We start from the raw sequence: 57671 nt of genomic DNA, 5'->3' as shown, positions 1-57671 counted from the left end.
ACGTCACCGCGACGTTTAACAGCCATGCTGTCGATCTGCGGGGAGTAGGTCTGGAAAGTACGTTCTACGCCAACACCGTTGGAGATTTTACGAACGGTGAACGCACTGTTCACGCCGCGGTTACGCTTGGCGATTACAACGCCTTCGAACGCTTGCAGACGGGAACGATCACCTTCCTTCACTTTCACCTGAACGACAATAGTGTCGCCTGGGGCGAAGGTAGGGATTTCTTTGGTCATCTGCTCTGCTTCGAGTGCAAGGATGATTTTGTTGGTCATGCTGTGCTCCTAAGGTAAATCGTTCGATCTACCATCGATACGTTGTTAACTATCGTCCCGCTCGCGGATGTATTCCTCGAGCAGCTTCTTCTCTTCTCCAGAAAGCGAGCGGCTTTCCAGAAGATCGGCGCGTCGTTCATAGGTCCGACCAAGGGACTGCTGTAAACGCCAACGCCGGATATGCGCGTGATTGCCACTCAGCAACACGTCGGGAACACGCTGATCCGCATACACCTCCGGTCGGGTGTAGTGCGGGCAATCCAGCAGACCATCCGTAAAGGAATCCTCCTCAGCGGAATCCGCATGCCCTAAAGCTCCAGGCAGCAGTCGTGTAACCGCATCGATCAGGACCATGGCCGGCAGCTCGCCGCCAGACAGTACATAGTCGCCAATCGACCACTCTTCATCGACATGAGCCTCAATAAAGCGCTCGTCAATGCCTTCGTAGCGGCCGGCAATCAGGATCAATGCATCCGATTGTGCCAGCTCGCGTACCGCCGACTGAGTCAGTTGACGGCCTTGGGGGGACAGGTAAATCACCTTCGCCGCCTCCCCGGCTGCTGCCTTGGCCTGAGCCAGCGCATCTTCCAGGGGCTTGATCTTCATCACCATGCCCGGACCACCGCCAAACGGGCGATCGTCCACAGTGTGATGCCGATCCGTCGTGTAATCTCGCGGATTCCAACAGGTCAGCTGCAAGAGCCCCTGTTTGACCGCACGACTGGTGATGCCGTAATCGCCAATGGCGGAAAACATCTCGGGAAACAAACTGATCACTTCTACGCGCAAGTTAGCCACGTTCAGAAGTCCGCGTCCCAATCCACCTTCATCTCGCCCGCTTCCAGGTCGACGGCCAACACGCATTGCTCCGTATAGGGCAACAGGCGTTCGCGATCATCCAGGCTGCCAGCGCAAGGCTTGACGACCATTACATCATTGGCGCCGGTTTCCAGAAGATGATCGATTTTCCCGAGCAGTTGCCCGAGGGTGTCGATGACCTTCAGACCTTCCAGCTGGTACCAGTAGTACTCGCCTTCGATCAATTCAGCGAACAGGTTGCGCGGCACGCAGATCTCATAACCGGCCAGAAGACGAGCTTCTTCACGATCATCGAGACCCTTGAGCTTGGCGACCAGGAACTTGTCGCTCCCGCGTCCACTGACCAGCTCGACCTGTTTGACATTGCCTTCGCGCTTTAGCGTCCAGGTTTTGTACTGCAACAGGTTTTCAGTCGGATCAGTAAAGGAATAAACCTTCACTTCGCCGCGAACGCCATGAACAGAATAAATTTTGCCAATAACGATCAAATCATCGGCAGGGGCTGGCGTCGCGTTCATATTGCTCAGGCCGCAGCCTTGGCAGATTCCTTCAACAACTGAGCAACGCGCTCAGAAGGTTGTGCACCAACGCTCAGCCAGTAGGCAACGCGCTCTTGGTTCACGGACAGACGGATTTCCTGACCACGGGCAACAGGGTTGAAGAAACCAACCTGTTCTTTGTGGGAGCCGTCACGCGGGTTACGCGAGTCGGTTACGGTCAGGTGGTAAAACGGGCGCTTTTTGGAGCCGCCAAGGGCAAGACGGATTGTTAGCATGTGAACATCGTTCCTGTAGTCGGTGCTGCAAATCTAAATGCACAGCGGGCATGGGTGCCCGAAAGGCCGCATATTCTAAGGAATATCCGGACTTTTGCAAATGACTTTTTCCGGCGCCCATGGCATGCCGTGCAGATTTGCATAGAGAGCCGTCGTTAAAAACGGCCAGTCAGCTCCCGCCGAGTGCGGGTTTGCTGTTGATCCTGCGTCCTTGCAGGGTCTGCGCCGGTGCGACGACCGGCGAAGTCTTTACATTTTCGGCATGCCGCCGCCGGGCAACATACCGCCCATGCCGCGCATCATTTTCGCCATACCGCCCTTGGCGGTGAATTTCTTCATCATCTTCTGCATCTGCTTGTGCTGCTTGATCAAGCGGCCGATGTCCTGCACCTGCGTGCCGGAACCCATGGCGATCCGACGCTTGCGCGAACCGCTGATCAGCTCAGGGTCGCGGCGCTCGGCCGGGGTCATGGAATTGATGATGGCTTCCATCTGTTTGAATTGCTTTTCTGCGGCGTTCTGGGCATTGCCCATCTGCGACAGGTTGACGCCGCCGATGCTCGGCAGTTTGTCCATGAGGCCGCCGAGGCCGCCCATGTTCTTCATCTGTTGCAGCTGATCGCGGAAGTCTTCGAGGTCGAAGCCCTTGCCCTTTTTCAGCTTCTTGGCCAGTTTGTCGGCCTTGTCCTTGTCGAGGGTCGCTTCGGCCTGTTCGATCAGGCTGAGCACGTCGCCCATGCCAAGGATCCGCGAGGCGATACGCTCAGGGTGGAACGGATCGAGCGCTTCGCTCTTCTCGCCCATACCGATGAACTTGATCGGCTTGCCGGTGATGGCGCGCACCGACAGCGCGGCACCGCCACGGGCGTCGCCGTCGACCTTGGTCAGGATCACACCGGTCAGCGGCAGCGCATCGCCGAACGCCTTGGCGGTGTTGGCGGCGTCCTGACCGGTCATCGCGTCGACCACGAACAGGGTTTCAACCGGGTTGATCGCGGCGTGCAGCGCTTTGATCTCGCCCATCATCTCTTCGTCGATGTGCAGACGACCGGCGGTGTCGACGATGACCACGTCGATGAATTTCAGTTTGGCTTCTTTAATAGCCGCATTGGCGATGTCGACCGGCTTCTGGCTCAGGTCGGACGGGAAGAATGTCACGCCAATGTCGTTGGCCAGGGTTTCCAGCTGCTTGATCGCGGCCGGACGGTAAATGTCCGCAGACACGACCATGACCGACTTCTTCTTGCGCTCTTTAAGGAAGCGCGCCAGCTTACCGGCAGTGGTGGTTTTACCCGCGCCCTGCAGACCGGCCATCAGAATCACGGCTGGCGGAACGGCACTCAGGTTGAGGTCTTCGTTGGCCGCGCCCATCAGGCTTTCGAGTTCGGCCTGGACGATCTTCACGAACGCTTGGCCCGGCGTCAGGCTGCGCGACACCTCGGTGCCGACAGCGCGCTCCTTGACCGAATTGACGAAGTCCTTGACCACCGGCAATGCGACGTCAGCTTCGAGCAACGCCATGCGCACTTCACGCAGGGTGTCTTTGATATTGTCCTCGGTCAGCTTGGCCTTGCCGGTGACATGGCGCAGCGTCTGCGAGAGACGGTCGGTTAAGTTTTCAAACATTGCGCGATCCTTTCAGGCCCTGTACGAACCGGGATAATGGCGGCCCAGACCGGAATCAACATGTGCTCGGCGAGCCTGCGGCGTGGGCAGGTCGCGGATTATAGCGAAGACTGCGGCCGGCGGACACCTCGCCGTCAGCTTGCGGAGTCTTTCGTGCTGTGGCGGTTCTATGCCAAACTCAGCGCCTTTCGGGCTCGCCTAACAGGATTTATGCTCCCCTTGTCACCCAGTTTGCTGACCACCCTCGCCGCCGCCCTGCTCTATGCCGCTGCGACCGTCTATCAAAGTACCCGCCTGGCCACCGGCGCCAAGGCGAACAAGCGCCTGCTGGTCAGCCTCGGCGTATTCGCCGTGCTCGCCCACGGCGCCAGCCTGCTTACACATCTATTGACCCCGATCGGCCTCGGTCTGGACTTCTTCAGCGCGTCCAGCCTGATTGCCGCTGCGGTGATTGCCCTGACTCTGCTGGCCTGTTCGCGGATCCCGGTGGAAAACCTGCTGGTGCTCCTGTTCCCGCTCGGTGCGATCACGGTATTGCTGGCGCAGTTCGCGCCGACCGGCACAGTGCAGATCATCGACGAAGAGCCGGGCATTCTCGCGCACATTCTATTGTCGATCCTCGCCTACGGCATGTTCACCATCGCCGTGTTCCAGGCGTTGCTGCTGCTGGTTCAGGACCATCAGCTCAAACACAAGCACCCGTCCGGGCTGATCAAGAACTTCCCGCCCCTGCAAACCATGGAAAGCCTGCTGTTCGGCTTTCTCTGGGCCGGCTGGACGCTGCTGTCGCTGTCGCTGATTTCCGGTTGGCTGTTCGTTGAGAATCTGTTCGCCCAGCATCTGGTGCACAAGACCCTGCTGGCCTGTCTGGCATGGATCGTCTTCAGCGTGCTGCTGTGGGGTCGCAACCGACTGGGCTGGCGCGGCCACAAGGCGATTCGCTGGACCCTCGCTGGTTTCTGCCTGCTGATGCTGGCGTACTTCGGCAGCAAACTGGTTCGTGAATACATACTGCACATCTGACGGGCGGCATAAATGGACGGTTTGCCCATAGGGCCGATGCTCGCGGTATTTGTCCTGCTGATCTTATGGTCAGGGCTGTTTACCGCCGTCGAAATCGCGCAGCAGCACCTGCTCGCGCAACGGATCGCCTCGCGCGCCAGCGACAAGCCGCTGGCGAAGCTGAGCTTCCCGCTCGACAGCCTGATCCTCTGCAACACCCTGTGCCGCGCCCTCGCGGTGATCCTCGCGACGCTGCTGGCGATTTTTCTCTGCGAAGAAAATGGCCCGTGGGCGGCCTGCCTGGGCGCCGGTGGCATCCTGTTGGTGTTCGCCGATTATTTCCCGCGCACCGTGGCCAGGCGCTATCCCGACGCCGTGCTGGCGTTCGGCAATGCCCTGCTGGCGGTGCCGATGAAAATCGTCTACCCGTTCGCGTGGCTGTTCAGCCGGGTCAGCGCTTTGCTGCTGAGCCCGTTCACGCGCAAGGCTCAGGTGGTGCAACAGAGCGAGGACGAGTTGCCGGCCGATCACGATGATGATCCCGAACATCCGGTCCGCGCCCACCCGGTGTCGGGCATTCATGCGCTGGACAACATCACGGTCAACGACATTCTGGTGCCGCGCAGTGACGTCGACGGCATCAACCTCGACGATTCGATCGAAGAGATCATCGAGCAACTGCGCGAGAACAAGCGCACGCGTCTGCCGGTGTTTCACAGTGACATCAATCAGGTCGAAGCGGTGCTCAACACCCGCCAGATCGGCCATTTGCTGAGCAACGGCGGATTGACCCGCGAGGCGCTGCTGGCCGCCAGCTACGAGCCCTACTTCGTCCCGGAAAGCACGCCGCTGCAACTGCAACTGCTGAACTTCCACAAGCAGCAACGCCGTCTCGGCATGGTCGTCGATGAGTACGGCGAAGTGCTGGGCATCGTCACGCTTGAAGACATTCTCGAAGAAATCGTCGGCGAATTCGAAAGCGAGCACAGCCTCGACAACCCGCACATCCATCCCCAGGCCGACGGGCGTATGGTGATCGATGGTGCCGCGTCGATCCGCGACCTGAACAAGTGCCTGGGCTGGCATCTGCCGAGCGACGGGCCGAAGACCCTGAACGGTCTGGTCACCGAAGCGCTGGAAACCATTCCGGAAAGCGCGGTGTGCCTGAAGATCGGGCGTTATCGACTGGAAATCCTCGAGACCGAGGAGAACCGGGTGAGCAAGGTGTTGATCTGGCTGACCTCATCGGTGCCTGCTCTGGTGCCTGCCCGATAGAAGATCAAAAGATCGCAGCCTTCGGCAGCTCCTACCCTGCGATCTTTTGCGCTTGTTTGATCGTTAGCCCCCTTCCTATAATCGAGGCGCTTACCCAAGCGCCGTCGATCCCTGTGCCTACCCGGCACTGCCCGGATCCTGACTGTTTCCGCTGCAAACCGACGACTGTTCCTACTCGAAACAGCGCTCGCGCCCTACCCCACATCCCTGGGTGTTCGACCATAATAATTCGCTCCACTGGAGCTCATGACTGTCAGGGATCACCGCATGACGACCCATACCGCTTACAGCGAAACCGCGCCTGCCCAGCCGACCAATTCCGCCACCCGCGTGGCCACGGCAAGCTTCATCGGCACCGCCATCGAGTTCTACGACTTCTACGTTTATGCCACTGCTGCGGCGCTGGTGATCGGGCCGGTGTTCTTTCCGCAGACCTCCGGCACGGCGCAGATGCTTTCGGCGTTTCTCACTTTCGGCATTGCCTTCCTCGCCCGACCACTGGGTTCGGCACTGTTTGGCCACTTCGGCGACCGCATCGGGCGCAAGTCGACGCTGGTCGCCTCGCTGCTATTGATGGGCGTGTGCACCACCTTGATTGGCGTGTTGCCGGGCTACGACAGCATTGGTGCCTGGGCGCCGATTCTGCTGTGCGTGCTGCGTTTCGGTCAGGGCCTGGGCCTTGGCGGCGAATGGGGCGGCGCGGCGCTGCTGGCCACGGAAAACGCGCCGAAGGGCAAACGCGCCTGGTTCGGCATGTTCCCGCAGCTCGGCCCATCGATTGGTTTTCTTGCGGCCAACGGCCTGTTCCTGACCTTGGCCATGACCTTGGATGACGAACAGTTCCGCAGCTGGGGCTGGCGCATTCCGTTTCTGCTCAGCGCGGCGCTGGTGATGGTCGGCCTGTATGTGCGCCTGAAATTGCATGAAACGCCAGTGTTCGCCAATGCGATCGCCCGTCAGGAGCGAGTGAAAGTGCCGCTGGTCGAGTTGTTCAGCCAATACTGGGCGCCGACCCTGCTCGGTGCGGCGGCGATGGTGGTGTGCTATGCGCTGTTCTACATTTCGACGGTGTTTTCCCTGAGCTACGGCGTGGCCACGCTGGGTTATAGCCGCGAAACGTTCCTGGGCCTGCTGTGCTTTGCCGTGTTGTTCATGGCCGCAGCGACGCCATTATCCGCTTGGGCCAGCGACCGTTACGGGCGCAAACCGGTGCTGATTATCGGTGGCGTGCTGGCGATTCTGTCCGGATTCCTGATGGAACCGTTGCTGACGCAGGGCTCGACCTGGGGCGTGGCGCTGTTTCTGTGCATCGAGTTGTTTTTGATGGGCGTGACATTCGCACCGATGGGCGCGCTCTTGCCTGAGCTGTTTCCGACCCACGTGCGTTATACCGGCGCTTCAGCGGCGTACAACCTGGGCGGCATCGTCGGGGCCTCGGCGGCGCCGTTCTTTGCGCAGAAACTGGTAGCGATGGGCGGGTTGAGCTATGTCGGCGGGTATGTGTCGGCGGCAGCGGTGTTGAGCCTGATTGCGGTGTTGTGCTTGAAGGAGACGCGCAATAACGATCTGAATCAGGTTGCCTGACAGAAGATCAAGAGCTTCGCGAGCAGGCTCGCTCCCACAGGTTTTTGGGGCTGGTCACAGATTCTGTGTTCACCCAATCCCATGTGGGAGCGAGCCTGCTCGCGAATGGATGCCGCGACCTGGTTTACAGCTCGACAACAACCGCCTGCGACGCACGGGTCGCCTTGGCGCGAGCAGCCTCGATCGACTCATCCCGCGCCAGCGCCACGCCCATGCGGCGCTGACCGTTCACTTCCGGCTTGCCGAACAGACGCAGCGCGGTATCCGGCTCGCTCAACGCAGCGCCCAGATTGGCGAATGCGGTCTGGGTCGACTGGCCTTCAACCAGAATCACTGCCGACGCCGATGGGCCGAACTGACGGATCAGTGGTACCGGCAGGCCGAGAATGGCGCGGGCATGCAGGGCAAACTGCGACAGGTCCTGAGAAATCAGCGTCACCAGCCCGGTGTCATGCGGCCGTGGCGAGACTTCGCTGAACCACACCTGGTCGCCCTTGATGAACAGCTCGACGCCGAACAGACCACGACCTCCCAGCGCCTCAGTCACAGCTTTGGCAACACGCTCGGATTCAGCCAGAGCAATCGGGCTCATGGCCTGTGGCTGCCAGGATTCCTGATAGTCGCCCTTCTCCTGACGGTGACCGACCGGTGCACAGAACGTGGTGCCGCCAATGTGGCGCACGGTCAGCAGGGTGATTTCGTAATCGAAATCGATGAAGCCTTCGATGATCACCCGACCTTTGCCGGCGCGACCGCCCTCTTGCGCGTAATCCCAGGCTTTTTGCACATCATCGGCGCTGCGCAGCAGGCTCTGACCCTTGCCCGACGAACTCATTACCGGCTTGACCACGCAGGGGAAACCCAGGTCCTGAACGGCTTTGCTGTAGTCCTCGAAGGTGTCGGCAAAGTGGTACGGCGAGGTCGGCAGGTCCAGCTCTTCGGCAGCCAGACGACGAATACCTTCGCGGTTCATGGTCAGTTGCGCCGCACGCGCGGTCGGAATCACGGTGAAGCCTTCGGCTTCCAGCTCGACCAGCGTGGCGGTGGCGATGGCTTCGATTTCCGGCACGATGAAGTGCGGCTTCTCGGCTTCGATGACTGCACGCAGGGCGGCGCCGTCGAGCATGTTGATCACGTGGCTGCGATGGGCGACTTGCATGGCCGGCGCGTTGGCGTAGCGGTCGACGGCAATCACTTCAACGCCCAGGCGCTGCAGTTCGATTACCACTTCCTTGCCCAACTCACCACAGCCACACAGCAATACGCGGGTCGCGGTTGGCGACAATGGAGTTCCGATACGGGTCATCTCAGGTCCTCAAAGGAAGCGGATCATCGAGGAAAGCCACGCAAGTGCGCTTTCCATGGGGAGAAAGCGCGGCATTTTACATGAACCCGAGGGTTTGGCTTCAGCTGGCGACAGCCTGTTTGCGATCACGCCAGGCCATGATCAGCCAGACGGCGGTAACGCCGGCGAACTTCGAGGCCAGCGCGGTGATGATCACCGGCGGCGTCAAGGCGTCGATCATGCCGAAAAAGATGAAGGTATCCAGCGGAATGCTCAGCGCCGAACTGATCCATAAACGGTCGCGCAATGGCCGCTTGGTGATGCTGAACACCAGCCAGTCGATGCACTCGGAGACCGCGAACGCCGTGGCGCTGGCCAGCGCGATGGAAGGGTCGGACGTGATGTAGGAAAGCACCAGCGCCGCCAGCATCGCCACGATCGCGCCGTGACCGAAGCGCGTTTGCACCATGTCGCGCAGCACGAACACCAGCCCGCCCCAGGCCGACCAGATGATGTCCAGGTGCGGAGCGGTGGAAAAGGCGAAGTTGATCAGCACGACGCTGCTGATGTAGGCGATGAGGAAGATCATGGGGGCGGCCTGTCAATTTGGCGCACAGGTTACTTGAGCGCTGGTATTGCGCCAATAGGTGCGGTGACAGGACCGACGTCTTCGCGAGCAGGCTCGCTCCCACATTTGAATGCATTTCAAAGTGGGAGCGAGCCTGCTCGCGAAAGCGGTGGTTCAGACGCCTGACTTCGCGGGAATCATCCAGACCAATCCACTCGCTTTCGCCCGTTCATGACACAACCCCAGCACCACGCGGCGCTCGTCATTGTTCATGCGGCCCCAGCGGGTGATCTCCGCGACCGTGCGCTGGCACCCGGTACAAACGTCATCTTCATCCAGCGCGCAGATATTCACACACGGAGACGCGACTGGTCGTTCAACAGTCGTCATTGTTCCTGCTCGACCAGATCGCGGGCGTAACGCTGCGAGTTATGCACATAGTGCGCGGCGCTGGCTTCGAGCATCTTCTTTTGCGCCTCGGTCAGTTCACGCACGACCTTGCCCGGCGAGCCCATCACCAGCGAACCGTCGGGAATTTCCTTGCCTTCGCCGATCAGGGAATTGGCGCCGATGATGCAGTTCTTGCCGATCTTCGCGCCGTTGAGAATCACCGCGTTGATACCGATCAGGCTGTAATCGCCGACCGTGCAGCCGTGGAGCATGGCGTTGTGGCCGATGGTCACGCCGGTACCGATGGTCAGTGGATAGCCCATGTCGGTGTGCATCACCGTGCCATCCTGCACGTTGCTGTTCTTGCCGATGAGGATCAGTTCGTTGTCGCCGCGCAATACGGCGTTGAACCAGACGTTGGCGCCCTCTTCCAGGCGGACCTTGCCCACCAGTACGGCATTGGGCGCGACCCAGCTCTGTGGATGGGTTTCGACACGGGCGTCGCCCAGGCGGTATTTCATTTTGTTTTCCTCGGGCTCACGGCCGTTCGAACGACGGCTCAGGTATCGATAAAACTTTTCGGCGGTCGGTGCAGGCTGATTTTGGCGTCATAGAGCAGGTTGATCAACTCGACGATCATGATCGCCGTCAGGCCCCAGATCTTGTACTCGCCGAAACGATAGCTCGGCACGTACCAGCTGCGGCCCTGATAGTCGATGCGATGGGTATGCTCGCGCGGGTCCTTGCGGAAGAATTCCAGCGGTACGCTGAAGACGGCGGCGATCTCGGCATCGTTGGGCTGGTATTCGACAAAGTCGGGAATCACCCCGACATACGGCGTTACCTTGATGCCGTGCAGGGAAATCAGCGGACTCAGCGGGCCGATGACTTCGACCAGACCCGGCGGCAGGCCGATTTCTTCTTCGGCTTCGCGCAGCGCGGTGAAGATCAGGTCCGGGTCTTCCGGGTCGCGGCGTCCACCAGGGAAGGCGACCTCGCCGCCGTGGGTCGAAAGCCCGCTGGCGCGCAGGGTCAGGACCAGTTCCGGTTCGTCACTGCGGGTGATCGGCACCAGCACGGCGGCTTCGGGAAAACGTGCGTCGGTCTCCAGCGTGCGCGGTGTGTGGTTGCTTACCCTATGCAGTAGCTCGTCCAGCATGAGTGTTCTCGATCGGTGCCTTGCTCCGCATCATGCACCAATCAAAGCGAGCGCCCAAGCCCCCGAAACCCGTCGTGTCGCGAAACGACAACTTGCCGACCGGCCCCGCTGCACGCCAAGATAGGCGCAGCATTCAGGAACCCGAGCATGAAATTTTGCAGCCACTGCGGTAACCCGGTCACCCAGCGCATTCCCGAAGGCGACTCGCGGCTGCGATTTGTCTGCGACAGCTGTCAGACCATTCACTACCAGAATCCCAATATCGTCGCCGGGTGCGTACCGACCTGGGGGACGAAAGTGCTGCTCTGCCGCCGCGCCATCGAGCCGCGTCTCGGTTACTGGACGCTGCCCGCCGGTTTCATGGAAAACGGCGAGACCATCGAGCAGGCCGCCATCCGCGAAACCGCCGAGGAAGCCTGCGCCCGGGTACGCAACCTGAGCATCTACACGCTGATCGATGTGCCGCACATCAGCCAGGTGCATGTGTTCTTCCGCGCCGAACTGGCCGATCTGCAATACGCGGCCGGGCCGGAAAGCCTTGAAGTGCAGCTGTTCGAAGAAGCCGACATTCCCTGGGACGAGCTGGCTTTCCGCACGGTCGGGCGTACCTTAGAATGCTTCTTCGCTGATCGGCGCGTCGAGAAGTATCCGGTTCGTTCGGAATCGATTCCGCCATTGGTTCAGCCGGTGATTGTTGGCTAGAAGATCAAAAGATCGCAGCCTTCGGCAACTCCTACCTAAAACCTGATTGCGTCACTCCCTGGGGAATCGTTTCAATGCGTTGGTTGCTTGCCCTGTTGTGCCTGTCGTTCGTCAGCGTTTCGCAAGCGTCATTCGTGACCACCGTGACGCCCTCGAACACTCCACTGATCGAAAAAGTCCTGGTACTGAAATCGGCCCACCAACTGCAGTTGATTGCCGACGGCAAGCCCCTGAAGACCTATCGCATTTCCTTGGGCAAGGGCGCGAAGAAAGGCCCGAAACTGATCGAGGGCGACAAACGCACACCTGAAGGTTTCTATTGGATCGACTGGCGCAAGACCAGCGACAAATTCAACCTGTCGATGCACATTTCCTACCCGAACATCAGCGATGCCGCCCGCGCGCGTCGTGAAGGCGTTGAGCCTGGCGGGATGATCATGATCCACGGCACCCCGGACTCGGCAGACAATCCGGAACAGCTGTTCCATACCCTCGACTGGACCGACGGCTGCATCGCCATGCGCAACGTCGACATGCGTGAAGTTTGGAATCTGGTACCGGACGGCACGATGATCGAGATTCGTCCGTAACCTCGACCGCTGGTCACCGCAAAAAAAATAAATCAAAAGATCGCAGCCTGCGACGGCGCCTACAGGGGTGATACCACTCTCAACTGTAGAAGCTGTCGCAGGCTGCGATCTTTTGCTTTTTATAGGCCATCACTAATACCACTTTAAACACTGCCCCCTGAAAACCGCCACTCCAATGGGTCAGACGCCAGTTCATCGCGTTGACATGGTATTCAAGTGGTATTAGCTTCCGTCGCACAAGCGAGCCACAACAATCCTATACTCGCGGCGGAAACGACCTACATGAACGACCTCCAGTCCCTACGTCCTGACGATTCCCAGCCGACGCCGCTGTACTTGCAACTGGCGCGCAATCTGGAAGCGGCGATTCATGCCGGGCAGTGGAAGGCCGAACAGGCGATGCCGTCCGAGCGCAATCTCAGCGACCAGCTCGGCATCTCCCGGGTCACCGCACGCAAGGCGCTGGAAGTCTTGCTCGAGCAAGGCCTGATCCGCCGCCTGCAAGGCTCGGGCACGTTCATCACCCCACGCCTGGAACAACCACTGTCGCGTCTTTCCGGCTTCAGCGAGATGCTGCGCCTGAAAGGTTTCGTGCCGAGTTCGAAATGGCTGGAGCGGGAGATCACCCTCCCAACCCACGAAGAACTGATCCGCCTCAGCCTGTCGCCGAATGACAAGGTGGCGCGCATGAAGCGCCTGCGCAAAGCCGATGACACGGTCATGGCGATCGAGATGAGCACCCTGCCCGCGTCGATCATGCCCAGGCCGCAAGCGGTGGGCGATTCGCTGTACGAATACCTCGACGGCATCGGCAAACCGATCGTCCGCGCCCTTCAGCACATCCAGGCAATCAACGCCTCGGACGAATTCGCCGCACTGGTCGGTATCGCCCCCGGCACCGCCATGCTGCTGATGACCCGGGTCGGCTATCTGGAAGACAACACACCGATCGAAGTCACCGACACCTATTGCCGCAACGACTACTACGACTTTGTTGCAGAGCTTCGTAGATAAAGAGCCGCGTCGCTGAGCGCGGCCCCAAGCGAGAACGAAAATGTCCGAAGACAACATCCTCACCGCCAGCGGCTGGGTTCGCGGCCGGCTGATTCACGAACACGGCAAGATCATGTCGATCGAAGGCGTGCCCTGCGATCCGGCAGCTAACGATCTGCCCTATCTGCTGCCGGGTTTCATCGACCTGCATGTGCACGGCGGCGGCGGCAAAGACATCATGGAAGGCGCCGACGCCTTCGAAACCATCAGCAAAACCCACGTGCGTTTCGGCACCACCTCGCTGTTGGCCACCACCATGACCGCGCCGAGTGCGGAAATCTCAAATGTCCTGAAAGAGGTAGGACAATTCTGCGAACAGCGTCCGAAAGGCGCCGCGCGTGTTCTCGGAGTGCACCTTGAAGGCCCGTACATCAACCCGGGAAAACTCGGCGCTCAACCGAACTTCGCCCACACCGCGTTGATGGCAGAAGTCGAAGAATATCTGGCGCTGGCGCCGATCCGCGTCATCACCATTGCCCCGGAAATCGCCGGTCACGACGGGTTGATTCGCGAACTCAGCAGCCGTGGCATCCGCATGCAGATCGGCCACACCCTCGGCAGCTACGAGGAAGGCGTCGCCGCATTGGCTGCCGGTGCCAGCAGTTTCACCCACCTCTACAACGCGATGAGCCCGCTGCATCACCGCGAGCCGGGCATCGTCGGCGCCGCACTGGCGCACGCCAAATACGCCGAGCTGATTCCCGATCTGCTGCACGTACACCCCGGCGCCATTCGCGTGGCCCTGCGTTCGATCCCGTGCCTGTACTGCGTCACCGATTCGACCGCCGCCGCCGGCATGCCCGACGGTGAATACAAGCTCGGCAGCCACACCGTGACCAAATGCCTGGGCGGCGTGCGTCTGCCCGACGGCACGCTGGCCGGCAGCACCCTGACCATGGATCAGGCCCTGCGCAATCTGGTGAAGATCGGTTTGCCGATCGCCGAAGCCTCGCAGCGTCTGTCGCAATTTCCCGCCGACTACCTCGGCATCACCGAACGCGGGCGCCTTGCCCCCGGCGCCTGGGCCGACTGCGTGCGGCTCGATCGCTCACTCACACTGACCGCCGTCATGGTCGAAGGAGAAGACATTGACTTCAAAAATGCTTGAAGAGGCGCTGTCCTCGTTCGAGGCCGTGCAAGCCCAACTGCAACAACTCGACGCGCCGATGATCGAGATCGCCGGGCGCCTGCGCCGCCAGCCACCGCAAGTGGCGATGACCGTCGCCCGTGGCAGCTCCGACCACGCGGCGAGCTACTTCGCCTACCTGACCATGCAGCAACTGGGCGTGCCGGTGGCCTCGTTGCCGATGTCGGTGGTGACCATGCAGCAGGCGCCACTGAAAGTCAGCGGTCAGGTCGCCTTTGCGTTTTCGCAGTCGGGGCAGAGCCCGGATCTGGTCAACAGCCTGCGCCTGTTGCGCAAGCGTGGCGCGCTAAGTGTGTCGATGGTTAACGCTGCCGATTCGCCCCTGGAGGCAGCTTGTGAATTCAGCCTGCCGCTGCTTGCCGGGACTGAAAGCAGCGTCGCTGCGACCAAAAGCTTTATCGCCACCCTCAGCGCCAGCGCGCGTTTGATCGCGCACTGGAAAGAGGACAGCGAATTGCTGCAAGCCCACGATGCGCTGCCAGAAGGCCTGCGCGAAGCGGCGAAACAGGACTGGAGCGTGGCCATCGAAGCCCTGCGCGATTGCGAGCGCCTGATGGTGATCGGCCGTGGCGCCGGTTTCGCGATTGCTCAGGAAGCGGCGCTGAAATTCAAGGAAACCTCGGCGATTCAGGCCGAAGCGTTCAGCAGTGCCGAAGTCCGTCACGGCCCGATGGCACTGATCGACGAACACTATCCGCTGCTGGTTTTCGCCCCGCGCGGCGCCGAGCAGGCCGGCCTGCTGAGCCTCGCGGCAGAGATGCGTCAACGCGGCGCCCGGGTCTTGCTCGCCGCGCCAGATGACGTGAACGAGCGCGACCTGACCTTGACACGCGCCGAACACCCGGCCCTCGACCCGATTCTGGCGATCCAGAGCTTTTACGTGATGGCCGCAGGCCTGGCCGTGGCGCGGGGCATGGACCCGGATCAGCCGCGCCATTTGAGCAAAGTGACCCGCACGCACTGATAGCCGTTGACGGATGTACTCCGTGTAGGAGCTGCCGAAGGCTGCGATCTTTTGTTTTTTTCACGTAGCGAAAAAACAAGATCAAAAGATCGCAGCCTTCGGCAGCTCCTACAGGGGGCATCGAACCGAGATTCAACTGATGAGACCCAGCCATGCCCGACAACAATAAAGAGCTGACCCTCAGCGCCCCGCTCAGCGGCCCGGTACTGACGCTCGCCAACGTCCCGGACGCGGTGTTCGCCAGTGGCGCGATGGGCGACGGCATCGCCATCGACCCGCTCAACGACACGCTGTATTCGCCCTGCGCCGGCGTGGTCATCCACGTTGCGCGCAGCAGCCATGCGGTAACCGTTCGCGCCGACAACGGTGCGGAAATCCTCCTGCATCTGGGTCTCGACACCGTTGAATTGAACGGTGAAGGTTTCGCCATGCTGGTCAAGGAAAGCGATCGCGTCAGCCTCGGTCAGCCGCTGCTGCGCTATGACCTGGACAAGGTCGGCCAGCAGTGCAAAAGCCTGGTCAGCCTGTTGATCCTGACCAACAGCGCGGATTTTCAGGTGCGGCCGATCACCCTCAAAGCGGTGAAAGTTGGCGAGCCTTTGCTGCACATCATCGCGCGCAATGTGGTGGCGGCGAATACCGATACAAGCGGCGGGCCAGAGGTTCGTGGTCAAGTGCGGGTCGCTCATCGCGGCGGCTTGCATGCGCGCCCGGCTGCGCTGATCCGCCAGACCGCCCAAGGTTTCAGCAGCCACTCACAGCTGCACTTCAACGGCAAATCGGCGCCGTGCAACAGCCTGATCGGTTTGATGGGGCTGGCGATTGGTGAGCAGGATGAGGTGCAGGTCAGTTGTCAGGGACCGGACGCCGATGCCGCATTGCAAGCTCTGCTCAGCGCATTGGCCACGGCGCTGCCGGACGATCATCACGCGCAAGCGCCGACCACCACAGCCGCGCTGAAACGCCCGGCCGAGGCTGGCGTGTTGCACGGTGTCTGCGCGGCGCCGGGGCTGGTCGCCGGGCCGCTGTTTCGCTTGAACGCGATCACCTTGCCGGCGGATGCGGGCAACCACGATCCGGTGCAACAGCAGCCGATTCTTGAAGCGGCATTGAACGCGGTGCGCAGCGAAATCGCTGCCACCCTCGCCCAAGCGAAAAAGCACAGGAACGCCGACGAAGAAGCGATCTTCGCCGCACACATGGCGCTGCTCGAAGACCCGGCCCTGCTCGACGCCGCGCAGCAATTCATCGCGCAAGGCACCGCAGCGACGCACGCCTGGAGTCAGTCGATCGACACCCAGTGCGACATGCTGCAAGGCACCGGCAGTCCGCTGCTGGCCGAACGTGCCAACGATTTGCGCGACCTCAAGCAACGCGTCCTGCGCGCTCTGCTTGGCGAGGCCTGGGGATACCAGGTGCAGGCCGGCGCCATCGTTGCCGCCCATGAACTGACGCCGTCGGATCTGCTGCAACTCAGCGCGCAAGGTGTCGCCGGGTTGTGCATGGCCGAAGGTGGCGCGACCTCGCACGTCGCGATACTGGCACGCGGCAAAGGTCTGCCGTGCCTCGTCGCTTTGGGCGCGCAATTACTTGAGCAGCCGCAGGATCAGGCCGTGGTGCTCGACGCCGACGGCGGGCGCCTCGAATTGACGCCAAACGCCGAGCGCCTGAGCGAAGTGCAACAGGCACAAATCGAGCGCCGGCAGCGTCGCGACAGCCAACAGGCCAAAGCCCATTTGCCCGCTGAAACGCGCAATGGCGTGCACATCGAAGTGGTCGCCAACGTCGCCTCAAGCAGCGAAGCGGCAGACGCATTTGCCAACGGTGCTGATGGTGTAGGCCTGTTGCGCACCGAGTTTCTCTTCGTCGATCGCCAGACGGCACCCGACGTCGAAGAACAGCGCAGCGCCTATCAAGCGGTGATTGATGCCATGGGCGACAAGTCGGTGATCATCCGCACCATCGACGTCGGTGGCGACAAGCAACTCGACTACCTGCCACTGCCCGCCGAGGCCAACCCGGTGCTCGGATTGCGCGGCATTCGTCTGGCGCAGGCGCGCCCGGAAATTCTCGATCAGCAACTGCGCGCGCTGTTGCAGGTCAAGCCGTTGCCGCGTTGCCGGATTCTGTTGCCGATGGTCACCGAGGTCGACGAGCTGCTGCACATCCGCCAGCGCGTCGATGCCTTGTGTCTTGAGCTGGGGATTACCGAGCGCCCGGAAATCGGCGTGATGATCGAAGTCCCCGCCGCCGCGCTGCAAGCCGAACAACTGGCCGAACACGCCGACTTCCTCTCGATCGGCACCAACGATCTGTCGCAATACACCCTGGCCATGGACCGCGACCACGCCGGGCTGGCGGCGCGGGTCGATGCCCTGCACCCGGCGTTGCTGCGCCTGATCGCCATGACCTGCGAGGGTGCGGCGGTACACAAGCGCTGGGTCGGCGTCTGCGGCGCCCTCGCCTCCGACCCGCTGGCGACGCCGGTGCTGATCGGCCTGGGCGTCACTGAACTGTCGGTGAGCCCGGTGCAGATCGGTGAAATCAAGGAACGCGTGCGTCAGCTGCATGAAGCCGAATGTCAGCGCCTGAGCCGCGACTTGCTCAAGCTGTCCAGCGCCGCCGCCGTTCGCCACGCCTGTCATCAACATTGGCCTCTGCGCTAACAAAAACAAAAAGGACAAACGCCATGTACCAACTCTTCATCGAAGGCCTGCAACGCCTGGGCCGCGCGCTGATGCTGCCGATCGCGATCCTGCCGATTGCCGGCCTGCTGCTGCGCCTGGGCGACACGGATCTGTTGAACATCGCGATCATTCACGATGCCGGGCAAGTGATCTTCGCCAACCTGGCGATGATCTTTGCCATCGGCATCGCCGTCGGTTTCGCCAAAGACAACAACGGCACCGCCGGCCTGGCCGGGGTGATCGGTTATCTGGTGATGATCTCCACGCTCAAGGTGCTCGATGCGAGCATCAACATGGGCATGCTCGCCGGGATCGTCAGCGGCCTGATGGCCGGTGCGCTGTACAACCGCTTCAAGGACATCAAGCTGCCGGAGTACCTGGCGTTCTTCGGTGGCCGCCGTTTCGTGCCGATTGTCACCGGTTTTGCAGCGGTGGGGCTGGGCGTGCTGTTCGGCTATATCTGGCCGCCGATCCAGCAGGGCATCAACGCGTTCGGCGCGCTGATGATGGAAAGCGGCAGCATCGGCGCCTTCGTCTTCGGCGTGTTCAACCGCCTGCTGATCGTCACTGGCCTGCACCACATCCTTAACAACATGGCGTGGTTCGTCTTCGGCAACTTCACCGACCCGACCACTGGGGCATTGGTGACCGGCGATCTGTCGCGTTATTTCGCCGGCGATCCGAAGGGTGGGCAGTTCATGACCGGCATGTTCCCGATGATGATCTTCGGCCTGCCCGCCGCGTGCCTGGCGATGTATCGCAACGCGTTGCCGGAGCGGCGCAAGGTGATGGGCGGGATCTTCCTGTCGATGGCGCTGACCTCGTTTCTGACCGGTGTGACCGAGCCGATCGAATTCGCCTTCATGTTTCTCGCGCCGTTGCTGTTCCTTCTGCACGCGCTGCTGACCGGGCTGTCGATGGCGATCACCAACGCCCTGAACATTCATCTGGGCTTCACCTTTTCCGGTGGTTTCATCGACATGATTCTCGGCTGGGGCAAGTCGACCAATGGCTGGCTGGTGGTGCCGGTCGGGCTGGCTTACGCGGTTATTTATTATCTGGTTTTCGACTTCTGTATTCGCCGCTTCAACCTGAAGACGCCGGGGCGCGAAGACGTCGCCAGCGCCGAAAAAGCCGTGCTCTCGGAAACCGAACGCGCCAGTGCGTATATCAAAGCCTTGGGCGGCGCCGAGAATCTGCTCACCGTCGGCGCCTGCACGACCCGACTGCGCCTGGAGATGGTCGATCGCAACAAGGCCTCGGATGCCGAGCTGAAAGCGCTGGGCGCGATGGCGGTGGTGCGCCCGGGCAAGGGCGGCAGCTTGCAGGTCGTGGTCGGGCCGTTGGCTGACAGCATTGCCGATGAGATTCGCTTGGCCATGCCTGCGCTGGGCCGTACAACTTTGGCAGAAACCGTAGTAGTTGCCGATGTGCCGACGACTGTTGCGCTTACCCGCAACGAGGCGCAGCAATGGCTGAATGCACTGGGCGGTCGCGACAATGTGCTGCAACTCGATTGCATCGCCATGACCCGTATTCGCCTGCAACTGGCCGATGCCAAGGCGCCGTCCGAGGCGCAGCTCAAAGCGCTCGGCTGCCTGGGTGTCAGCCGGTTGGACGGTGGCGTCTGGCATTTGCTGGTGGGGGACAAGGCCGCGAGTTTGAGTGGCGCGATCGAGGCGTTGCTGAGTCGCGGGGAGGTCAGCGCGCAGGTTTGATCTGCGCGGGTGGCGGGAGGGCTGGAGCGGGCGCCGAAAATACGGCACGCGCACGATACATGAATACCACCCTCCTCCACGCCCTGCTCGCCATGCTGGCCCTTCATCCCCAGCATGGAAATCGTGCCCATGAGCACCCCCAACGCACCCACACCCGATGAGCTCAAAAACGATCTCAACCAGATCGGTCGTCTTCTCTTCAACACCGAAACCCCGCTGTTGCCCGAGCACAAACCGAGTACCGAGCAGGCTCATCTCAAACGCCTCGAAGAGCAGCTGAAAACCTATCGCGACGGCTATCTGCAACGCAGCCGCGCGCTCTATCAGGCGCTGGCAACCACCGACCTGCAGAGCGAGGCAGGCAAGCAACTGATCGCCATGCTGAAGGTGCGCCTCAACACGCAACTGATCAACATGGATCTGCGTGATCAGATCGACGGCAAATCGGCAAAAACCTTCCTCAAATACGACGCCGGTTTCACTGCGCTTGAGTACGAGGCGAAACAGGCCGTCACCGATCGCCTGCTGCACCCACAGGCCGGCGAGCTGATGCAGAAACTGGCCCTCGGCCCGCTGTTGCGTCCGGCGATGTATGCGTTGCAGTTCACTTATCAGCAAACCACTGTCGAGCTGGCCGGGGCCTTTGTTGTGACGCAAAAAGACACCCCGAAAGTCAGCGATCTGTTGACCGACCAGAGCGCGGGCTTCGTCGTGTTGTTCACACCGGCCAGGGGCCTGGAGCTGTTCAGTTCCCTGGCTGATCTCGATGCCCATCTGCTCAAGACCATGCAGCACAGCATCAGCCGTGGCGAATTGATGCAGCTGCTGCCCAGCCGCTACCACGATGTCGGTACAGCGGGAATCTGGCCATTGCAGCTGGCGCCCATCGACAGCAAACCGCTGTTCGAACACATCTACGATGCCTTGATCGAAAAGCGCACCCTGGATATCGAACATGCATTGAGTTTCGCCGCCAATCCGCAGCAGGATGGCGCTGTACTGATCGCCGAGCTGGGGCGCGCCATCGACGCTGCGCTGCCGGATCTCACCCCGCGCCTGGCACTTCAGGCACAAACCCTGTTCGAGCGGCATTTGCGCAACAGCGCCCCGGACTGGTACCGCAGCGCCGACGCCGCCAAGCGGGCCGAACTGGCGTTGCACCTGGGCAACTACAACCATGCCCGGCAAAACCTGCTTGACCTGATGGGTCCGGCGGTCAGCCTGATGGCCGTCGCCCGCCACCAATGGCTGGAACGGCTGAGTGATGATTTGCAAATCGACGACCTGGAACCGGACAAGCTGCAGATCACGACGAATCGGCAGGTCCCCGGATTCGGCGCTTATGTGCACAAGAGCAATCTGCTCGAGCTGACCTTGCGCGGCCCGCACACTGGCGATGAGTTGCCGGGCTCGGCGTTTCTCAGTAACACCCGGCTGACTTACAACGACCTGCCGTTATCCGACGAGTACGCGGACGTAACGCCCGCCTGGGTGATCAAGCAGGCACTGGAGCTGGAACCGCGCGTCGACTTCGCACGCTTGCAAACGCAGATGCAGGCGAGATCCGCGATCAAACCTGCGATCGAGCAGATGCTCGATCAGCGCATCGTCGCGCTCGCCCATGCCGCAGCGCTGCAAGGGCACCTGCTCGACGGCGATCTGCAAATGCTCCAGCGCCTGCGTAACGGCAGCGATCCACAGCTGCGCGCCGCCACCCTGTCTTTGCACGGCGCCCAGCTGCAGGATCTGTGGGTGCTGCGTCAGACCGACGAATCCGGTGCGGTCCGCCGCCTGCTGCTTTGCACACCGCAGGCGCCCCGTGAACGCCAGTTCGAGGCGTTCGACAGCGAGCGCCAATTGCAGACCCATCTACTGGGTTGGGCCAAGCAGAATGACGCCGTCGAAAGCATGGCCGGCTATCTGATCAGCCGCGCACCGATGCGCTTTCGTTCGACCCTGCGCAAGGTATTGTCGGGGCTGAGCCTCAAGCCGGAAGCAGCAGAGCACCAGAAAGTCGCCTTCGACCACCTGGGCAACCATCTCGATTGCCTCAAAGCGATGGCTGAACACATGCTCGCCACACGCATCGACGACTACGATTTCAGCACCCCGGTGTGGTATCGCTCGACCACTGCGGCCAATCGCCGAAAACTCTCGACCCTGAGCGACGACGCCGAGGGGGCTTTGCGCGCGTTCAATCAGCATCCGCTGTCGGGCGGACGTTTTCAGGCGTTTGACGATTACGTGCATGCGCAAGCGAAGATCAGCCTGAACCGCTTGCTCAGGCGCCCTGCCAATGACGTCGATCCCGACACCGTCTGGGCCTATTCGCCAAAGTCGATCGTGCCCTCATGGACGCCGAAACCGCTGACCTATACCCGGCTGTATCGCGACGGCTATGCCGACGGCGTCGGTTTTCTCGACCAGAAATTCTCACGCTCGGCGCGCTTCAAAGGTCCGCAAGGCGTCGATATCAGTAGCCTGACCGCGCAGAACGTAGCCCGCTCGGTCACGGGTGTCTGGATCGGCAAACGCTATACCGACAAAGTCAAAAACGAGCTGCAGGACTCTAAAAGCGAAGGCTACGCGTTCCGACGCAACGCGACGCTGGCCATCACTCAGCGCCAGATGCAAAGCGCCGCGCTGGAATGCCAGCTGCAAGGACATATCGCCAGCAGCGACCTGCAATGGCTGCAGCAAAGCATCAGCAGCATGGATCAAACGTCGGGGCAGACCCGGACGAAATACCCGATCCACCGGTTGATGATCGACGGCGAATGGGTGATCGATGCCTGGTTGTTCAGCCATGGCGGCGATCCGGTCCTGCTGTATACGCCGGACGCACCGGACGGCGTGCGTTTTCGCGAAGCGCGCCTGTTCAATTACCTGCTGCTGCAGTCCGGCATGATCGAGTACCTGACCCAGCGGGTGGGTGTCAGTGCCCAGACCCGAGTGCGCACGTACCTGGAAAACATCCGCAAGAAACTGCCCAAAGATCTCAACAGAACCAGCCCCAGCCCCGCCCGTTATGACTCGATGCGCCCGGCCGACGCCGTCAGCGACCTGCGTACCGCGCTCTACGACATGAAGTTGCAACGGCGGATCGACAACGTCCATGCCACGACCACCAGTCGCGCCGAAATGATTGCCGGCCTGATCTGGACGAGCGTCGAATGGGTCGCTGCCATCGCCACCGCGCCGTTCCCGCTGTTGAGCCTGAGCACCGGCCTGTTGCTGGCCTTCAAGGACGCGATGCTCGCTCTGCATGCCTATCGTCAGGGAAATAACAACGAAGCGTTCCGGCACTTGCTCGGTTATCTGTTCAACAGTGCTGGCGCGGTGCTGACGGATCTGCGTCCGGCGCTGCGTTCACTCAAGCCCGTCCGGCGCCCGTTGCATCGGGCTGTCACCACCGTTGGCGACGAGCAAGAGGATCTTCTGCCATTGATCGACCAAATGGCGACCGAACCGGTCCGCGACGATATGCATGCCGTCGTTTTCAGAGGGCAGTCGTATTACGCCAGCACGACTCCGGACGCACTCGGCCGTTATTTGCTCTACCGCCCGGATCCGAATGGCTCCGGACTGCTTTCGACCGGCATTCTGACCGTGCGCAACTCCGACGGAGTGATGGTGCGCAGCGGCCTGTCCGGCGGTGCACCAAAATACGAAGCCGTGCCCGAGACACCCGGCCCGCATAAAGATTATGGAGTGGCGATCAAGTACCGGGATCTCGTTGAAGAGTTGCTGGACCCGCAATCGCGACGACGAATGCTCCAGGAGGGCGAGCATTACATGGGCTTCTCACCCCAGGTCATCCTGGTCAACGTGGTCGACAAAATGGCCAGCATGCGCCAAGCCTATCTGCAACAGGTGGAAAAACTCACCACGGACGCCACGCGCCATTTTGCCCAACTCGCACCGCTGCCCGCTCGCGCCGAAGTGCCGGCGGTTGCCGCCAACACCTCATTCGCACAGTTGATTGCCAGCGATGCATTCGCCGCAAAGAATCTGGTCATCGGTGCACAGCCGGGCTCTATCGCCAGCAAACAGGCACTGATCGAAAATCTCGACGTGCTTTTGGAGAACGGCTACAAGCACCTCTTCCTCGAATACCTGCCGGGAGACGTATTTCATCTCAAACTGGAAAAATTCAACAGGGGAGAATCCTGGCGCCATATCAAGAAACATCTGAAAGCGCTCGATAAAGCCATGGGCCATGAGCCAGACGCGCCTTTCTCTTACCTGGCGCTGGTGCGCAAGGCACGGGAAAAAGGCATGAGCATTCATGCGCTGGACGGCTCGACCAGTTATCAACTCGAAGGGATCATGGTGATGTCCAGGCTCTCGCCTTTGACCCCGCGAAACAACCGCATCAGAAACTTTTATTCGCACAAGGCGCTTGCCACCGATATGGCCGAGATCGGCGAAGAGCGCTGGATTGCCCTGACCGAGCAGTCGCGCATGACCACGTTCGACAACACCCCGGGCCTGGCCGACCTCCACGAGGCCGTTGCCGTGCGTATTGAAGACATCGACTTGTACCAACCCGCACGCATAAGCAGGGACGCGCCCGGTGCCATCGCGGGAGACGCGACAGCGCAAGGTGATTACCTCGTACAGATGCCGAGTGCCTACAAGGCACCTCTACCTGTCTCCAAGCCGCCCGCCGCAGCTAGCGCGGTTGAACATTTCAGCGAGTTCGATATTGCTTCGCCACTGCGCGACGATATTGCTGAAATGTTGCATCATCCCAACTCCATGCACTCGAGTTACACCCCGACAATACCCAGTGAAAGAACGGCCTACGAGGCTTTCATAGCCCAGCGCAACCGCCTGGAAAAAACCGCCAGGGACGCTTTTACCGACTACGTCCCACCCGATGCGCCGATCCTGCCGGTGCTCGCCTCCGACTGCACATTCGAAGCTTTTTTACGGCAATTGACCGACGGACGTCTGAATCTGCTGATCGGCGAAGCCCACGTCGATGTAGCGAGCAAAGCGCTGCTGAAAAAGCACATGAAAGCCCTTAAGCAAGCCGGTTATGACACGTTGTACGTCGAGCACCTGCTCACCGACCTGCACCAGGCCGATCTCGACATTTTTCTGCGTACCCAGCGCATGCCCGACAGGCTCAAGGCTTATCTGCATCGTCAGGATCAAGGGCAGATGCCGAATTACACAGGGAACGATACGTACACTGCGGTCTGTCAGGCGGCGGCCAAATACAACATTCGCATCAGAGCCCTAGATTGCACGGCGTCCTATCACCTCAAGGGCGTGTATGACGAACACGTCTCGCGAAACGAGATGTTCAGCTATTTTGCAACCCAAGTGATCGAGGCTGATCAATTGGCCAACGGGCCGCATAAATGGGTGGCCTTCATCGGCAGTGCGCATACCAATTACAACCTCGGTGTGCCAGGTCTGGCCGATACACTGTCCGCCGTCAGCCTGCACGTGCGCGACACAGCCCCTGAACTGGCCCGGGATATTCACCGTGGGTCGTGGGAATTTGTCAGCGGCAAGCACGAGGCCAACGTCAGGGCTTTGAGCAGCGATTTTGTGATGGAGGTGGCCGTCCCCGGAACGAAAAAGCCTGCTGCGACGCCTTCTGTCAGTCGCAGCAAACTGACCGAACCCGGAAACTTCCTTATAGAAAATGCAGACACCCGCAACGCCAGCGTGGTGCATAAATCCAGGTCCGGCGAGATCGTTGAGACGCCGATTCAGATCAATGACAAGGGTCTGTTCTTCGTTGATCGCTGGGAGAAAAAAGATCAGACCTTCACCTACCTGCGCACGTTGATCGACATGCTCGTCACAGACGTGAAGCTGACACAGGTGACGTGACGCCCGGGCGATTGCACGTTGTGGAAAACCACTGGGCTTGACGGCCCAGTGGTTTTTTCATGCCTGAGGATCCACCCGATCCAGCGCACGGTTCACCGCCAGCTCAGCGAGCATGATGATCTGCTGAATCGCCAGCGCCGTATTGCGCTGCGGTCGCCCCAACTGATCAGCGAAATCACTGGCCAGAGTGTTGGCTGAAGCGAGCGATTCACAGGCCGGGCGAGCAGGGTTTCGGTGTCGATTTCCGGCTGGATGAGGAACATGGTGCTGGGCGAGTGCGCCTTGCCAGGTTGCGGGCACAGGTAAAAATCCAGAGCCCGCTTGATCGCTTCGCGGTTTTTCGCGAGGTCGTCGGCGCGGATGGTTTGTTCGAGGGGGGTGGGTTCGTATGGTGGATCAGGCACAGGTTTTGACATTGATACGTTCCTAATCAATAGCCAATCACTTGCCGTTTCTCACGCGGCGGAGTGGTGGCAGCAGTGTGCGGGGTGAGAAACCGGTAGGAACAAGCCCGGCCGGACCGAAGTCCGCCCGCACACAGCCGCCATAACAATGCAGACAGCAGGAATGCCGGCGGCGATTATGGTGGTACTGATTGTGGATTAACAGTTCCTAAGGGTTCTCACACCCGATCGCCGAAGTTTCGGCGACACCAAAAGACTAGAGATCGCACGTCCGACGGACAACCTGAAAACCTTGTGGGAAGGTTCTGCGAACTCAGATACCGCTTTAAACACACTCCAGATCGCCACCCTCACCCTAGCCCTCTCCCAGAGGGAGAGGGGACTGATCGAGTTGTTCAGGCGAGGTACGCCGACGTGAAAGTCCGAGTTGAACTCAGGATTTGCAAACCACACAAAATCGGCCCCCTCTCCCTCGGGAGAGGGCTGGGGTGAGGGGCAGCAACAACACAAATCAAAAGCCGGACACACACGCTTTTCACCACTCAATAGGCCGAGTGTCAGCTCGCCTGCTCTTGATCTTGATCCACCGGCGACGTCGGAAGGCTGAGTGGAGGGATTGATCCGGGCGTGGGAGCGTAGCGACCGTCTGGCGCAGCCAGACACAGCGGAAGGAGGTGCAGCGAAGCAAACCGGAGCCGCTGCGCCCGGATCGATCCCGCAGCGAAGGAACCCGAGCCTGCGAGGGCCGAACGCAGGAGCAAGCGTTTTTTTGCTTACTTTTTTTAGGCGTTTGTAAAAAAAGTGAGTCGCCGTAAGGGCGAAACCGCCAGCCGCCACACCCGAAGCAACGGATATTCACCCAAATCAAAACAAAACCAAGGTCAACAAAAAACCCGCAGACAATCACTCATCTGCGGGTCTCCCGTTCCAGCAGCAAAGAAGATCAGAAATCCTCCAGCCGCCACACCTCATAAGCCGGCGTCTCATACGGATGACTGAGTTTCAACGCCGCCACAACAGCCACAATCAACTCATCCGCAACGACAAGCTCAACCTTCCATTCCTCAACCCGCTCAACCTGCCCCGCCTGACCGACAAACGGCTGACTGCCGTCCAACGGTCGAAACTGACCAGAGCCAAGCACCTGCCACGCACAGTGGTCATAGTCACCGATCCGCCCACCACCGGCAGCGAACACAGCCCCTTTGACCACCTCGACATGACTGTCAGGAACAAAAAACGCCAGCTTGTACACAGGCCTTAGTTCACCCAGACGCGCGCATTACGGAACATGCGCATCCAAGGAGCATCCTCGGTCCAGTCTTCCGAACGCCACGAGTTCTGCACCGCGCGGAACACACGCTCCGGGTGCGGCATCATGATCGTCACGCGACCGTCACGGCTGGTCAGACCGGTGATCCCGCGCGGCGAGCCGTTCGGGTTGGCCGGGTAGGCTTCGGTGACCTTGCCGTGGTTGTCGACAAAACGCATCGCCACGCAACCGGACAGATCGGCTTCCAGCAGCGCCTCTTCGCTGGCGAACTCGGCATGACCTTCACCGTGGGCGATAGCGATCGGCATACGCGAACCGGCCATGCCCTGCAGGAAGATCGAGTTCGACTCCTGGATCTGCACCATCGCCACCCGCGCTTCGAACTGCTCGGAGCGGTTGCGCACGAAGTGCGGCCAGAACTCGCTGCCCGGGATCAGCTCGTGCAGGTTGGACATCATCTGGCAACCGTTGCACACGCCCAGCGTGAAGCTGTCGTTACGTTCGAAGAAGCCCTGGAACGCATCGCGGGCGCGGCTGTTGAACAGCGCCGACTTGGCCCAGCCTTCACCGGCGCCGAGCACGTCGCCGTAGGAGAAACCGCCGCAGGCCACCAGGCCTTTGAACTCGTTGAGGTCGACACGACCGGCGAGGATGTCACTCATGTGCACGTCGATCGCGCTGAAACCGGCGCGGTCGAACGCGGCGGCCATTTCCACCTGACCGTTGACGCCCTGCTCACGCAGTACGGCAACCTGTGGGCGGATGCCTTTCTTGATGTAAGGCGCGGCGATGTCCTGATTGACGTCGTAGCTGAGCTTGACGCTCAGGCCCGGGTTGTCTTCTTCCAGCAGCGCGTCGAATTCCTGCTCGGCGCAGTCGGCGTTGTCGCGCAGACGCTGGATCTGGTAGCTGGTTTCGGCCCACTGACGTTGCAGTAGACGACGCTGGCCTTCGAACACGGTGTCACCGTTGAAGGTGATGTTGATCTGGCCATTGTTGATCGGCTGACCGATCACCGACACGCAGTCGCCCAGACCGGCGGCGCTGAACTGCGCGAGGATGTCCGGGGTGGCGTCCTGGCGAACCTGGATCACTGCGCCGAGTTCTTCGTTGAACAGGATCGCGGCGATTTCCGAAGCGGATTCGGCAACGCTGTCCAGGTTCAGGCTCAGACCGCAGTGGCCGGCGAAGGCCATTTCCACCACGGAGGTCAGCAGACCACCGTCGGAACGGTCGTGGTAGGCCAGCAGATGACCGTCGGCGTTGAGGCCCTGGATCACTGCGAAGAAGGCTTTCAGGTCTTCAGCGTCATCGACGTCCGGCGCATGCTTGCCGAGTTTGCCGTGGACCTGCGCGAGGATCGATGCACCCATGCGGTTCTGGCCGCGACCGAGGTCGATCAGGATCAGGTCGGTGGTGCCCTTGTCCATGCGCAGTTCCGGGGTCAGGGTCTGACGGATGTCAGCCACTGGCGCGAAACCGGTGACGATCAGCGACATCGGCGAAGTGACGGTCTTGTCTTCGCCGTTGTCATTCCAGCGCGTGGCCATGGACATCGAGTCCTTGCCCACCGGAATGGTGATGCCCAGCTCAGGGCACAGCTCCATGCCGACCGCTTTCACGGTGTCGTACAAACGCGCGTCTTCGCCCGGGTGACCGGCCGCCGACATCCAGTTCGCCGACAGTTTGATGTCGGAGAGCTTGTTGATGCGCGAGGCAGCAATGTTGGTGATGGTTTCGCCGATGGCCATGCGGCCCGATGCCGGCGCGTCCAGCAGAGCCAGCGGAGTACGCTCGCCCATCGCCATGGCTTCACCGGTGTAGACGTCGAAACTGGTGGCGGTGACGGCAACGTCGGCCACCGGCACTTGCCATGGGCCGACCATCTGGTCACGGGCGACGAGGCCAGTGATGGTGCGGTCGCCGATGGTGATCAGGAAGCTTTTGCTGGCCACGGCCGGATGATGCAGAACGCGTTCGATGGACTCGCTGATGTCGAGGTTCGACGGATCGAAGTCATCGCCCAGCTCGGCTTCACGAACCACCGAACGGTGCATGCGCGGCGCCTTGCCCAGCAACACTTCCAGCGGCATGTCCACCGGGTTGTTGCCGAAGTGGCTATCCGTGACAGTAAGCTGCGGTTCGGCAGTGGCTTCCCCGACCACGGCAAACGGGCAACGCTCGCGTTCGCAGATCGCCTGGAAGCGCTCGAAGTCTTCCGGGCCGACTGCCAGCACGTAACGTTCCTGGGATTCGTTGGACCAGATTTCGTGCGGGGCCATACCCGGCTCGTCGTTTGGAATGTTGCGCAGTTCGAAACGGCCACCGCGATCGCCGTCGTTGACCAGTTCCGGGAAGGCGTTGGACAGACCGCCCGCGCCAACGTCATGGATGAAGCTGATCGGGTTCTTGTCGCCGAGCTGCCAGCAACGGTCGATGACTTCCTGGCAGCGACGCTCCATTTCAGGGTTTTCACGCTGCACGGAAGCAAAATCCAGATCCGCCGAGCTGGTGCCGGTGGCCATCGACGAAGCCGCGCCGCCACCGAGACCGATCAACATCGCCGGGCCGCCGAGCACGATCAGCTTGGAGCCGACCACGATCTCGCCTTTCTTGACGTGCTCTTCACGGATGTTGCCCATGCCGCCAGCGAGCATGATCGGCTTGTGGTAACCGCGCACTTCGTCGCCGTGCGGGGTGGTGATCGACTGCTCGAAGGTACGGAAGTAGCCGGTCAGCGCCGGACGGCCGAATTCGTTGTTGAACGCAGCGCCGCCGAGCGGGCCTTCGATCATGATGTCCAGCGCGGTGACGATGCGCTCAGGCTTGCCGTACGGCACTTCCCACGGCTGTTCGAAGCCCGGGATCTGCAAGTTCGATACGGTGAAACCGGTGAGGCCGGCCTTGGGCTTGGCGCCACGACCGGTTGCACCTTCGTCACGGATCTCGCCACCGGAACCGGTGGATGCGCCCGGGAATGGCGCAATCGCGGTCGGGTGGTTATGGGTTTCAACCTTCATCAGGATGTGCACCGGCTCCTGCACCGCGCCGTACTGGCGGGTTTCAGGGTTCGGGAAGAAGCGGCCGGCAACGTTGCCGACAATCACCGAAGCGTTGTCCTTGTAAGCGGACAGCACGCCTTCGCTGTGCATCTGATAGGTGTTCTTGATCATACCGAACAGGCTTTTTTCCTGGCTCTGGCCGTCAATGTCCCAACTGGCGTTGAAGATCTTGTGGCGGCAGTGCTCGGAGTTGGCCTGGGCAAACATCATCAGTTCGATGTCGTGCGGGTTGCGCTTCAGACCGTTGAAGGCGTTGACCAGATAGTCGATCTCGTCTTCGGCCAGGGCCAGGCCCAGCTCGGTGTTGGCCTTCTCCAGCGCGGCACGGCCGCCACCGAGGATGTCGATGGCGGTCAGCGGCTTCGGCTCGGCGTGGCTGAACAGTCCGGCGGCCTGCTCGAGGTTGGCCAGCACGATCTGGGTCATGCGGTCATGCAGCGCGTCCGAAATCAGCTGGGCTTCGGCTTCGCTGAACTGCCCTGCAACATAGAAGGCGATACCGCGTTCCAGGCGCTGGATCTTGCTCAGGCCGCAGTTGCGGGCGATGTCGCTGGCCTTGCTCGACCACGGCGAGATGGTGCCGAAACGCGGCAACACCAGAAACAGACGACCGGTCGGCTCTTGAACCGGAACACTTGGGCCGTACTTCAGAAGGCGCGCTAGCACCTGCTGTTCGTCGCCGGTCAGGACGCCGGTGACTTCGGCGAAGTGAGCGAATTCAGCATACAGGCCACTGACAGCTGGAACCTTCTGGCTCAGTTGCTCAAGGAGTTTGCTGTGGCGAAAGGCAGAAAGGGCAGGAGCGCCGCGCAGGATCAACATCTTCGGGACAGCCTCGGGAAGGGGTGTGCTTTGAGGCCGTGCATTCTAGCCTAAACCGACCTCAACATCACCCGAAACGCTACGCACGGTTGCACTCGGGTAGCAATCTGTGTTTCTGCCTTCGGGGTCAGGTAAATCGAGCGTTTCAGCATGGCTTATTTTTACTGTAACAAAATGCCCTGAAGGCCCGTATTCAAGGGATTTCGTTCGATTTTGTGATCGCTAGCAGACTAGTCCTACGCTGTCGAGATATGGCGCCCGTGGCCGTTTGCGTATACTGCGCAGATGTTTTTCCCAACGGCTTTGCGTCCGCGATACGCCAAATGGCTGATCGCAACCGGACTCTTCCTGATGCTCGGTGGCTGTGTTGATAAACCCAACACACTCGAGCGCGTAAAGGAGGATGGTGTGCTGCGCGTGGTTACCCGCAACAGCCCCGCCACCTACTTTCAGGATCGCAGCGGTGAAACCGGCTTCGAATACGAGCTGGTGAAGCGCTTCGCCGACGATTTGGGCGTCGAGCTGAAGATCGAGACTGCCGACAATCTCGATGACCTGTTCAACCAGGTCGGCAAGCCGAACGGCCCGGTACTCGCGGCCGCCGGTCTGGTCAGCAGCGACGAGCGCAAGAAGCAGGTGCGGTTCTCCCACTCCTACCTCGAAGTCACCCCGCAGATCATCTACCGCAACGGTCAGTCGCGCCCCACCGATCCGGCGGATCTGGTCGGCAAGAAGATCACCGTGCTCAAGGGCAGCACCCACGCCGAACAACTGGCCGCGCTGAAACAGAAATATCCCGGTATCGAATACGAAGAATCCGACGCCGTTGAAGTGGTCGATCTGCTGCGCATGGTCGATGAAGGCCAGATTGACCTGACCCTGGTCGACTCCAACGAAGTGGCGATGAATCAGGTGTACTTCACCAACATCCGCGTGGCCTTCGACCTCGGCGACGCGCGCAGCCAGAGCTGGGCGGTGGGCCCGGGCGAAGACAACAGCCTGCTCAATGAAATCAATGCGTATCTGGACAAGGTGCAAAAGAACGGCACCCTGCAACGCCTGAAAGACCGCTACTACGGCCATGTCGATGTGCTTGGCTACATGGGCGCCACCACCTTCGCCCAGCACTTGCAGCAGCGTCTGCCGAAATACGAACAGCACTTCAAGAACTACGCGAAGAAAGAGAAAGTCGACTGGCGCCTGCTGGCCGCCATCGGTTATCAGGAGTCCCTGTGGCAGCCGACGGTGACCTCGAAAACCGGCGTGCGCGGTCTGATGATGCTGACCCAGAACACCGCGCAGGCGATGGGCGTTTCGAACCGCCTCGATCCCAAGCAGAGCATCATGGGCGGTGCCAAGTACCTGGCTTATATGAAAGATCAGCTCGACGATTCGATCCAGGAACCGGATCGCACCTGGTTCGCCCTGGCGGCGTACAACGTCGGCAGCGGCCACCTGGATGACGCGCGCAAACTGGCGGCGAAGGAAGGCTTGAATCCGGACAAGTGGCTGGACGTGAAAAAGATCCTGCCGCGCCTCTCGCAGAAGCAGTGGTACAGCAAGACCCGCTACGGTTACGCCCGGGGTGGCGAGCCGGTGCACTTCGTGGCGAACATCCGTCGCTACTACGACATCCTGACCTGGGTGACCCAGCCGCAGCTTGAGGGCGATCAGGTGGCCGAGGGCAACCTGCATGTGCCGGCGATCGACAAGTCGAAACCGGCGCAAGAGCCCGCCCCTCTTTAAAGCAAAAGATCGCAGCCTTCGGCAGCTCCTACAGGGTTATGTGTACACCTGTAGGAGCTGCAAGGCTGCGATCTTTTGATCTTAGCCCTTGAGAGCAGCAGCCAGGATCAGCGCTTTCATTTCCGATACGGCGGACTTGAAGCCCACGAACAACGCATGCGCCACCAGCGCGTGGCCGATGTTCAGTTCGTTGATGCCTTTGATCGCCGCCACGGCCTCGACGTTGTGGTAATGCAGGCCGTGCCCGGCATTGACGATCAGGCCCTGCGCCAGTCCAAACGCCACGCCATCAGCGACGCGTTTGAGCTCTTCAGCCACTTCGGTGGGAGTTTCGGCATCGGCGTAGCGCCCGGTGTGCAGCTCGATGGCCGGTGCACCGATGCGCTTGGAGGCGGCGATCTGGCGCTCGTCGGCGTCGATGAACAGCGACACTTCGCTGCCGATCTTCGACAAACGCTCGACCGCAGCCCTGATGCGCTCCTCCTGCCCCGCTACATCCAGACCACCTTCGGTAGTCAGTTCCTGACGGGTTTCCGGGACCAGGCAGATGTGCGCCGGGCGAATACGCTCGGCGAACGCCATCATTTCTTCGGTGACGCCCATTTCGAAATTCATGCGCGTTTGCAGCACATCCTTGAGCAGCAACACGTCGCGCTCCTGGATGTGACGGCGATCTTCGCGCAGGTGCACGGTGATGCCATCGGCGCCCGCCTCTTCTGCATCCAGCGCCGCCTTGACCGGATCCGGGTAGCGCGTGCCACGGGCCTGACGCAAGGTGGCGACGTGGTCGATGTTCACGCCGAGAAGAATGCGATTGCTGCTGGTCACGGATGCGCTCCTGAATTGAGAGATTCGGCGCACAGCATATCAGGGCTTGCGAAACAGCTCGCGACTGACAAGCGGACGCCCGCCCAAATGCACTGCCAGCGCCTGGCGCATCAGACGCTTGGCCGCCGACAGCGCACCGGGCGCCGACCAGTCGGCTTCGGCCATGGCCAGCAGCTCGGTACCGTTGAACAGGCCGGGTTGCAGCAGATACACCCTTTCGAGACCGGCATCGACTTGCAGGCGATAGAGACCGTCAGGCGCGACAGGCTCGCCGTGCATATCGGTGTTCATGGAGAAGCCGTAGCCGAGATCATCCAGCAATCGCCATTCGAAGGAGCGCAACAATGGCTCCAGCGGTCGACCTTCGGCCAGCGCCAGCAAGGTCGCGGCGTAATGATCAAATACTGCAGGATGCGGATCTTCGGCAGGCAACAGCCGAATCAACAGCTCGTTGAGATAGAGGCCGCTGAACAGCGCCTCGCCATTGAGCCAGGCGGAGGTGCCGGAGCTTTCCATGCGCCCGACATTCTTCAGCTCGCCCTTGCCACGGAACTCGACCTCCAGCGCCACGAACGGCCGCGCCAGCGTCCCGGCCTTGCCCCGCGCACTGCGCAACACCGCCCGCAGCCGACCTTGCGGCGTGAGGAAATCGACCAATGCGCTGGTTTCGCGATAGGCGCGCGAATGCAGGACATAGGCGGGTTGGGCGGGAGGCGGGTTTTGCGACATTGAGTTCTCGATGAAGAAACGCGGTTTTACATACAACCCAAAACCACTGTGGGAGCGAGCCTGCTCGCGAAAGCGGAGTGACAGTCAACATCAATGCTGAGTGTTACATCCTCTTCGCGAGCAGGCTCGCTCCCACAGTGAGTAGCGGTGTTTTCGAGATCGCTTCTTACAGATCGCCATAACCCAGCGAACGCAGCGCGCGCTCGTCATCGGACCAGCCGCCCTTCACCTTGACCCACAGGTTGAGCATGATCTTGGAGTCGAACAGCAGCTCCATGTCCTTGCGCGCTTCGGTGCCGATGCGCTTGATGCGCTCGCCCTTGTCGCCAATGATGATTTTCTTCTGGCCGTCACGCTCGACGAGAATCAGCGCGTGGATGTGCAAGGTCTTGCCCTGCTGCTTGAATTCTTCGATTTCAACCGTGATCTGGTACGGCAGCTCGGCGCCCATCTGGCGCATGATTTTCTCGCGCACCAGTTCGGCGGCAAGGAAACGGCTGCTGCGGTCGGTGATCTGGTCTTCCGGGAAGAAGTGATCATTCTCCGGCAAGTGATCGGCGATGACCTTTTCCAGCGCTTCGAGGTTGTGCCCGTGCTGCGCGGAAATCGGGATGATCTGCGCGTTCGGCAGCTGTTCCTGCAACCAGCTCAGGTGCGGCATCAGCTCGGCTTTGTCTTCGATGCGATCGGTCTTGTTCAGCGCGACGATCAGCGGGCCGGTCACGTATTGCACACGCTCGAGCACCATCTGGTCTTCGTCGGTCCACTTGGTGCGGTCGACGACGAAGATCACCACATCGACGTCTTTCAACGCCGCCGAAGCGGTTTTGTTCATGTAACGGTTCAGGGCCTTTTCGCCACCCTTGTGCATGCCCGGAGTGTCGACGTAGATCGCCTGGACGTCGCCCTCGGTCTTGATCCCGAGCATGTTGTGGCGGGTAGTCTGCGGCTTGCGCGAGGTGATCGCGAGCTTCTGCCCGAGGATGTGGTTGAGCAGCGTCGACTTGCCGACGTTGGGACGGCCGACGATGGCAACGTAGCCACAGCGAGTTGCGTTTGTATCAGTCATTGCCATTCTCCACGCCCAGGGCAATCAGTGCTGCGGCGGCCGCTACCTGTTCGGCAATACGACGGCTCACACCCTGACCTCGGCTTTTTTCATTCAGTAAGACCACTTCGCATTCGACGAAGAAGGTACGGCAGTGCGGTTCGCCCTGAATATCCACCACTTCGTAGCGTGGCAGTTCGCAACCGCGCGATTGCAGGTGTTCCTGCAAGCGGGTTTTCGGATCCTTGTTGGTGTCGACCAGCGTCAGGCCTTCGAATTCGCCGGCCAGCCACGCCAGTACGCGCTCGCGGGCGACGTCCATGCCGGCATCGAGGTAGATCGCACCGATCAGAGCTTCGAGGGCATCGGCGAGAATCGATTCACGGCGGAAACCACCGCTCTTCAGTTCACCTGAACCCAAGCGCAGATAATCACCGAGGTCGAAACCGCGAGCCAGTACGGCCAGCGTCTCACCTTTTACCAGCCGTGCGCGCAAACGCGACAACTGGCCTTCGCGAGCCAGCGGGAAGCGATCGAACAGCGCCTCGCCAGCGACGAAGTTGAGGATGGCATCACCGAGGAATTCCAGACGCTCGTTGTTGCGCCCGGCAAAACTGCGGTGCGTGAGGGCCAGCAGCATCAGCTCCTGATCCTTGAAGGTGTAACCGAGCTGGCGCTCGAGACGGCTTAGAGAAACGCTCACGGTTTACCCACGCTGAGTTCGTGGCTGGTTTCCACTGCCATCGCCGGGGTACGGCGCAGGCCTGGGACAATTAACGCTGTGTTCAAAAAATAGATCCTGGCGATTGCGAAGCCGATTGTGCCGGCTCCAGAAATGCATTCGGCGCTGTGGTCAACAGCGCCGTGTTTGATTACTTGATCAGGCCGACCCGCGAGAAATTCGGCAGGTGGCTGAGTTTCGGCTCTGGCCAGCTCATCCAGACCGCGAAGGCCTTGCCGACAATATTCTTGTCGGGAACCATGCCCAGCAGATCCTTGGGAATGTTCGGATCATCCCAGTAGCGGCTGTCGTTCGAATTGTCGCGGTTGTCGCCCATCATGAAATAGTGCCCGGCAGGCACCGTCCACGAACGATCCGGAGTGGCGCGGTAACGGCTCATTTCCTTGCGGATCAGGTGCTCGGCTGCGCCGAGTTTTTCCTGATAGAGCTCCGCGCTGCCCAGCGAACCTGCTTCGGCGCCGGCCATCTTCTCGGCGATCGACTCACCGTTGACGAACAGACGCTTGTCGGCGGTGTAACGCACCGTGTCACCCGGCAGGCCCACCACACGCTTGATGTAGTTGACGTTCGGGTCGCTCGGGTAGCGGAACACCATCACATCGCCGCGCTGCGGGTCACCGACTTCGATGATCTTCTTGTCGATCACCGGCAGACGGATGCCGTAGGAAAACTTGTTCACCAGAATGAAGTCGCCGACGTCCAGCGTCGGTTTCATCGAGCCGGACGGAATCTGGAACGGCTCCACCAGGAACGAACGCAGCACCAGAACGATGAACAGCACCGGAAAGAACGACTTGCCGTATTCAACCAGCAGCGGCTCTTTGTTCAGCTTCTCGACCACCACAGGCTCGGGTTGGCTGACACTGCCTTGATAAGAGGCAATGGCAGCCCGCCGACGCGGTGCCAGGAACAGCAGATCAATCAACGCCAACAGGCCGCAGACGAACACGGCGATGACCAGCAACAGCGGGAAATTTAGCGACATAGGACCTGATTATTCCAACCTGAGCACGGCGAGGAAGGCTTCCTGTGGAATTTCCACGTTGCCGACCTGTTTCATGCGTTTCTTACCGGCCTTCTGCTTCTCGAGCAGTTTCTTCTTACGACTGACGTCACCGCCGTAGCATTTGGCCAATACGTTCTTTCTGAGTGCCTTGACGGTTGTCCGGGCCACGATCTGACCACCGATGGCGGCCTGGATCGCCACGTCGAACATCTGACGAGGAATCAGTTCTTTCATCTTCTCGGTCAACTGGCGACCTTTGAAGTGCGAATTGTCACGGTGCACGATCAATGCCAGGGCATCGACCTTGTCGCCGTTGATCAGCACGTCCAGTTTCACCAGATTAGCCGATTGGTAACGATCGAAATGGTAGTCCAGCGAAGCATAGCCGCGGCTGGTGGATTTGAGACGGTCGAAGAAGTCCAGGACCACTTCGTTCATCGGCAGGTCGTAGGTCACTTGCACCTGATTGCCGAGGAACAGCATGTCGACCTGAACGCCGCGTTTCTCGATGCACAGGGTGATGACGTTGCCCAAATGTTCCTGCGGCACGAGGATATTGGCGCGCACGATTGGCTCGCGCATGTCCTCGATCGCCGACACATCCGGAAGCTTCGACGGGTTGTCGACGTAAATCGTTTCACCGGTTTTCAGCACCAGCTCGAAAATTACCGTCGGCGCGGTGGTGATCAGGTCCAGGTCGTATTCGCGCTCGAGGCGCTCCTGAATGATCTCCATGTGCAGCATGCCGAGGAAGCCGCAACGGAAGCCGAAGCCCAGGGCGTCGGAGCTTTCCGGGGTGTACTGCAGCGACGAGTCGTTCAGGGTCAGCTTCTGCAGCGCTTCGCGGAAATCCTCGAAGTCGTCGGAACTGACCGGGAACAGACCGGCGTAAACCTGTGGCTGAATGCGTTTGAAGCCCGGCAGCACCGGCACATCAGGGGTGGAGCTCAGGGTCAGGGTGTCACCGACCGGTGCACCGTGAATGTCCTTGATGCTGGCGATGATGAAGCCCACTTCGCCGGCCTTCAGATCAACGGTGGCGGTGTGTTTCGGGTTGAACACGCCGACGCTGTCGACCAGGTGCACCTTGCCGGTGGACTTGACCAGAATCTTGTCGCCCTTCTTCACACGGCCGTGGCGCACGCGTACCAGGGAAACAACGCCCAGGTAGTTGTCGAACCAGGAGTCGATGATCAACGCTTGCAGCGGATCTTCGATGTTGCCGGTCGGCGCAGGAATGGTGTGCACCAGACGCTCGAGCACTTCGTCGACACCCAGGCCGGTCTTGGCGCTGCAAGTAACGGCGTCGGTTGCGTCGATGCCGATGATCTTCTCGATCTCGTCCTTGACGCGATCCGGCTCGGCCTGTGGCAGGTCGATCTTGTTCAGTACCGGCATGACCTCCAGGCCCTGCTCGATGGCGGTGTAGCAGTTGGCCACGGACTGGGCTTCTACGCCCTGCCCCGCATCGACCACCAGCAAGGCACCTTCGCACGCGGCCAGGGAACGGCTGACTTCGTAGGTGAAGTCGACGTGGCCCGGGGTGTCAATGAAGTTCAGCTGGTAGGTGATGCCGTCTTTGGCTTTGTAATAGAGGGTAACGCTGTGGGCCTTGATGGTGATCCCGCGTTCACGCTCAAGATCCATGGAATCCAGTACCTGGGCTTCCATTTCACGCTCGGCCAGGCCGCCGCACATCTGGATGAAACGGTCAGCCAGCGTCGACTTGCCATGGTCAATGTGGGCGATGATGGAGAAATTGCGGATATGACTCAAATCACTCACGGATCAACACTCAAAAAGGCTGCAGGCTTGGCCCGCCGAAAAATAGCCGGGAATTGTACCTGATACACGGCGCAAGCGTCACGTTCGCCTGTCACCCGGATCGCATGCAAAAACGCCCCGGTCTGGCGACCGAGGCGTTTTCAGGGTTCAAGCGCTGAATGAAAGCTTGTTCATCAGCCCGCTCGCCTGAGCAGCCAGACACCCGCCAGCGCACACACGCCGGCCGGCACCAGCACCGCAAACAGCGGCGAGAAACCGAACACCAGACTCGATGGCCCCAGCAGATCCTGGACGATGCGGAAGGTGAAGCCCACCAGCACGCCAGTGAAGACCCGCTGACCAAGGGTCACCGAGCGCAGTGGGCCGAAGATGAACGAGATCGCCATCAGCACCAGCGCGGCGGTCACCAGCGGCTGCAACACCTTGACCCAAAATGCCAGCCAGTAGCGACCATTGCTCAGGCCCTGCTCCGCCAGATAGTGGATGTAGCCCCACAGACCGCTGATCGACAGCGATTCCGGCGCCATCACCACGGTGCTGAGCAGCTGCGGGCTCAACGCCACGTCCCACTCCTCGCTCGGACTGTTGACCACTTCAGTACTGCGCTCATGGAACAGCGTGGTGGCAACGTCGGTGAGCTGCCACTTGGTGCCGTCGAACTCGGCCTTCTTGGCGAAGCTGGAGCTGAGCAGATGGCGCTCCTTGTCGAAGTGATAGCGCGTCACGCCGTACAACAGACCGTTCGGCTGAACCGCGTTGATGTGGATGAATTCCTCACCCTGACGGTGCCACATACCGTGCTTGGCGCTTTGCGCGTCGCCGCTGCCCTGGGCCAGCGAGCGATTGGCCTGGGCCATGCTTTCGGTGGCCGGGGCGACGTATTCGCCGATCAGCACGCCGGCGAGCATCAGCACCAGCATCGGCTTCATGACAGCCCAGACGATACGGCCGATCGACACGCCAGCAGCGCGCATGACCGTCAGCTCACTGCTGCTGGCCAGACTGCCGAGACCGATCAGGCAGCCGATCAATGCGGCCATCGGCAACATTTCATACAGCCGGCGCGGTGCGGTCAGCAATACAAAGCCGAGCACGTCGACCAGCGTGTAGGTGTCGCTGACGTCGCCCATTTCATCGATGAAGGCAAACAGCGTCGCCAGGCCGAGGATGATCGCCAGCACAGCGATGATCGCCATGAACACGCTGCTGCCGATGTAGCGGTCGAGTTTAACCACGGGCCACCTCCAGCGCAGCGCTGCGACGGCTGGCCAGTTTCAGACGCAGCGGCTCCCAATACAGCAGGCCGAGGCCGATCACCAGGAAGATCGCGTGCACCCACCACAGGCCAAGGGCCGGCGGGATCTTGCCTTTTTCAAGGGCGCCGCGAGCGGCAATCAGGATGGTCAGGTAAGCCATATAAAGAAGAATCGCCGGCAGCAGCTTGAGAAAACGCCCTTGGCGCGGATTCACCCGCGACAGCGGCACCGCCATCAGGGTCACGATGAACACCAGCAACGGCAGCGACATGCGCCATTGCAGCTCGGTTTTCGAACGAATGTCGTCGCTGCCCCACAGGGACGACGTCGGCATCGCATCGCGATCGGTGACTTCTTCGCTGACGTCCGGCTTGGGCAGCAGCACGCCGTAGGTTTCGTAATGGATGGCGCGGTAATCGGCCTGCCCGGGGCTGCCGTCATAACGATAGCCGTTGTCGAGAATCAGGTAGCGATTGCCATCGGGGCGGATTTCCTGACGGCCCGACTCGGCCACCAGTACGGAAATCCCGCGGTCCTTCTTATCGGCACCGAGGTTCTTCTGCGAGATGAACACGCTGCCGAGATTGACGCGATCGTCGCTCAGGGTTTCGGTGTAGGTCACCCGAGTGCCATCACGCAGGGCCTGGAAGCGGCCCGGCTCGAGGGTATCGAACTCGGTCAGCGCGTCCTGCTTGTTCAGCAGCAGCTGAAACTGGTTGGCGCCCTGCGGAGCCAGGCCGAGGCTCAGCCACGCGACCACCAGTGCCACCAGCGTCGCCGGAAACAGGGTCATGCGAAACAGCTTCTGCTGGCTCATGCCGGTGGCCGAGAGCACGGTCATTTCGCTTTCAAGGTACAGGCGACCGTAGGCCAGCAGGATCCCGAGGAACAGGCCCAGCGGCAGAATCAGTTGCAGAAAGCCCGGCAGACGAAAGCCCATGATCAGGAACAGCGAGCCCGGATCGAGCTGACCGGCCGCAGCCTGCGCCAGGTATTTGATGAAGCGACCGCTCATGATGATGACCAGCAGCACGGCACTTACGGCGCTAAGGGTCAACAGGACTTCGCGGGACAGATAACGGAAGACGATCAAACCAGACACTCCAGGGTTGTCAGGCTAAGGCGGCCAAACAAGCAAACACATCGACCGGCCCGCCATGCAGAGCGGTCGAAAAAAGATGCGGCATTATCCTGTGATTGGGTGCGCCTGTCACTGCGCACACTCATCCATCGCTGTAATCCTTTGCTGAGGGTTGTCAGGCGCGGGGAGCGAGGTTCAAACTGCGGCCCTTGTCGCAGGCTTTGGCCTGCGCCTCTTCTATCTATAAGCAGGCGACTGCGGACAGCGTCGAACGCCTGCGTGTTGACCATTCATTCAGGGATCCGGACATGGAACTGGTTGTAAAAAGCGTTAGCCCAGAAACGTTGAAAACCGCCACCCTGGTGGTTGCCATCGGCGAAGGCCGCAAACTCGGTGTCGCCGCCAGACTGGTCGACGAGTCGAGCGGTGGTGCCATCAGCGCCGTGCTCAAGCGTGGCGACCTGGCCGGCAAGGTCGGTCAAAGCCTGCTGCTGCACAGCCTGCCGAATCTCAAAGCCGAGCGCGTGTTGCTGGTCGGCGTGGGCAAGGACGAGGAACTGGGCGACCGTCCGTTCCGCAAAATCGTTGCCGGCATCCTCAACACCCTCAAAGGCCTGGGCGGCGGTGATGCCGTGCTGGCGCTGGATGAAGTCATCGTCAAAGGTCGCGACAGCTACGGCAAGACCCGCCTGCTGGCGGAAACCCTGGTCGACGGCGGCTACACCTTCGACCAGTTCAAGAGCCAGAAAGCCGAACCGCGCGCGCTGAAGAAAATCACCCTGCTGACCATCAAGGCTGCGCAAGCCGAAGTGCAGCGCGCCGTGAACCACGCCACCGCCATCGCCAACGGCATGGCCTTCACCCGCGATCTGGGCAACCTGCCGCCGAACATCTGCCACCCGACGTTCATGGGCGAACAGGCCAAGAATCTGGGCAAAGAGTTCAAGGATCTGAAAGTCGAAGTCCTCGACGAGAAGAAGATCAAATCCCTCGGCATGGGCTCGTTCTACGCAGTGGGCCAGGGCAGCGCCCAGCCGCCGCGCCTGATCGTCATGCAATACAACGGTGGCAAGAAATCCGAGAAGCCATACGCGCTGGTCGGCAAGGGCATCACCTTCGACACCGGCGGCATCAGCCTGAAGCCGGGCGCCGGCATGGACGAGATGAAGTACGACATGGGCGGCGCTGCCTCCGTGTTCGGCACATTGCGCGCCGTGCTTGAGCTGAAACTGCCGATCAATCTGGTGTGCATCCTCGCCTGCGCCGAAAACATGCCGAGCGGCAATGCGACCCGTCCGGGCGACATCGTCACCACCATGAGCGGCCAGACCGTGGAAATCCTCAACACCGACGCCGAAGGCCGTCTGGTGCTGTGCGATGCGCTGACCTACGCCGAGCGCTTCAAGCCACAAGCGGTGATCGACATCGCCACCCTGACCGGTGCTTGCGTGGTGGCCCTGGGCGCACACACGTCCGGCCTGCTGGGCAACAACGACGAACTGATCGACCAACTGCTCAGCGCCGGCAAGGCTGCCGACGACCGCGCCTGGCAACTGCCGCTGTTCGACGAGTATCAAGAGCAGCTGGACAGCCCGTTCGCCGACATCGCCAACATTGGCGGGCCGAAGGCCGGCACCATCACTGCCGCCTGCTTCCTGTCGCGCTTCACCAAGAACCTCAACTGGGCGCACCTGGACATCGCCGGCACGGCATGGACCAGCGGCGGCAAGGACAAGGGCGCCACTGGCCGTCCGGTTCCGCTGCTGACCCAGTACCTGCTCGATCGCGCCAAAGCCTGACACCGCTGATGGGCGGCGGCGCCACTTTCGGGTGACGCCGCTTGCCGCTCTGGAACCGCAATGACCAAAGTCGACTTCTATATCCTGCCCAGCGCCGATCCTTCAGCGCGTCTGGATTTCGCCTGCAAGCTCACCGAGAAAGCCTGGCGCATGGGCCATCGCATCTACCTGCATTGCAGCGATGCGGCCCAACGTGACGATCTCGATGCGCGTCTGTGGGCATTCAAGGGCGAAAGTTTCGTGCCTCACGGCCCTGCCGACAGTGAGCCCGACGGTTTGATCGTGCTGGGACACGGGGCAGACTGCGGTGAGCACCAGGATCTGCTGGTCAATCTCGATCTGAAAGTCCCGGCCTTCGCCAGCAAATTCGCCCGCGTGGCGGAAGTGGTGGTGGAAGATCCGACCATCCGCGCAGCGGCGCGGGAGAGTTTCCGTTTCTACCGCGAACAGGGCTATTCTCTGCAAGACCACCGTTTACAGCGACTCTGAGCATTCCAATGGACACTCCGAAACCGCAACAGAAATCCGCACACCTGCTGGACGATCTCGAATCGATCCGCCAGTTGCTCGGCGATGACAACCTGCAACCGCCGCTGTTGACCGATACGGTCGATGACGGCGAACAGGAACAGATTCCGATGCTGTTCGATTCCGTCGGCAATCAGCCGGCGGCCGTCGAGCCGCCACCAGCGCCGCCGGCTGCCCCGGCTGCCGCACCGGTCGATAAAGGCCCGGATGCCTTGCTGCACCTGGACAGCGAACTGCGCGCCGCCGCGCAATTGATCATGCAAGACGTGATCGACGACTTCGCCCCGCACATCGAAACCGAAATCAAACGTCGCCTGGATGCGCGGATGGAGCGGCTGCTCAGCCAGTACGAATAAGCCCCAATCCTCTGTAGGAGCCAGCCTGCTGGCGATGGCATCACCTCGGTTTTCCTGAAAAACCGCAGTGCCTGCATCGCGAGCAGGCTCACTCCTACATTTAGATCTCCGCCAGACCTCCCCCGCTCGCCCTCGGCACCATGCCCCGCTATACTTCCCGGCTTTTCCTGAATAAATGCCAATAGGGTCCCGCCGCGCATGGATAAGACCTACCAGCCGCACGCCATTGAAACTTCCTGGTACAAGACCTGGGAGTCCGAGAACTACTTCGCCCCGCAAGGCGCGGGCGAGTCCTACACCATCATGATCCCGCCGCCGAACGTCACCGGCAGCCTGCACATGGGTCACGGTTTCAACAACGCGATCATGGACGCGTTGATCCGTTTCCGCCGCATGCAGGGTCGCGACACCCTGTGGCAGCCGGGCACCGACCACGCCGGTATCGCCACGCAGATGCTGGTGGAGCGCCAACTCGAAGCCCAGGGCCAGAATCGTCACGATCTGGGCCGGGAAAAATTCCTCGAGAAAGTCTGGGAATGGAAAGATCAGTCCGGCGGCAACATCAGCCGGCAGATCCGCCGCCTCGGCTCGTCCGTCGACTGGAGCCGCGAGCGCTTTACCATGGACGACGGCCTCTCGGAAGCGGTCAAGGAAGCCTTCGTGCGTCTGCATGAAGACGGCCTGATCTATCGCGGCAAGCGTCTGGTCAACTGGGACACCAAACTGCACACGGCGATTTCCGACCTCGAAGTGGAAAACCACGAAGAGAAAGGTTTCCTGTGGAACCTGAAATACCCATTGGCCGACGGTGTAAAAACCGCCGAGGGCGATGACTTCCTGATCGTCGCCACCACCCGTCCGGAAACCATGCTCGGCGACTCCGCCGTCGCGGTTAACCCCAACGACGAGCGCTACAAAGCGCTGATCGGCAAATTCGTCGAGCTGCCACTGGTTGGCCGCCGCATCCCGATCATCGCCGACGATTACTGCGATCCTGAATTCGGCACCGGCTGCGTGAAAATCACCCCGGCCCACGATTTCAACGACTACGAAGTCGGCAAGCGCCACAACCTGCCGCTGCTGAACATCTTCGACAAGAACGCCAACGTGCTGCCTGCCGCTCAGGTGTTCAACCTCGACGGCACGCTGAACGAGAGCATCGACGGCAAGATTCCGGCCGAGTTCGCCGGCCTTGAGCGTTTCGAAGCGCGCAAGCAGATCGTTGCCGCGTTCGACGCTGCCGGCCTGCTGGTGAGTGTCAACGATCACAACCTGAAAACGCCGAAAGGCGATCGTTCCGGCACGGTCATCGAGCCGTGGCTGACCGACCAGTGGTACGTATCGACCAAGCCTCTGGCCGAGCCGGCGATTGCTGCCGTTGAAGACGGTCGCATCCAGTTCGTGCCCAAACAGTACGAAAACATGTACTTCTCGTGGATGCGCGACATCCAGGACTGGTGCATCAGCCGTCAGCTGTGGTGGGGCCACCGGATTCCGGCCTGGTACGACGAGTCGGGCAAGGTCTACGTCGGTCGCGACGAAGCCGAAGTGCGTGCCAAGCACAACCTCGGCCCGGACGTTGCGCTGCAACAGGACAATGACGTACTCGACACCTGGTTCAGTTCCGGCCTGTGGACCTTCTCCACGCTGGGCTGGCCTGAGCAGACCGAGTTCCTGAAGAAATTCCACTCCACCGACGTGCTGGTCACCGGTTTCGACATCATCTTCTTCTGGGTTGCCCGGATGATCATGATGACCATGCACCTGATGAAGAACGAAGACGGCACGCCGCAGGTTCCGTTCAAGACTGTGTACGTACACGGTCTGGTACGCGACGGCCAAGGCCAGAAGATGTCCAAGTCCAAGGGCAACGTCCTTGACCCGCTGGACATCATCGACGGCATCGACCTGGAAACCCTGGTGCAGAAGCGCACTTCGGGCCTGATGCAACCGAAACTGGCGAAGAAGATCGAGAAAGCCACCCGCGAAGAATTCGCCAATGGCATCGAAAGCTACGGCACCGACGCCCTGCGCTTCACGTTCTGCTCGCTGGCCTCGACCGGTCGCGACATCAAGTTCGACATGGGTCGCGTCGAAGGCTATCGCAACTTCTGCAACAAGATCTGGAACGCCGCGCGTTACGTTCTGGACAAGGGCGAAGACTGCGGCCAGAACGGCGAAGCCTACGAGCTGTCGCTGGCTGATCGCTGGATCATCTCGCAGCTGCAACGCACCGAAGCCGAAGTGACCCGCCAACTGGATCAGTTCCGTTTCGACCTCGCCGCGCAAGCGTTGTACGAGTTCATCTGGAACCAGTACTGCGACTGGTATCTGGAACTGTCCAAGCCTGTGCTGTGGGACGAGAACGCACCGGTCGAACGTCAGCGCGGCACTCGCCGGACGCTGGTACGCGTGCTGGAAGTGGCGCTGCGTCTGGCGCATCCGTTCATGCCGTTCATCACTGAAGAAATCTGGCAGCGCATCGCGCCGCTGGCCGGCATCCAGGGCAAGACGATCATGCTGCAGCCTTGGCCGGTGGCCAACGAAGAGCGCATCGATCCGGCGGCGGAAAACGACATCGAATGGCTCAAGGAACTGATGCTCGGCACGCGCAACATTCGTGGCGAGATGAACATCGGCCCGGGCAAGCCACTGCCGATCTTCCTGAAGAACGTCAGCGCTGACGACCAGCGCCGCCTGACCGAGAACGAAGCGCTGCTGAAGAAGCTGGCGCGTCTGGAATCGATCACCGTACTCGCCGCTGGCGAAGAAGCACCGCTGTCCGCTACCGCACTGGTCGGCGAGATGGAAGTGCTGGTGCCGATGGCCGGTCTGATCGACAAGGGCGCCGAACTGGCGCGTCTGGACAAGGAAATCCTGCGTCTGCAGGGCGAAGTCCAGCGCGTTGGCGGCAAGCTGTCCAACGCAGGTTTCGTCGACAAGGCCCCGGCCGAAGTCATCGAAAAGGAACGCGCCAAACTGGCCGAGGCCGAACAGGCCTTGGGCAAGCTGGCCGAGCAGCATGCGCGGATTGCCAGCCTGTAACGGCAAATCGCACTGAAAAAGGGAGGCCCAAGTGGCCTCCCTTTTTTATTCCTGAAAAACCTTGAGTCCCCTGTGGGAGCGAGCCTGCTCGCGAAAGCGCTGTGTCAGCCGACAAATCTGCCGGATGTGAAACCGCCTTCGCGAGCAGGCTCGCTCCCACAGTTTGAACGGTGTTGCCTTCAGATGTGGGACAATGCCCGCCACTTTCAGCCATACCCGAATCGACCACGCCCATGACCGCCCCCCGCACACCCAAACCTGCGCGCAAGAAGCCTGACGCCGCGTCCCCTAGCAAAGCCGTCGAGCCGCGCGAGAAGGCCAGCCTGCATCCGCGCAATCGCCATCAGGGTCGTTACGACTTTCCGGCACTGATCAAGACCACGCCGGAACTGGCCAAGTACGTGATCACCAACCCGTACGGCAAGGAAAGCATCGACTTCGCCAGCCCCGACGCGGTACGTGTGTTCAATCGGGCGCTGCTCAAGGCGTTCTACGGCATCCAGCATTGGGACATTCCGGCGGACTATCTTTGCCCTCCGGTTCCGGGGCGTGCCGACTATGTGCACTTTCTCGCTGACCTGCTGGCGAGCATGAACGACGGCAAGGTCCCGCGCGGCGCGATCGTCAATGTGCTGGATATCGGCATGGGCGCCAACTGCGTTTATCCGTTGATCGGCAACAGCGAATACCGTTGGCACTTCCTCGGCTCGGAGATCGACCCAACAGCCGTGGCGGCGGCGCGAGCCATCGTGCAGTCCAACGATCTGAGCAAGGTGATCCAGCTGCGCCAGCAGGAAAACCGCAAGCACATCCTCATTGGCTTGCTGGAGCCGGGCGAGCGTTTCGACCTGACCATGTGCAACCCGCCGTTCCACGCTTCGATGGAAGAAGCGACCAAGGGCAGCGAGCGCAAGTGGCGCGCCTTGGGCAAGGCCGACCCGAAACGCAAGCTACCGGTGCTGAACTTCGGCGGGCAATCGGCGGAGCTGTGGTGTGAAGGCGGTGAAGCGCGCTTTGTGACGCAGTTGATTGCCGAAAGTGCGAACTTCCAGCACAAGGTGTTGTGGTTCAGCACACTGGTGTCGAAGGCCTCGAACCTGCCGGCCATCGAGACGGCACTGAAGAAGGCCGGCGTGCTGGAGAGCCAGGTCGTGGAGATGTCGCAGGGCCAGAAGCAGAGCCGCTTTGTCGCCTGGACCTTCCAGACCAAGTCCGAGCAGCAGATCTGGCGGCGTGAGCGCTGGGTTCGCTAACACACAGCAGATCCCCTGTGGGAGCGAGCCTGCTCGCGAAAGCGGCGTGTCAGTCAGCTTCAATATCGACTGACCTACCGCTTTCGCGAGCAGGCTCGCTCCCACATTGGCCCTGCGATTCAGTCGCTAAATCACAGACACAAAAAAACCGTGCCCCGGATCACTCCGAAGCACGGTTTTTTTATCGCTGCGTCTTACTTGTTCACAGCGTCGGTCAGGCCTTTGGCCACAACCAGCTTGATCACTTTCTTTGCAGGGATTTCGATGGCAGCGCCAGTCGAAGGGTTACGGCCAGTGCGGGCAGGACGCTCGGTCACTTTCAGCTTGCCGATACCTGGCAAGGTGATTTCGCCGCCGTTTTCCAGCTGATCGGCAACGATTTGGCCCAGTTGGTCCAGAGCGTTACGCGCGGTGGTTTTCGGCGCGTCGATAGCTTCAGCGATGTCGGCGATCAGTTGGTCTTTAGTAAGAGCCATGTAGTGTTCCTTCCCTATCAAATTCATATGGATTGCAGAGTGCAGTGTCAGCCATCGAGCCCGATCTTCTGGATCTGGCACCCTCGGCGATAACCACGACGAGTCGGGTTATAGATGCCGAAATCAGGGTTTGGTTCGACCTGACAAATGCTGAATGCACGCTTAACGCAGTGACTTCGCGTAAGACCGGGCAAAACTAGCACAGCGACAAGGAAATATCCGCCTCTAGCTACCCATTTGGTCAGCTTTATTGCGCTAAATCGGTAAAAAACCGCTTAAGGCCGGCCGCTTGCGCCGATTTAAGCCTTGGCCCCCCTGTAGGAGCTGCCGAAGGCTGCGATCTTTGGACTTTGCTTTTTCAAAAACAAGATCAAAAGATCGCAGCCTTCGGCAGCTCCTACGCAGAGCCTCGGCCGGAGATTCGGTTACACTGAGCGCTTTTTCGGGGGAGCCTGCCCTCCTCCCTTCCAACAGCCGAGAAGCCCATGCCGATCCGTCATTGCATCGTCCACCTGATCGACAAAAAACCCGACGGCACGCCCGCAGTTCTGCACGCCCGTGACTCTGAACTGGCCGAGTCCGCAGCCATCGAAAACATGCTCGCCGACCTCAACGAAAGCTACAACGCCAAACAGGGCAAAGCCTGGGGCCTGTTCCATCCGGAATCCGGCGCATTCCCGTTCAGCGGCTGGCTGAAGGAGTATATGGAAGGCGGCCGTGACTTCACCGCGTTCAGTAAAGTGGCGGTCGAGCATCTGCAGAAACTGATGGAAGAATCCAACCTGTCGGTGGGTGGCCACGTGCTGTTCGCCCACTATCAGCAAGGCATGACTGACTACCTGGCGATCGCCCTGCTGCACCACAGCGAAGGCGTGGCGGTGACCGACGAGCTCGACGTGACGCCCTCGCGCCATCTCGACCTTGGCCAGTTGCATCTGGCCGCGCGGATCAACGTTTCCGAGTGGCAGAACAACAAGCAGTCCAAGCAGTACATCTCGTTCATCAAGGGCAAGAATGGCAAGAAGGTCTCGGAGTATTTCCGCGACTTCATCGGTTGCCAGGAAGGCGTCGACGGCCCCGGCGAGACGCGCACGCTGCTCAAGGCCTTCAGTGACTTTGTCGAGAGCGAAGACCTGCCGGAAGACTCGGCCCGCGAGAAAACCAAGACCCTGGTTGACTATGCCAGCAGCCAGGCCAAGCTCGGCGAACCGATGGGTCTTGAGGAGCTGTCGGAGCTGATCGACGAAGAACGCCCGAAAGCCTTCTACGATCACATCCGCAACAAGGACTATGGCCTGTCGCCAGAGATTCCGGCAGACAAGCGCACCCTCAATCAATTCCGTCGTTTCACCGGCCGCGCCGAAGGTTTGTCGATCAGCTTCGAAGCGCACCTGCTGGGCTCGAAGATCGAGTACGACGAAGAGAACGGCACCCTGATCATCAAAGGCCTGCCGACTTCGCTGACCGATCAGTTGAAGCGGCGTAACTGATGCTCGGCAATGTGCTGAAAAAGGTCGCCCTGGTATTGCTGGTGGTCGTGGTCTATCAGAACTGGGGCAAGATCGAGCGGGTGTTCAATCCCGCGCAAATGGTCTCGCCGCAGACCCGGGCGCAAGCCAATGTCGTGCTTTATGCCACCGACTGGTGCGGCTACTGCAAACAGACCAAACGCTTTCTCGACAGCAAGGGCATACCGTTCAAGGAGTTCGACATCGAGAAAGATGTTGAAGCGCGCAAGGCGTATGAAGCATTGGGTGGACGCGGGATTCCGCTGATCGATGTGAACGGCACGTTGATTCGCGGGTTCGATCCGGACGAAATCCTCGCTGCCCTGAAATAAAATCAAGATCAAAAGATCGCAGCCTTCGGCAGCTCCTACATGAGATCGGTGTAGGAGCTGCCGAAGGCTGCGATCTTTTGCTTTTAGCGCGCTTCGATACGGAAACCAAAACGCGGAAAGTGCACATGCACCACGCCGCCACGTTCGTCTTCACGGCGAATGATCAGCTCTTCACTGCCAGCAAACAACAACTCGCCTGCCACCGGATCAACGCCGTAATCGACAGCGGCAATTGCCACTTGCTGTCCCGTCTTGAAGCCGTTCGGATCAACGAACCGCTCATCCGGCAATGCCGCTGGCGTCGCGTTACGCGCGACCTCCAATGCCTCGGCAGAGGACATCTCGCTCGCTGCGCCATGGCCGAACCCCAGCACCCGACCCAGCCACGCCGCAACCGCCGGATATTCATCCACCAGCGGCGCCGTGACGTGGGTCGCCTTGAGGAACCACATCGGATGCGCCAGGGCGAAGTCGGCAATCGATGGCTCGCCGAAGAGGAAGTCGCCCTGCTCGCGCTGCAACTGTTGCTCCAGCCGCGCCATGATCGTCGGCCACTGATGCTTGGCCTGCTCGGCGGACAGACGCGTGGCGCTGCCACCGCTGAACAACCCGGCGCGGTCGGCCAGGAAGGCCTTTATCGCTTCCGGCGGCAATTTGCCAAAACGCACGGCTACCGATTCTGGCTGGAACACCAGGCTCACCGCGTGCTGAAACACCATCGAGTCGGCCCACGCCGCAAAACTGGCGCTGGTCATTTCCTGGCCTTCGGGAAAGAACGCCGGCAGGGCTTTTTCCTGTTCCAGGCGTCGAGCGATCAGTGCGGTGTCGCAATAGATGTCGGCACCGATCTGCAACACTGGAGTCTTGCGGTAGCCACCGGTCAATGCCGTCAGATCAGGCTTGGGCATCACCGGGGAAATATGCACCGAACGCCAGGACAGGCCTTTGAAGCCCAGCAGCAGGCGCGCCTTCTCGGCAAATGGAGAGGTCGGGTAATGGTGCAGAATCAACTCGGACATGCTCGGCTCCGCCGCTGGAAAAGTGAATCCGCAGCTTAGCGCGCATTGCCTGACAGGCCTACCGATCTGCCTGATGGGAACCAATCAGTCAGATTGATAAGACGCGACCAGGCATTCCTTGGCGCTCTTCTTGAGTTTCTTGATCAGCCGTTCCTGTCGCAGGGCATCGCTTTTGTCACGGCACAGTTCGGTGTAGACCAACGCCATCGCCGGGCTGGAAAGAAAGAACCGCGCTCCCTTGCCGCTCTGGTGCTTGGCGAAACGGCGTACGGGGTCGTCGCTGATTCCGCAATACAACGAGCCATTGGCGGCACGCACGAGGTAGACGAACCAGGATTTACTCACTGGTTCGGCAGCATCGACGGATTTTTCGCTAAGGCTGGTCACTTCGGGATCTGAACGTGTAGGAAAACAGGCGGCGATCTTATCAGCGCCCGGCCTGAAATGCCTTCAGTCCCTTGCGCGCCTGGGCACGTACCGCGTTGCGCACCAGCGGCGTCCAGCCCAGCAGCAGGCCTTTGAAACCCAACGCCTGCCGCGACCAGCGCCACAGATCGAAGTGGTCGTGGTGCTCACAGATCTTGCCGTCCCGGAAGACGAAGCGCGCCTGGATGTCGTTGACCACGACGTTGCCGGTCTGACTGAACAGGTAAGTCGCCACCCAATGCGCGCCGCCGGTGCGCTCGTCGGCGCGGACATTGTCAAAAGTCAGGGAAAAATCCCTGGCGCGGGTAGTCAGCATGCGCCACATGTCGCCGGCATCGCGCCCGCGCAACTCGCCGAAGGCCGGATCGCTGAAGACCACATCGTCGGTGTAGCAGGCCGCCATGGCTTCTGCGTCAAGGCGCTGAAAGGCTTGGTAGAAGCGGGTGATCAGGGCGCTATGGGCTTCGCTCAAGGCAATCTCCAAAGAAATAGGTACAGATTGCCAGCACCATAATCTGCCGCGCGCAGAAACACTATCGGCAATACGCAAAACCCTTGTGGGAGCGAGCCTGCTCGCGAAGGCAATTCAACATTCAACATCCATGTTGACCGAAACACCGCTTTCGCGAGCAGGCTCGCTCCCACATTTGCACCCAGTGCATTCAGATCTTTTCGCTTTGCACCTGCACATACAACGCGCGCCCCGCACCCAGCCCGGCGAGGATCGCACCGGCACCGATAATGCCGAAGATCCAGCCCAAAGCATTCCAGCCACCGGTCCAGTCATGCACCACGCCCACGGCAAACGGCCCCATGGACGCCAGGGTGTAGCCAAAACCCTGCGACATGCTCGACAGGTTCGCCGCGACATGGGAATCGCGCGAGCGCAGGACGATCAGGGTCAGGGCGAGACTGAACGTGCCGCCCTGCCCCAGCCCGAGCAGAATCGCCCAGCCCCACAGACCTTCGATAGGTGCGTACAGGCAGCCGAACAGGCCGGCCAGGGTCAGCGCCATGACCACGACGATCGCCAGGCGCTGATCCTTGCCCCGGGTCGCCAGCCACGGCGCGGCCAGCGAACTGGCCAGTTGAATGATCACCGAACCGGACAGCACCAATCCGGCCTGAGTCGGTGTCAGCCCGCGCCCGATGAGGATCGATGGCAACCAGCCAAACACAATGTAGGCCAGCGACGATTGCAGGCCCATGTACAAGGTCACCTGCCAGGCCAGCGGATCACGCAGCAACCCGCGCACGCGATAAGCGACGTTGTGCGCGCCATGCTTCGAGCCAACTTGCGGCAACCAGAAAACCGCCGCCACCAATGCCGGAATCACCCAGAAGCCCAGGCCCATCGCCCAGCTGTTGCCGAAGTGTTCACTCAGCGGCACGGTCGAACCCGCCGCCATCGCCGCACCCAGGCACAGCGCCATGGTGTAGACGCCGGTCATGGTCCCGGCATGTTTGGCGAAATCGCGTTTGACAATGCCCGGTAACAGCACGCCGACGATGCCGATGCTGGCGCCCCCAAGCACGCTGCCGGCGAACAGGCCGATCTCGCCGAAATTACTGCGCAGGATAATCCCGCCGGCCAGCGTCAGCAGAATCCCCAGCACCACGCGCTCGGCACCGAAACGCCGCGCCAGAATCGGCGCCAGCGGTGCGAACAAGCCCAGGCACAGCACTGGCAACGTGGTCAGCAATCCCGCCTGCGCCGCAGACAGCCCGAGGCTTCTGGAGACCTCGCTGAGCAATGGCGCCATGCTCGACAACGCCGGGCGCAGGTTCAGCGCCACCAGAATCAACCCGAGCAGCAACAGCCACGGGCGTTTTACCAATGGGTGGCTTTGCTGGACCTGCTCGTCATCAGCCTCGGCATCGATCAGCAGCTCTTCAAGTTCGGGGGTGCGTTTCGACGCTGTGGATAACTCACTGCGGGGCATGGATTTCTCGGTTTCAAGGTTCATTGATCAACTGCCTCGACAAGGCTTTGGCCCGTTCCGGGTCGCGTTGCTCGACCGCATCGAGCAAGTCGATGTGCAGATCGAACACTTCCTGACGGCGCGGGGAGATATTCAAGGTCTGGCGCAATTGCGCGCCGACGATGCTGGAGAAATATCGATACAGCTCGCTGAGGGTCGGGTTGTGCGCGGCGTCGACCAGTCGGCGATGGAACACCAGATCGCAGGCGATGTAAGTGTCGAGATCACCATGGTAGTGGCTGCCGCTGGTGCCGAGCGCTTCGCGCAGGGCCGCCAGATCGTCATCGGTACGACGCAACGCCGCCAGGCCGATGGCCTCGACTTCAAGGATGTGTCGGGTCTCCCGAGCCTGCTCCAGGGAACAGCGGGACAACGCCTTCAGCGTATCCAGCGGATCGACCACGGCGCGCAGATAACTGCCGTCGCCTTGGCGAATTTCGATCAGACCGGAAAATGCCAGAACACGCATGGCTTCGCGCACGGTGTTGCGGCTGATGCCCAGCTCGGCGCACAGCTCAGGCTCGGTCGGCAGACGCTCGCCGACTTGCCACGCACCGCTGTTGATGCGCTGACGCAGTTGATCCAAAGCCTGATCGACTAGGGACCGCTTGATCAAAGGGGAAATGTCGGACATGAAACCCACCTTTTCATCCAATCATAGGATGAATTTTCCGACATGTTAGTCAGACCCATGTAGGACGGCAACCACCTAGGGTCAATCGGAGACACATGGAGCGGCATTTTCGATTGGTCAAAATTACCCTTTAAGGGTAATTTCAGGGACAGGGTTTTGGCTTCTTATGGAAAAGAACACACCCCATTACGACTTGGCAGTCGTGAAGGCCGAAGTAATTAGACGAGGCAAAGAAGCCTTTACACGTTATGCACTTGAGACAGGCCGGGACATGGGCATGTCATGGAAAGTGATGATGCAGGTTGTGGCAACGCTTGAGCGGCGGATGCTCTACAAATCCATGACCTCTTATTCCAACCATCGTAACTGGCACGACGTCTATCACGTATCGTTTCGAAATCGGGAGATCTATATCAAAGTGACCTACTGCACGAGCGGTGGTTCTCCGGTGATCTCCTTCAAGGAGAAAAACACATGAGCAAGAGGCAATGCCTGAGTTGCGGCACCGAACACGCAATGCACCACTTTCAAGATCGCAGTCTCGACGTCAATTACAAACAGTTTTCGCGGCCCGTACACCTTCTCGCCGGCTGGGAGTGCAGGATCTGTGGCGAAATCATTTTTGACAGTGGTACCGACAGTGCCGAGCGCTACGTAGATGCCGGCGATCAATTACTCGAAGACGTACTTCGGCTGATCGGCACCGAAATGAAGCGTATTCGCCGAAAGCTCCATCTCACTCAAAGAAGTGCGGTGAAGTGGCTGTCAGGAGGTGGGCATAATGCGTTTTCACGATATGAACGCGGCGAACTGGCTCCGCCGCAGCCGTTGTTCACACTGATGCGGCTTCTGGATCGTCATCCCGATCTGCTAGAGGAAATTCAGGCACTTCACGCAGCCGACGGTCTCAAACAACTTCTGGAAACTCGTTACCCGGAGCGGGAACCTGTTCTGGCCAGATGAGCCCAGATAAAACAACCCCGGAACTGAGTCCGGGTTTGTTTCAGCGCCTGACGGGCATCAATGCAAAATCTGACTCAAGAACAACTTGGTCCGATCATTCTGCGGATTGTCGAAGAAGTCGTTCGGCGCCGCCTGTTCAACGATTTCGCCCTTGTCCATGAAGATCACGCGGTTGGCCACGGTGCGGGCGAAGCCCATTTCGTGGGTCACGCAGAGCATGGTCATGCCGTCTTCGGCCAGACCGATCATGGTGTCCAGAACTTCTTTCACCATTTCCGGATCAAGCGCTGAAGTCGGCTCGTCGAACAGCATGATTTTCGGCTTCATGCACAAGGCGCGGGCGATCGCCACACGCTGTTGCTGACCGCCGGAAAGCTGCCCCGGATATTTGTGCGCCTGCTCCGGAATGCGTACGCGCTCCAGGTAATGCATGGCGATTTCTTCGGCCTTGCGCTTGGGCATCTTGCGCACCCACATCGGCGCCAGGGTGCAGTTCTGCAGGATGGTCAGGTGCGGGAACAGGTTGAAGTGCTGGAACACCATGCCGACTTCGCGACGGATCGCTTCGATCTGCTTGAGGTCGTTGGTCAGTTCCACGCCATCGACGACGATGCGCCCCTGCTGGTGTTCTTCCAGACGATTGAGGCAACGGATCGTGGTGGATTTACCGGAGCCCGACGGGCCACACAGAACGATGCGTTCGCCCTGTTTGACGTTGAGGTTGATGTCCTTGAGTACGTGAAACTGGCCGTACCACTTGTTCACGCCCTGCATCTGGATAATGCCTTCCGGACCCACAGGCTTTTTGATTGCTTCGCTCATTTACAGAGAACTCCTAACGCTTGTGGCCAGTGTCGAGCTTGCGTTCCAGATGCATGGAATAGCGCGACATACCAAAACAGAAAATCCAGAACACCAGGGCGGCGAACACGTAGCCTTCGGTGGCCATGCCCAGCCATTTCGGGTCGGCGGCGGCTTGCTTGACGCTGTTGAGCAGGTCGAACAGGCCGATAATGATCACCAGGCTGGTGTCCTTGAACAGCGCAATGAACGTATTGACGATGCCCGGGATCACCAGCTTCAGGGCTTGCGGCAGGATCACCAGGCCCATCGAACGCCAGTAACCGAGGCCCATCGCCGCAGCCGCTTCGTACTGCCCTTTGGGAATCGCTTGCAGACCGCCACGCACCACCTCGGCGACGTACGCCGACTGGAACAGGATCACGCCGATCAGCGCCCGCAACAGCTTGTCGAAGTTCATGCCTTCAGGCAGGAACAGCGGCAGCATTACCGAGGACATGAACAGCACCGTGATCAACGGCACGCCGCGCCAGAACTCGATGAAGGTCACGCAGACCACACGAATCGCCGGCATGTTCGAACGCCGTCCCAGCGCCAGCACGATGCCCAGCGGCAATGCTCCGGCGATGCCGACGGTGGCGATCACCAGGGTCAGCATCAGGCCGCCCCACTGGCTGGTCGGCACGGTGGTCATTCCGAAACCGCCATGCAGCAAAGTGAAGGCAATGATCGGGTACAGCACCAGGAAGCTCAGGCCGTACACCGCTTTACGCGGCACGCGCGAGATGAACAGCGGTGCTGCGCCAATGACCGCCAGCCACACGGTCAGATCAACGCGCCAGCGCAGCTCGGTCGGGTAGTAGCCGTACATGAACTGGCCGAAACGCTGCTGAATGAACACCCAGCAGGCGCCTTCCTTGGTGCAGTCGGCGCGGGTGGTGCCGACCCAGTTGGCGTCGACGATCGCCCAGCTGAGGATCGGTGGCACGACCAGGTAGATCAGATAGAACGCAAACAGCGTCAGCAGGGTGTTGAGCCAGCTGGAGAACATGTTCGCGCGCATCCACGCCACCACGCCGATACTGCTGTTCGGTGGAGGCATGTCGGGTTTGAAAGTATGAGTACTCATGCGCTTTTCCTTACCGCTCGATCAGCGCAATGCGCTTGTTGTACCAGTTCATCAGCAGGGAAATGCTGATACTGATCGCCAGGTACACGCTCATGGTGATGGCAATCACTTCGATGGCCTGCCCGGTCTGGTTGAGCACGGTGCCAGCGAACAGCGAAACCAT

The 57671-nt window shown here is 60.5% G+C and carries 50 protein-coding genes and 1 pseudogene (2 of these 51 only partly in view); 21 read left to right on the top strand and 30 right to left on the bottom strand.

Translation table 11 applies throughout. From position 1 onward, the window contains the following. The 5 genes from rplS to ffh all read right to left on the bottom strand — a co-directional run. Window positions 1-278, bottom strand: the 5' portion of a protein-coding gene (rplS, locus tag CKW30_RS07575) for a 50S ribosomal protein L19 (RefSeq protein WP_003175895.1). 73 nt of this gene lie to the left of the window's left edge; the window shows 278 of its 351 coding nt (coding positions 1-278); its start codon is at window positions 276-278; the stop codon falls past the left edge of the window. Window positions 279-323: 45 nt separating this feature from the next. Then, on the bottom strand, window positions 324-1076 hold the full coding sequence (trmD, locus tag CKW30_RS07570) for a tRNA (guanosine(37)-N1)-methyltransferase TrmD (RefSeq protein WP_038860625.1): 753 nt from the start codon (window positions 1074-1076) through the stop codon (window positions 324-326). A 2-nt stretch (window positions 1077-1078) separates the two neighbouring features. Next, entirely contained in the window at window positions 1079-1615 is a 537-nt protein-coding gene (rimM, locus tag CKW30_RS07565; RefSeq protein ID WP_095180446.1) for a ribosome maturation factor RimM, read from the bottom strand. A 5-nt stretch (window positions 1616-1620) separates the two neighbouring features. Continuing rightward, window positions 1621-1872 carry a 30S ribosomal protein S16 gene (gene rpsP / locus CKW30_RS07560; RefSeq protein WP_003185073.1) on the bottom strand — a complete coding sequence of 84 codons (252 nt, stop codon included), beginning with the start codon at window positions 1870-1872 and terminating at the stop codon, window positions 1621-1623. Between the two features lie 249 nt (window positions 1873-2121). Next, window positions 2122-3498 (bottom strand): signal recognition particle protein, encoded by a 1377-nt coding sequence (gene ffh / locus CKW30_RS07555; protein WP_007967791.1) that lies wholly within the window; start codon window positions 3496-3498, stop codon window positions 2122-2124. Window positions 3499-3708: 210 nt separating this feature from the next. Here ffh and CKW30_RS07550 point away from each other — a divergent pair, with 210 nt between their 5' ends. From CKW30_RS07550 to CKW30_RS07540, 3 genes are all read left to right on the top strand, one after another. Continuing rightward, the gene (locus CKW30_RS07550; protein WP_016771539.1) at window positions 3709-4521 is read left to right on the top strand and encodes an inner membrane protein YpjD; all 813 of its coding nucleotides are present in this window, start codon (window positions 3709-3711) and stop codon (window positions 4519-4521) included. Between the two features lie 12 nt (window positions 4522-4533). Continuing rightward, window positions 4534-5775 carry a CNNM domain-containing protein gene (locus tag CKW30_RS07545; protein WP_095180445.1) on the top strand — a complete coding sequence of 414 codons (1242 nt, stop codon included), beginning with the start codon at window positions 4534-4536 and terminating at the stop codon, window positions 5773-5775. 267 nt (window positions 5776-6042) lie between these two features. After that, entirely contained in the window at window positions 6043-7359 is a 1317-nt protein-coding gene (locus CKW30_RS07540; RefSeq protein ID WP_041478199.1) for an MFS transporter, read from the top strand. A 124-nt stretch (window positions 7360-7483) separates the two neighbouring features. Here CKW30_RS07540 and purT read toward each other — a convergent pair whose 3' ends face one another. The 5 genes from purT to CKW30_RS07515 form a co-directional block, all read right to left on the bottom strand. Then, window positions 7484-8665, bottom strand: a complete 1182-nt coding sequence (gene purT, locus CKW30_RS07535; protein ID WP_024011715.1) for a formate-dependent phosphoribosylglycinamide formyltransferase — start codon at window positions 8663-8665, stop codon at window positions 7484-7486. A 100-nt stretch (window positions 8666-8765) separates the two neighbouring features. Beyond that, window positions 8766-9233 carry a VUT family protein gene (locus tag CKW30_RS07530; RefSeq protein WP_016771544.1) on the bottom strand — a complete coding sequence of 156 codons (468 nt, stop codon included), beginning with the start codon at window positions 9231-9233 and terminating at the stop codon, window positions 8766-8768. 153 nt (window positions 9234-9386) lie between these two features. Then, window positions 9387-9602, bottom strand: a complete 216-nt coding sequence (locus CKW30_RS07525; RefSeq protein ID WP_039759143.1) for a DUF1289 domain-containing protein — start codon at window positions 9600-9602, stop codon at window positions 9387-9389. Continuing rightward, on the bottom strand, window positions 9599-10123 hold the full coding sequence (locus CKW30_RS07520; protein WP_016771546.1) for a gamma carbonic anhydrase family protein: 525 nt from the start codon (window positions 10121-10123) through the stop codon (window positions 9599-9601). Before CKW30_RS07520 ends, CKW30_RS07525 begins: the two co-directional genes overlap by 4 nt. Window positions 10124-10161: 38 nt before the next feature. Next, window positions 10162-10761: a CoA pyrophosphatase gene (locus CKW30_RS07515; protein ID WP_016771547.1), complete on the bottom strand. Its 600-nt coding sequence runs from the start codon at window positions 10759-10761 to the stop codon at window positions 10162-10164. A gap of 147 nt (window positions 10762-10908) precedes the next feature. Here CKW30_RS07515 and CKW30_RS07510 point away from each other — a divergent pair, with 147 nt between their 5' ends. The 8 genes from CKW30_RS07510 to CKW30_RS07475 all read left to right on the top strand — a co-directional run bounded on the left by CKW30_RS07510 (window position 10909) and on the right by CKW30_RS07475 (window position 25475). Then, entirely contained in the window at window positions 10909-11463 is a 555-nt protein-coding gene (locus CKW30_RS07510; protein WP_056783116.1) for an NUDIX hydrolase, read from the top strand. 74 nt (window positions 11464-11537) lie between these two features. Beyond that, window positions 11538-12053 (top strand): murein L,D-transpeptidase family protein, encoded by a 516-nt coding sequence (locus CKW30_RS07505; protein ID WP_024011712.1) that lies wholly within the window; start codon window positions 11538-11540, stop codon window positions 12051-12053. A 282-nt stretch (window positions 12054-12335) separates the two neighbouring features. Next, on the top strand, window positions 12336-13067 hold the full coding sequence (locus CKW30_RS07500) for a GntR family transcriptional regulator (RefSeq protein WP_095180444.1): 732 nt from the start codon (window positions 12336-12338) through the stop codon (window positions 13065-13067). Window positions 13068-13107: 40 nt separating this feature from the next. Beyond that, entirely contained in the window at window positions 13108-14214 is a 1107-nt protein-coding gene (gene nagA, locus CKW30_RS07495) for an N-acetylglucosamine-6-phosphate deacetylase (RefSeq protein WP_095180443.1), read from the top strand. Continuing rightward, on the top strand, window positions 14195-15217 hold the full coding sequence (locus CKW30_RS07490) for an SIS domain-containing protein (protein WP_095180442.1): 1023 nt from the start codon (window positions 14195-14197) through the stop codon (window positions 15215-15217). The genes nagA and CKW30_RS07490 overlap by 20 nt, the downstream gene beginning before the upstream one ends. Before the next feature lie 152 nt (window positions 15218-15369). Next, window positions 15370-17883 carry a phosphoenolpyruvate--protein phosphotransferase gene (gene ptsP, locus CKW30_RS07485; RefSeq protein ID WP_095180441.1) on the top strand — a complete coding sequence of 838 codons (2514 nt, stop codon included), beginning with the start codon at window positions 15370-15372 and terminating at the stop codon, window positions 17881-17883. A gap of 23 nt (window positions 17884-17906) precedes the next feature. Continuing rightward, window positions 17907-19622 (top strand): N-acetylglucosamine-specific PTS transporter subunit IIBC, encoded by a 1716-nt coding sequence (gene nagE, locus CKW30_RS07480; RefSeq protein WP_095180440.1) that lies wholly within the window; start codon window positions 17907-17909, stop codon window positions 19620-19622. 129 nt (window positions 19623-19751) lie between these two features. Continuing rightward, window positions 19752-25475, top strand: a complete 5724-nt coding sequence (locus CKW30_RS07475) for a membrane-targeted effector domain-containing toxin (protein ID WP_095180439.1) — start codon at window positions 19752-19754, stop codon at window positions 25473-25475. Between the two features lie 57 nt (window positions 25476-25532). Here CKW30_RS07475 and CKW30_RS07470 read toward each other — a convergent pair. From CKW30_RS07470 to purL, 3 genes and pseudogenes are all read right to left on the bottom strand, one after another. Next, window positions 25533-25891 (bottom strand): annotated as a pseudogene (locus CKW30_RS07470) (DUF6124 family protein). Window positions 25892-26822: 931 nt separating this feature from the next. Then, a complete protein-coding gene (locus tag CKW30_RS07465) occupies window positions 26823-27134 on the bottom strand; it encodes a YqfO family protein (protein WP_041479517.1) in 312 nt (103 codons plus the stop codon). 5 nt (window positions 27135-27139) lie between these two features. Then, on the bottom strand, window positions 27140-31036 hold the full coding sequence (gene purL, locus CKW30_RS07460) for a phosphoribosylformylglycinamidine synthase (RefSeq protein ID WP_095180438.1): 3897 nt from the start codon (window positions 31034-31036) through the stop codon (window positions 27140-27142). Window positions 31037-31321: 285 nt separating this feature from the next. Here purL and mltF point away from each other — a divergent pair, with 285 nt between their 5' ends. Next, window positions 31322-32782: a membrane-bound lytic murein transglycosylase MltF gene (gene mltF / locus CKW30_RS07455; RefSeq protein ID WP_081932530.1), complete on the top strand. Its 1461-nt coding sequence runs from the start codon at window positions 31322-31324 to the stop codon at window positions 32780-32782. 81 nt (window positions 32783-32863) lie between these two features. Here the strand turns inward: mltF and pdxJ are convergent, their stop codons facing one another. From pdxJ to lptF, 8 genes are all read right to left on the bottom strand, one after another. Then, complete coding sequence (gene pdxJ / locus CKW30_RS07450; protein ID WP_095180437.1) at window positions 32864-33610, bottom strand: pyridoxine 5'-phosphate synthase; 747 nt, start codon at window positions 33608-33610, stop codon at window positions 32864-32866. A gap of 39 nt (window positions 33611-33649) precedes the next feature. Then, entirely contained in the window at window positions 33650-34339 is a 690-nt protein-coding gene (gene recO, locus CKW30_RS07445) for a DNA repair protein RecO (protein ID WP_016771561.1), read from the bottom strand. Between the two features lie 166 nt (window positions 34340-34505). Then, complete coding sequence (gene era / locus CKW30_RS07440; protein ID WP_016771562.1) at window positions 34506-35408, bottom strand: GTPase Era; 903 nt, start codon at window positions 35406-35408, stop codon at window positions 34506-34508. Then, entirely contained in the window at window positions 35401-36090 is a 690-nt protein-coding gene (rnc, locus tag CKW30_RS07435; protein ID WP_024011703.1) for a ribonuclease III, read from the bottom strand. The genes era and rnc overlap by 8 nt, the downstream gene beginning before the upstream one ends. A gap of 169 nt (window positions 36091-36259) precedes the next feature. Beyond that, window positions 36260-37114, bottom strand: coding sequence for a signal peptidase I (gene lepB, locus CKW30_RS07430; RefSeq protein WP_056783094.1), 855 nt, complete (start codon window positions 37112-37114; stop codon window positions 36260-36262). Window positions 37115-37123: 9 nt separating this feature from the next. Continuing rightward, a complete protein-coding gene (gene lepA / locus CKW30_RS07425; protein ID WP_016771564.1) occupies window positions 37124-38920 on the bottom strand; it encodes a translation elongation factor 4 in 1797 nt (598 codons plus the stop codon). 173 nt (window positions 38921-39093) lie between these two features. Continuing rightward, window positions 39094-40155, bottom strand: coding sequence for an LPS export ABC transporter permease LptG (lptG, locus tag CKW30_RS07420; protein WP_056783092.1), 1062 nt, complete (start codon window positions 40153-40155; stop codon window positions 39094-39096). Beyond that, window positions 40148-41269 (bottom strand): LPS export ABC transporter permease LptF, encoded by a 1122-nt coding sequence (gene lptF, locus CKW30_RS07415; RefSeq protein WP_016771566.1) that lies wholly within the window; start codon window positions 41267-41269, stop codon window positions 40148-40150. Before lptF ends, lptG begins: the two co-directional genes overlap by 8 nt. A 296-nt stretch (window positions 41270-41565) precedes the next feature. Between lptF and CKW30_RS07410 the strand changes: the two genes are divergently transcribed. From CKW30_RS07410 to rlmF, 5 genes are all read left to right on the top strand, one after another. After that, window positions 41566-43056 (top strand): leucyl aminopeptidase, encoded by a 1491-nt coding sequence (locus tag CKW30_RS07410; protein ID WP_095180436.1) that lies wholly within the window; start codon window positions 41566-41568, stop codon window positions 43054-43056. Window positions 43057-43116: 60 nt separating this feature from the next. After that, window positions 43117-43545, top strand: coding sequence for a DNA polymerase III subunit chi (locus tag CKW30_RS07405; RefSeq protein WP_056783088.1), 429 nt, complete (start codon window positions 43117-43119; stop codon window positions 43543-43545). An 8-nt stretch (window positions 43546-43553) separates the two neighbouring features. Continuing rightward, a complete protein-coding gene (locus CKW30_RS07400; protein WP_056783087.1) occupies window positions 43554-43940 on the top strand; it encodes a hypothetical protein in 387 nt (128 codons plus the stop codon). A gap of 198 nt (window positions 43941-44138) precedes the next feature. Continuing rightward, window positions 44139-46985 carry a valine--tRNA ligase gene (locus tag CKW30_RS07395; RefSeq protein WP_041479508.1) on the top strand — a complete coding sequence of 949 codons (2847 nt, stop codon included), beginning with the start codon at window positions 44139-44141 and terminating at the stop codon, window positions 46983-46985. A 233-nt stretch (window positions 46986-47218) separates the two neighbouring features. Further along, a complete protein-coding gene (rlmF, locus tag CKW30_RS07390) occupies window positions 47219-48238 on the top strand; it encodes a 23S rRNA (adenine(1618)-N(6))-methyltransferase RlmF (protein WP_016771571.1) in 1020 nt (339 codons plus the stop codon). A gap of 194 nt (window positions 48239-48432) precedes the next feature. On the opposite strand, the gene CKW30_RS07385 is transcribed toward rlmF, so the two are convergent. Beyond that, a complete protein-coding gene (locus tag CKW30_RS07385; RefSeq protein WP_003221909.1) occupies window positions 48433-48714 on the bottom strand; it encodes an HU family DNA-binding protein in 282 nt (93 codons plus the stop codon). A gap of 485 nt (window positions 48715-49199) precedes the next feature. On the opposite strand from CKW30_RS07385, the gene yejK reads away from it, so the two are divergent. Then, on the top strand, window positions 49200-50204 hold the full coding sequence (gene yejK, locus CKW30_RS07380; protein ID WP_039759184.1) for a nucleoid-associated protein YejK: 1005 nt from the start codon (window positions 49200-49202) through the stop codon (window positions 50202-50204). Next, window positions 50204-50554: a glutaredoxin family protein gene (locus tag CKW30_RS07375; protein ID WP_095180435.1), complete on the top strand. Its 351-nt coding sequence runs from the start codon at window positions 50204-50206 to the stop codon at window positions 50552-50554. The genes yejK and CKW30_RS07375 overlap by 1 nt, the downstream gene beginning before the upstream one ends. Window positions 50555-50637: 83 nt before the next feature. On the opposite strand, the gene CKW30_RS07370 is transcribed toward CKW30_RS07375, so the two are convergent. From CKW30_RS07370 to CKW30_RS07350, 5 genes are all read right to left on the bottom strand, one after another. Further along, entirely contained in the window at window positions 50638-51573 is a 936-nt protein-coding gene (locus CKW30_RS07370; protein ID WP_095180434.1) for a glutathione S-transferase family protein, read from the bottom strand. Window positions 51574-51657: 84 nt separating this feature from the next. Further along, complete coding sequence (locus tag CKW30_RS07365; protein WP_095180433.1) at window positions 51658-51960, bottom strand: GIY-YIG nuclease family protein; 303 nt, start codon at window positions 51958-51960, stop codon at window positions 51658-51660. A 40-nt stretch (window positions 51961-52000) separates the two neighbouring features. Beyond that, entirely contained in the window at window positions 52001-52471 is a 471-nt protein-coding gene (locus tag CKW30_RS07360; RefSeq protein ID WP_095180432.1) for a nuclear transport factor 2 family protein, read from the bottom strand. A gap of 190 nt (window positions 52472-52661) precedes the next feature. Continuing rightward, the gene (locus tag CKW30_RS07355; protein ID WP_095180431.1) at window positions 52662-53966 is read right to left on the bottom strand and encodes a CynX/NimT family MFS transporter; all 1305 of its coding nucleotides are present in this window, start codon (window positions 53964-53966) and stop codon (window positions 52662-52664) included. Continuing rightward, entirely contained in the window at window positions 53956-54615 is a 660-nt protein-coding gene (locus tag CKW30_RS07350) for a FadR/GntR family transcriptional regulator (RefSeq protein ID WP_095180430.1), read from the bottom strand. The genes CKW30_RS07355 and CKW30_RS07350 overlap by 11 nt, the downstream gene beginning before the upstream one ends. A 166-nt stretch (window positions 54616-54781) precedes the next feature. Here CKW30_RS07350 and CKW30_RS07345 point away from each other — a divergent pair, with 166 nt between their 5' ends. Beyond that, window positions 54782-55093, top strand: a complete 312-nt coding sequence (locus CKW30_RS07345) for a type II toxin-antitoxin system MqsR family toxin (RefSeq protein ID WP_071174464.1) — start codon at window positions 54782-54784, stop codon at window positions 55091-55093. Beyond that, window positions 55090-55578, top strand: a complete 489-nt coding sequence (locus CKW30_RS07340) for a type II toxin-antitoxin system MqsA family antitoxin (RefSeq protein ID WP_095180429.1) — start codon at window positions 55090-55092, stop codon at window positions 55576-55578. Before CKW30_RS07345 ends, CKW30_RS07340 begins: the two co-directional genes overlap by 4 nt. A gap of 57 nt (window positions 55579-55635) precedes the next feature. Here the strand turns inward: CKW30_RS07340 and CKW30_RS07335 are convergent, their stop codons facing one another. The 3 genes in view from CKW30_RS07335 to CKW30_RS07325 are tightly spaced (at most 13 nt apart) and all read right to left on the bottom strand, a layout consistent with a single transcriptional unit that may run on beyond the window. Further along, window positions 55636-56400, bottom strand: a complete 765-nt coding sequence (locus CKW30_RS07335; RefSeq protein WP_016771581.1) for an amino acid ABC transporter ATP-binding protein — start codon at window positions 56398-56400, stop codon at window positions 55636-55638. A gap of 13 nt (window positions 56401-56413) precedes the next feature. Then, window positions 56414-57508 carry an amino acid ABC transporter permease gene (locus CKW30_RS07330; RefSeq protein ID WP_016771582.1) on the bottom strand — a complete coding sequence of 365 codons (1095 nt, stop codon included), beginning with the start codon at window positions 57506-57508 and terminating at the stop codon, window positions 56414-56416. Window positions 57509-57518: 10 nt separating this feature from the next. Next, window positions 57519-57671: the 3' end of an amino acid ABC transporter permease gene (locus tag CKW30_RS07325; RefSeq protein ID WP_041479500.1), read on the bottom strand. The gene runs 1029 nt beyond the window's last position; 153 of the gene's 1182 nt are visible here — the last part of the coding sequence; the start codon falls outside the window, past its right edge; the stop codon is at window positions 57519-57521.

This window comes from Pseudomonas sp. Irchel 3F6, assembly GCF_900187595.1.
Classification (GTDB): domain Bacteria; phylum Pseudomonadota; class Gammaproteobacteria; order Pseudomonadales; family Pseudomonadaceae; genus Aquipseudomonas; species Aquipseudomonas siliginis.
This window is presented reverse-complemented; position numbering and strand designations above follow the sequence as displayed.

What these genes read in the sequence shown, in the direction of transcription:
- rimM (WP_095180446.1), bottom strand. Translation starts at nt 1,615, where the DNA reads ATGAACGCGACGCCAGCCCCTGCCGATGATTTGATCGTTATTGGCAAA.
- rpsP (WP_003185073.1), bottom strand. Translation starts at nt 1,872, where the DNA reads ATGCTAACAATCCGTCTTGCCCTTGGCGGCTCCAAAAAGCGCCCGTTT.
- ffh (WP_007967791.1), bottom strand. Translation starts at nt 3,498, where the DNA reads ATGTTTGAAAACTTAACCGACCGTCTCTCGCAGACGCTGCGCCATGTC.
- CKW30_RS07550 (WP_016771539.1), top strand. Translation starts at nt 3,709, where the DNA reads ATGCTCCCCTTGTCACCCAGTTTGCTGACCACCCTCGCCGCCGCCCTG.
- CKW30_RS07545 (WP_095180445.1), top strand. Translation starts at nt 4,534, where the DNA reads ATGGACGGTTTGCCCATAGGGCCGATGCTCGCGGTATTTGTCCTGCTG.
- CKW30_RS07540 (WP_041478199.1), top strand. Translation starts at nt 6,043, where the DNA reads ATGACGACCCATACCGCTTACAGCGAAACCGCGCCTGCCCAGCCGACC.
- purT (WP_024011715.1), bottom strand. Translation starts at nt 8,665, where the DNA reads ATGACCCGTATCGGAACTCCATTGTCGCCAACCGCGACCCGCGTATTG.
- CKW30_RS07530 (WP_016771544.1), bottom strand. Translation starts at nt 9,233, where the DNA reads ATGATCTTCCTCATCGCCTACATCAGCAGCGTCGTGCTGATCAACTTC.
- CKW30_RS07525 (WP_039759143.1), bottom strand. Translation starts at nt 9,602, where the DNA reads ATGACGACTGTTGAACGACCAGTCGCGTCTCCGTGTGTGAATATCTGC.
- CKW30_RS07520 (WP_016771546.1), bottom strand. Translation starts at nt 10,123, where the DNA reads ATGAAATACCGCCTGGGCGACGCCCGTGTCGAAACCCATCCACAGAGC.
- CKW30_RS07515 (WP_016771547.1), bottom strand. Translation starts at nt 10,761, where the DNA reads ATGCTGGACGAGCTACTGCATAGGGTAAGCAACCACACACCGCGCACG.
- CKW30_RS07510 (WP_056783116.1), top strand. Translation starts at nt 10,909, where the DNA reads ATGAAATTTTGCAGCCACTGCGGTAACCCGGTCACCCAGCGCATTCCC.
- CKW30_RS07505 (WP_024011712.1), top strand. Translation starts at nt 11,538, where the DNA reads ATGCGTTGGTTGCTTGCCCTGTTGTGCCTGTCGTTCGTCAGCGTTTCG.
- CKW30_RS07500 (WP_095180444.1), top strand. Translation starts at nt 12,336, where the DNA reads ATGAACGACCTCCAGTCCCTACGTCCTGACGATTCCCAGCCGACGCCG.
- nagA (WP_095180443.1), top strand. Translation starts at nt 13,108, where the DNA reads ATGTCCGAAGACAACATCCTCACCGCCAGCGGCTGGGTTCGCGGCCGG.
- ptsP (WP_095180441.1), top strand. Translation starts at nt 15,370, where the DNA reads ATGCCCGACAACAATAAAGAGCTGACCCTCAGCGCCCCGCTCAGCGGC.
- nagE (WP_095180440.1), top strand. Translation starts at nt 17,907, where the DNA reads ATGTACCAACTCTTCATCGAAGGCCTGCAACGCCTGGGCCGCGCGCTG.
- CKW30_RS07475 (WP_095180439.1), top strand. Translation starts at nt 19,752, where the DNA reads ATGAGCACCCCCAACGCACCCACACCCGATGAGCTCAAAAACGATCTC.
- purL (WP_095180438.1), bottom strand. Translation starts at nt 31,036, where the DNA reads ATGTTGATCCTGCGCGGCGCTCCTGCCCTTTCTGCCTTTCGCCACAGC.
- mltF (WP_081932530.1), top strand. Translation starts at nt 31,322, where the DNA reads ATGTTTTTCCCAACGGCTTTGCGTCCGCGATACGCCAAATGGCTGATC.
- recO (WP_016771561.1), bottom strand. Translation starts at nt 34,339, where the DNA reads ATGTCGCAAAACCCGCCTCCCGCCCAACCCGCCTATGTCCTGCATTCG.
- era (WP_016771562.1), bottom strand. Translation starts at nt 35,408, where the DNA reads ATGACTGATACAAACGCAACTCGCTGTGGCTACGTTGCCATCGTCGGC.
- lepB (WP_056783094.1), bottom strand. Translation starts at nt 37,114, where the DNA reads ATGTCGCTAAATTTCCCGCTGTTGCTGGTCATCGCCGTGTTCGTCTGC.
- CKW30_RS07410 (WP_095180436.1), top strand. Translation starts at nt 41,566, where the DNA reads ATGGAACTGGTTGTAAAAAGCGTTAGCCCAGAAACGTTGAAAACCGCC.
- CKW30_RS07405 (WP_056783088.1), top strand. Translation starts at nt 43,117, where the DNA reads ATGACCAAAGTCGACTTCTATATCCTGCCCAGCGCCGATCCTTCAGCG.
- CKW30_RS07400 (WP_056783087.1), top strand. Translation starts at nt 43,554, where the DNA reads ATGGACACTCCGAAACCGCAACAGAAATCCGCACACCTGCTGGACGAT.
- CKW30_RS07395 (WP_041479508.1), top strand. Translation starts at nt 44,139, where the DNA reads ATGGATAAGACCTACCAGCCGCACGCCATTGAAACTTCCTGGTACAAG.
- rlmF (WP_016771571.1), top strand. Translation starts at nt 47,219, where the DNA reads ATGACCGCCCCCCGCACACCCAAACCTGCGCGCAAGAAGCCTGACGCC.
- CKW30_RS07385 (WP_003221909.1), bottom strand. Translation starts at nt 48,714, where the DNA reads ATGGCTCTTACTAAAGACCAACTGATCGCCGACATCGCTGAAGCTATC.
- yejK (WP_039759184.1), top strand. Translation starts at nt 49,200, where the DNA reads ATGCCGATCCGTCATTGCATCGTCCACCTGATCGACAAAAAACCCGAC.
- CKW30_RS07375 (WP_095180435.1), top strand. Translation starts at nt 50,204, where the DNA reads ATGCTCGGCAATGTGCTGAAAAAGGTCGCCCTGGTATTGCTGGTGGTC.
- CKW30_RS07370 (WP_095180434.1), bottom strand. Translation starts at nt 51,573, where the DNA reads ATGTCCGAGTTGATTCTGCACCATTACCCGACCTCTCCATTTGCCGAG.
- CKW30_RS07355 (WP_095180431.1), bottom strand. Translation starts at nt 53,966, where the DNA reads ATGAACCTTGAAACCGAGAAATCCATGCCCCGCAGTGAGTTATCCACA.
- CKW30_RS07350 (WP_095180430.1), bottom strand. Translation starts at nt 54,615, where the DNA reads ATGTCCGACATTTCCCCTTTGATCAAGCGGTCCCTAGTCGATCAGGCT.
- CKW30_RS07345 (WP_071174464.1), top strand. Translation starts at nt 54,782, where the DNA reads ATGGAAAAGAACACACCCCATTACGACTTGGCAGTCGTGAAGGCCGAA.
- CKW30_RS07340 (WP_095180429.1), top strand. Translation starts at nt 55,090, where the DNA reads ATGAGCAAGAGGCAATGCCTGAGTTGCGGCACCGAACACGCAATGCAC.
- CKW30_RS07335 (WP_016771581.1), bottom strand. Translation starts at nt 56,400, where the DNA reads ATGAGCGAAGCAATCAAAAAGCCTGTGGGTCCGGAAGGCATTATCCAG.
- CKW30_RS07330 (WP_016771582.1), bottom strand. Translation starts at nt 57,508, where the DNA reads ATGAGTACTCATACTTTCAAACCCGACATGCCTCCACCGAACAGCAGT.